49 protein-coding genes and 1 pseudogene (2 of these 50 only partly in view) are annotated in these 57,671 nt (G+C 64.1%); 38 read left to right on the forward strand and 12 right to left on the reverse strand.

Going from position 1 to position 57,671, the window contains the following annotated elements:
• The 12 genes from EV641_RS12795 to EV641_RS12845 form a co-directional block, all read left to right on the forward strand.
• Window positions 1–1,466, forward strand: partial view of an FAD-dependent oxidoreductase gene (locus EV641_RS12795; RefSeq protein ID WP_132472094.1) — the 3' portion only. It extends 169 nt beyond the left edge of the window; the window shows 1,466 of its 1,635 coding nt (coding positions 170–1,635); its start codon lies off the left edge, out of view; its stop codon occupies window positions 1,464–1,466.
• Window positions 1,463–2,683 carry a CaiB/BaiF CoA-transferase family protein gene (locus EV641_RS12800; protein WP_132472095.1) on the forward strand — a complete coding sequence of 407 codons (1,221 nt, stop codon included), beginning with the start codon at window positions 1,463–1,465 and terminating at the stop codon, window positions 2,681–2,683. Before EV641_RS12795 ends, EV641_RS12800 begins: the two co-directional genes overlap by 4 nt.
• 58 nt (window positions 2,684–2,741) lie before the next feature.
• Entirely contained in the window at window positions 2,742–3,818 is a 1,077-nt protein-coding gene (locus EV641_RS12805) for a CaiB/BaiF CoA-transferase family protein (protein WP_132472096.1), read from the forward strand.
• A gap of 95 nt (window positions 3,819–3,913) precedes the next feature.
• Window positions 3,914–4,480 carry a MaoC family dehydratase N-terminal domain-containing protein gene (locus EV641_RS12810; protein ID WP_158289164.1) on the forward strand — a complete coding sequence of 189 codons (567 nt, stop codon included), beginning with the start codon at window positions 3,914–3,916 and terminating at the stop codon, window positions 4,478–4,480.
• Window positions 4,477–4,905 carry a MaoC/PaaZ C-terminal domain-containing protein gene (locus EV641_RS12815; protein ID WP_132472098.1) on the forward strand — a complete coding sequence of 143 codons (429 nt, stop codon included), beginning with the start codon at window positions 4,477–4,479 and terminating at the stop codon, window positions 4,903–4,905. The genes EV641_RS12810 and EV641_RS12815 overlap by 4 nt, the downstream gene beginning before the upstream one ends.
• Complete coding sequence (locus EV641_RS12820) at window positions 4,902–5,372, forward strand: OB-fold domain-containing protein (RefSeq protein ID WP_132472099.1); 471 nt, start codon at window positions 4,902–4,904, stop codon at window positions 5,370–5,372. The genes EV641_RS12815 and EV641_RS12820 overlap by 4 nt, the downstream gene beginning before the upstream one ends.
• Window positions 5,365–6,546 carry a lipid-transfer protein gene (locus EV641_RS12825; RefSeq protein WP_132472100.1) on the forward strand — a complete coding sequence of 394 codons (1,182 nt, stop codon included), beginning with the start codon at window positions 5,365–5,367 and terminating at the stop codon, window positions 6,544–6,546. The genes EV641_RS12820 and EV641_RS12825 overlap by 8 nt, the downstream gene beginning before the upstream one ends.
• A gap of 34 nt (window positions 6,547–6,580) precedes the next feature.
• The gene (locus EV641_RS12830; protein ID WP_132472101.1) at window positions 6,581–8,248 is read left to right on the forward strand and encodes a bifunctional 3-(3-hydroxy-phenyl)propionate/3-hydroxycinnamic acid hydroxylase; all 1,668 of its coding nucleotides are present in this window, start codon (window positions 6,581–6,583) and stop codon (window positions 8,246–8,248) included.
• A gap of 258 nt (window positions 8,249–8,506) precedes the next feature.
• Window positions 8,507–9,208 carry a GntR family transcriptional regulator gene (locus EV641_RS12835; RefSeq protein ID WP_132472102.1) on the forward strand — a complete coding sequence of 234 codons (702 nt, stop codon included), beginning with the start codon at window positions 8,507–8,509 and terminating at the stop codon, window positions 9,206–9,208.
• A gap of 159 nt (window positions 9,209–9,367) precedes the next feature.
• A complete protein-coding gene (locus tag EV641_RS30135; protein WP_277874493.1) occupies window positions 9,368–9,490 on the forward strand; it encodes a hypothetical protein in 123 nt (40 codons plus the stop codon).
• Window positions 9,487–11,424, forward strand: coding sequence for an NAD(P)/FAD-dependent oxidoreductase (locus EV641_RS12840; RefSeq protein WP_132472103.1), 1,938 nt, complete (start codon window positions 9,487–9,489; stop codon window positions 11,422–11,424). Before EV641_RS30135 ends, EV641_RS12840 begins: the two co-directional genes overlap by 4 nt.
• Window positions 11,421–12,389 carry an alpha/beta hydrolase gene (locus tag EV641_RS12845; RefSeq protein ID WP_132472104.1) on the forward strand — a complete coding sequence of 323 codons (969 nt, stop codon included), beginning with the start codon at window positions 11,421–11,423 and terminating at the stop codon, window positions 12,387–12,389. The genes EV641_RS12840 and EV641_RS12845 overlap by 4 nt, the downstream gene beginning before the upstream one ends.
• Window positions 12,390–12,737: 348 nt before the next feature.
• On the opposite strand, the gene EV641_RS12850 is transcribed toward EV641_RS12845, so the two are convergent.
• The 3 genes from EV641_RS12850 to EV641_RS12860 form a co-directional block, all read right to left on the reverse strand.
• Entirely contained in the window at window positions 12,738–14,417 is a 1,680-nt protein-coding gene (locus EV641_RS12850; RefSeq protein ID WP_132472105.1) for an FAD-dependent oxidoreductase, read from the reverse strand.
• 453 nt (window positions 14,418–14,870) lie between these two features.
• Window positions 14,871–15,674, reverse strand: a complete 804-nt coding sequence (locus tag EV641_RS12855; RefSeq protein ID WP_132472106.1) for an MBL fold metallo-hydrolase — start codon at window positions 15,672–15,674, stop codon at window positions 14,871–14,873.
• A complete protein-coding gene (locus EV641_RS12860; protein ID WP_132472107.1) occupies window positions 15,667–16,518 on the reverse strand; it encodes a hypothetical protein in 852 nt (283 codons plus the stop codon). The genes EV641_RS12855 and EV641_RS12860 overlap by 8 nt, the downstream gene beginning before the upstream one ends.
• A 175-nt stretch (window positions 16,519–16,693) precedes the next feature.
• Here EV641_RS12860 and EV641_RS12865 point away from each other — a divergent pair, with 175 nt between their 5' ends.
• Window positions 16,694–17,707 (forward strand): DUF2889 domain-containing protein, encoded by a 1,014-nt coding sequence (locus EV641_RS12865; protein WP_241997164.1) that lies wholly within the window; start codon window positions 16,694–16,696, stop codon window positions 17,705–17,707.
• 24 nt (window positions 17,708–17,731) lie between these two features.
• Here the strand turns inward: EV641_RS12865 and EV641_RS12870 are convergent, their stop codons facing one another.
• Window positions 17,732–17,923, reverse strand: a complete 192-nt coding sequence (locus tag EV641_RS12870; RefSeq protein ID WP_132472109.1) for a ferredoxin — start codon at window positions 17,921–17,923, stop codon at window positions 17,732–17,734.
• A gap of 54 nt (window positions 17,924–17,977) precedes the next feature.
• Window positions 17,978–18,697, reverse strand: a complete 720-nt coding sequence (locus EV641_RS12875; RefSeq protein ID WP_241997166.1) for a tyrosine-protein phosphatase — start codon at window positions 18,695–18,697, stop codon at window positions 17,978–17,980.
• Between the two features lie 357 nt (window positions 18,698–19,054).
• Between EV641_RS12875 and EV641_RS12880 the strand changes: the two genes are divergently transcribed.
• From EV641_RS12880 to EV641_RS12905, 6 genes are all read left to right on the forward strand, one after another.
• Window positions 19,055–19,918 (forward strand): enoyl-CoA hydratase-related protein, encoded by an 864-nt coding sequence (locus EV641_RS12880; protein ID WP_132472110.1) that lies wholly within the window; start codon window positions 19,055–19,057, stop codon window positions 19,916–19,918.
• Window positions 19,915–22,212 (forward strand): CoA transferase, encoded by a 2,298-nt coding sequence (locus EV641_RS12885; protein WP_132472111.1) that lies wholly within the window; start codon window positions 19,915–19,917, stop codon window positions 22,210–22,212. The genes EV641_RS12880 and EV641_RS12885 overlap by 4 nt, the downstream gene beginning before the upstream one ends.
• On the forward strand, window positions 22,196–23,350 hold the full coding sequence (locus tag EV641_RS12890) for a CaiB/BaiF CoA-transferase family protein (RefSeq protein ID WP_277874494.1): 1,155 nt from the start codon (window positions 22,196–22,198) through the stop codon (window positions 23,348–23,350). The genes EV641_RS12885 and EV641_RS12890 overlap by 17 nt, the downstream gene beginning before the upstream one ends.
• The gene (locus EV641_RS12895) at window positions 23,347–24,879 is read left to right on the forward strand and encodes an ABC transporter substrate-binding protein (RefSeq protein ID WP_132472112.1); all 1,533 of its coding nucleotides are present in this window, start codon (window positions 23,347–23,349) and stop codon (window positions 24,877–24,879) included. The genes EV641_RS12890 and EV641_RS12895 overlap by 4 nt, the downstream gene beginning before the upstream one ends.
• Window positions 24,880–25,143: 264 nt before the next feature.
• Window positions 25,144–26,577: an aldehyde dehydrogenase gene (locus EV641_RS12900; RefSeq protein WP_132472113.1), complete on the forward strand. Its 1,434-nt coding sequence runs from the start codon at window positions 25,144–25,146 to the stop codon at window positions 26,575–26,577.
• 71 nt (window positions 26,578–26,648) lie between these two features.
• Window positions 26,649–27,782: an NDMA-dependent alcohol dehydrogenase gene (locus EV641_RS12905; protein ID WP_132472114.1), complete on the forward strand. Its 1,134-nt coding sequence runs from the start codon at window positions 26,649–26,651 to the stop codon at window positions 27,780–27,782.
• A gap of 88 nt (window positions 27,783–27,870) precedes the next feature.
• On the opposite strand, the gene EV641_RS12910 is transcribed toward EV641_RS12905, so the two are convergent.
• The 7 genes from EV641_RS12910 to EV641_RS12940 all read right to left on the reverse strand — a co-directional run bounded on the left by EV641_RS12910 (window position 27,871) and on the right by EV641_RS12940 (window position 35,439).
• Window positions 27,871–29,430, reverse strand: a complete 1,560-nt coding sequence (locus EV641_RS12910; protein ID WP_241997168.1) for a class I adenylate-forming enzyme family protein — start codon at window positions 29,428–29,430, stop codon at window positions 27,871–27,873.
• Window positions 29,427–30,578 carry an acetyl-CoA acetyltransferase gene (locus EV641_RS12915; protein ID WP_132472115.1) on the reverse strand — a complete coding sequence of 384 codons (1,152 nt, stop codon included), beginning with the start codon at window positions 30,576–30,578 and terminating at the stop codon, window positions 29,427–29,429. Before EV641_RS12915 ends, EV641_RS12910 begins: the two co-directional genes overlap by 4 nt.
• Entirely contained in the window at window positions 30,575–31,600 is a 1,026-nt protein-coding gene (locus EV641_RS12920) for an acyl-CoA dehydrogenase family protein (RefSeq protein ID WP_132472116.1), read from the reverse strand. The genes EV641_RS12915 and EV641_RS12920 overlap by 4 nt, the downstream gene beginning before the upstream one ends.
• 16 nt (window positions 31,601–31,616) lie before the next feature.
• On the reverse strand, window positions 31,617–32,789 hold the full coding sequence (locus tag EV641_RS12925; RefSeq protein WP_132472117.1) for an acyl-CoA dehydrogenase family protein: 1,173 nt from the start codon (window positions 32,787–32,789) through the stop codon (window positions 31,617–31,619).
• A 79-nt stretch (window positions 32,790–32,868) separates the two neighbouring features.
• The gene (locus EV641_RS12930; protein WP_132472118.1) at window positions 32,869–33,645 is read right to left on the reverse strand and encodes an aldolase/citrate lyase family protein; all 777 of its coding nucleotides are present in this window, start codon (window positions 33,643–33,645) and stop codon (window positions 32,869–32,871) included.
• Window positions 33,642–34,490, reverse strand: a complete 849-nt coding sequence (gene hpaH, locus EV641_RS12935; protein WP_132472119.1) for a 2-oxo-hept-4-ene-1,7-dioate hydratase — start codon at window positions 34,488–34,490, stop codon at window positions 33,642–33,644. Before hpaH ends, EV641_RS12930 begins: the two co-directional genes overlap by 4 nt.
• Window positions 34,491–34,536: 46 nt before the next feature.
• Complete coding sequence (locus EV641_RS12940) at window positions 34,537–35,439, reverse strand: alpha/beta hydrolase (RefSeq protein WP_199233233.1); 903 nt, start codon at window positions 35,437–35,439, stop codon at window positions 34,537–34,539.
• Between the two features lie 281 nt (window positions 35,440–35,720).
• Here EV641_RS12940 and EV641_RS12945 point away from each other — a divergent pair, with 281 nt between their 5' ends.
• The 19 genes and pseudogenes from EV641_RS12945 to EV641_RS13030 form a co-directional block, all read left to right on the forward strand.
• Window positions 35,721–36,038, forward strand: coding sequence for a hypothetical protein (locus EV641_RS12945; RefSeq protein WP_199233234.1), 318 nt, complete (start codon window positions 35,721–35,723; stop codon window positions 36,036–36,038).
• Complete coding sequence (locus EV641_RS12950) at window positions 36,035–37,189, forward strand: thiolase family protein (RefSeq protein ID WP_132472120.1); 1,155 nt, start codon at window positions 36,035–36,037, stop codon at window positions 37,187–37,189. Before EV641_RS12945 ends, EV641_RS12950 begins: the two co-directional genes overlap by 4 nt.
• Entirely contained in the window at window positions 37,186–37,647 is a 462-nt protein-coding gene (locus tag EV641_RS12955; RefSeq protein WP_132472121.1) for an OB-fold domain-containing protein, read from the forward strand. The genes EV641_RS12950 and EV641_RS12955 overlap by 4 nt, the downstream gene beginning before the upstream one ends.
• Entirely contained in the window at window positions 37,644–38,936 is a 1,293-nt protein-coding gene (locus EV641_RS12960) for a Rieske 2Fe-2S domain-containing protein (protein WP_132472122.1), read from the forward strand. Before EV641_RS12955 ends, EV641_RS12960 begins: the two co-directional genes overlap by 4 nt.
• 4 nt (window positions 38,937–38,940) lie before the next feature.
• Window positions 38,941–39,468: an aromatic-ring-hydroxylating dioxygenase subunit beta gene (locus EV641_RS12965; RefSeq protein ID WP_132472123.1), complete on the forward strand. Its 528-nt coding sequence runs from the start codon at window positions 38,941–38,943 to the stop codon at window positions 39,466–39,468.
• Window positions 39,469–39,556: 88 nt separating this feature from the next.
• Window positions 39,557–41,104, forward strand: coding sequence for an AMP-binding protein (locus EV641_RS12970; protein WP_132472124.1), 1,548 nt, complete (start codon window positions 39,557–39,559; stop codon window positions 41,102–41,104).
• Window positions 41,101–42,621, forward strand: a pseudogene (locus tag EV641_RS29765) (AMP-binding protein); the annotation flags it as partial. The gene EV641_RS12970 and the pseudogene EV641_RS29765, both read left to right, overlap by 4 nt.
• 108 nt (window positions 42,622–42,729) lie before the next feature.
• Window positions 42,730–43,506 (forward strand): enoyl-CoA hydratase/isomerase family protein, encoded by a 777-nt coding sequence (locus EV641_RS29770; protein ID WP_241997174.1) that lies wholly within the window; start codon window positions 42,730–42,732, stop codon window positions 43,504–43,506.
• Window positions 43,507–43,541: 35 nt separating this feature from the next.
• On the forward strand, window positions 43,542–45,035 hold the full coding sequence (locus EV641_RS12980) for an aldehyde dehydrogenase (RefSeq protein WP_132472126.1): 1,494 nt from the start codon (window positions 43,542–43,544) through the stop codon (window positions 45,033–45,035).
• A 29-nt stretch (window positions 45,036–45,064) separates the two neighbouring features.
• Window positions 45,065–46,270, forward strand: coding sequence for a thiolase family protein (locus EV641_RS12985; protein ID WP_132472127.1), 1,206 nt, complete (start codon window positions 45,065–45,067; stop codon window positions 46,268–46,270).
• A gap of 118 nt (window positions 46,271–46,388) precedes the next feature.
• The gene (locus EV641_RS12990) at window positions 46,389–47,309 is read left to right on the forward strand and encodes an alpha/beta hydrolase (RefSeq protein ID WP_132472128.1); all 921 of its coding nucleotides are present in this window, start codon (window positions 46,389–46,391) and stop codon (window positions 47,307–47,309) included.
• Window positions 47,310–47,313: 4 nt separating this feature from the next.
• Window positions 47,314–49,260, forward strand: coding sequence for a 2-oxoacid:acceptor oxidoreductase subunit alpha (locus EV641_RS12995; RefSeq protein ID WP_132472129.1), 1,947 nt, complete (start codon window positions 47,314–47,316; stop codon window positions 49,258–49,260).
• Between the two features lie 26 nt (window positions 49,261–49,286).
• Window positions 49,287–50,375: a 2-oxoacid:ferredoxin oxidoreductase subunit beta gene (locus EV641_RS13000; RefSeq protein ID WP_132472130.1), complete on the forward strand. Its 1,089-nt coding sequence runs from the start codon at window positions 49,287–49,289 to the stop codon at window positions 50,373–50,375.
• Between the two features lie 78 nt (window positions 50,376–50,453).
• A complete protein-coding gene (locus tag EV641_RS13005; protein ID WP_132472131.1) occupies window positions 50,454–51,038 on the forward strand; it encodes a flavin reductase family protein in 585 nt (194 codons plus the stop codon).
• Window positions 51,039–51,108: 70 nt separating this feature from the next.
• Window positions 51,109–52,224, forward strand: a complete 1,116-nt coding sequence (locus tag EV641_RS13010; RefSeq protein WP_132472186.1) for an acyl-CoA dehydrogenase family protein — start codon at window positions 51,109–51,111, stop codon at window positions 52,222–52,224.
• A gap of 16 nt (window positions 52,225–52,240) precedes the next feature.
• Window positions 52,241–53,158: an LLM class F420-dependent oxidoreductase gene (locus EV641_RS13015; protein WP_132472132.1), complete on the forward strand. Its 918-nt coding sequence runs from the start codon at window positions 52,241–52,243 to the stop codon at window positions 53,156–53,158.
• 18 nt (window positions 53,159–53,176) lie between these two features.
• Window positions 53,177–54,361 (forward strand): acyl-CoA dehydrogenase family protein, encoded by a 1,185-nt coding sequence (locus EV641_RS13020; protein ID WP_132472133.1) that lies wholly within the window; start codon window positions 53,177–53,179, stop codon window positions 54,359–54,361.
• Window positions 54,362–54,407: 46 nt separating this feature from the next.
• Window positions 54,408–55,487, forward strand: coding sequence for an acyl-CoA dehydrogenase family protein (locus tag EV641_RS13025; protein WP_132472134.1), 1,080 nt, complete (start codon window positions 54,408–54,410; stop codon window positions 55,485–55,487).
• Window positions 55,484–57,671 carry the 5' portion of a CoA transferase gene (locus EV641_RS13030; RefSeq protein WP_158289165.1) on the forward strand. It continues 233 nt past the right edge of the window, so the window shows 2,188 of its 2,421 coding nt (coding positions 1–2,188); it begins with the start codon at window positions 55,484–55,486; the stop codon falls past the right edge of the window. Before EV641_RS13025 ends, EV641_RS13030 begins: the two co-directional genes overlap by 4 nt.

Raw genomic sequence — 57,671 nt, forward strand, 5'->3', positions numbered from 1 at the left:
CGATCTGGATCCCCGCCAACGACGGGATGACAGAAGGTGGGATCGACGACGACATCGAGAGCGCACGTACGTATCTCACCGAGACGGTCGGCGGCGGAGAGGTCGTCGATGCGTTTCTCGACCACGCGAACGACATGCTGTCGTTCCTGCGTGAACGGACCTCACTCGAACTGGTGGCTTCCCTCGGGTATCCCGACTACAAACTGGGCCTCGCGGGATCGCGCTACGGTCGCGCGATGCAGCCGACCACGTACGATTCTCGTCAGCTCGGTGAGTGGAAGGATATTCTCCGCCGCGACGAGAACCTGCTCCAGTACTCGATGATCGAGTTCAAACAGTGGGGTTCGTGGGCGAACTTCCCCTGGGACGAACTGCGAGAGCGCACAGCGAAGGGCATCGTGGCGCGCGGTGCGGCACTGGTGGGCCCGATTTTCCAGGCGTGCCTGGAAGCCGGTGTCGACTTCGCAGTGAATGCCCCGGCACAGGAATTGGTCGACGAGGGCGGCTCTGTCCGCGGAGTGTCGGTCGACAGCCGGCAGATCGCCGCGACCGGCGGTGTAGTGCTCGCCTGTGGTGGCTTCGAGTGGAATCCCGAGATGATGGAAGAGCATCTGCCGATGCCGATTCCGATCCGCTGCAGCCCGCCCCACAACACGGGTGACGGACACCGCATGGCCGAGCGCATCGACGTTCGTCTCGACCACATGGACGAGGCGTGGTGGGCGCCCATGGTGTCGGTGCCGGGGCAGGAGGTCGATGGGCAGCGGGTGGGCCGACACATCCGCTCCGAGCGGCAGTCTCCCGGCGTCATCATCGTGGACAGCACAGGCGAGCGCATCGTGAACGAGGCACAGGACTACAACAGCCTGATTCGATCCGCGCTGGAAGCTTCACGCAGTAAGGGCATTCCGCTGCGTATGTTCGTCGTCTTCGATCATCGCTTCCTTGAGCGGTACGGCTTCCTCACGTATGCCGCGGGCGACGAACTCCCCGGATGGATCACTACCGGTGCGAGCCTCACGGAGGTCGCCGAGTCGCTCGGACTCGAGGCGCAGGCGCTCACCGCCACCGTCGAGCGTTTCAACAAGTTCGCCGAGGCAGGAGTGGACGAGGACTTCCATCGCGGCGACAGTCCTTACGATCAGTACAGCGGAGATGCCACCAACCCCTACCCGAACTCGAACCTCGCGCCCGTGGAGATCGGACCGTTCTACGGCATGGAGTTCTTGCCGGGCGCGTTCGGCACCGCGGGTGGTGTTGCGACCGATGCCCGCGGACGTGCGTTACGCACCGACGGTTCCGTCGTGCCGGGCCTGTTCGCAGTGGGCAATGTGTCTGCCCATCCACTCTCTACGGGCTACCCCGGTGCAGGCTCGACGCTCGGACCCGCCATGACTCTCGGATATGTGGCCGGCACCGAACTTGCGGACACTCGCACGGCTGCGGAAGTTGGAGGAACGCAATGATCGATATCGGAAACGCGTTGGCAGGTCGCACGGTTGTCGAGATCTGCAATTACGTCAGCGGTCCGATGGTCGGCCGGAACCTGGCGGCGCTGGGCGCCAACGTCCTGAAAATCGAGAGGCCCGGCACCGGCGATGACGGACGCCACTCGTACCCTGCGTTCGACGGGGACGGCTTGTTCTTCACGGAAACCGCATACGGCAAGAAGTCCGTAGTCCTGGATCTGAAATCCGAGGCCGGACTGGCAACGGCCGTGGACATGATCGACAAAGCGGACATCCTGATCGAGAACATGCGCCCGTCCGTCATGTCGCGTATCGGTCTCGACCCCGCGATGCTCGTCTCACGTAATCCGAAGCTCGTCGTGGGCTCGGTGAATGCCTTCGGCACCACCGGTCCGCGCGCCGACGACCCGGCCTACGATCCGGTCATCCAGGCGGCGACCGGCATCATGTACACCACCGGCTTCAAGGGCGATCCGCCCAAGCGGATCGGAGCGTCGATCGTCGACAAGACCGCAGCCCTGTGGGGGACGATCGAGGTTCTAGCGGCTGTCCTCGAGGTCGACCGCACGGGCGAGGGCGGCCACTTCTCGGTGTCGCTGCTGTCGTCTGCAGTTCATCTCATGGGCGCGGACGTCCTGCGCTTCCTGGCGACCGGGGAGGACAGTGCCCCCTCGCAGCCGCGTGCCGGCGGCGCCGGCGCCTCGCACGGGGCCTACCGGACGGCCGACCACCGGTGGATTCAGGTGGCGATCGGAAACGATCGGATGTTCGAGAGGTTGTGCCAGGCCGCGGGCCGTCCCGAGATCCTCGAAGACCCCCGCTTCGCGACACACCTGCTTCGAGGGGAAAATCGTTACGACGAGCAGGAAGTCATGGAGCGGGTCTTCGCCGAACGGGACAGCGCCGAGTGGGTGAAGATTCTGCACGAGGTCCGGATCCCGTATGCCCTCGTCAACCGGATCCCCGAGTTCATCGCCGACAACGAGTTGTCCGCACCGTTCATGGGTGTCGCGACACGCACGGACGGAACCGAGATACCTTTGGTCCGAGGGCCTTTGGATCCGGAGTCGGCAACCGGTGAAAGCCGTCGTGTGCCTCGCCTGGGTGAGGACACCGTATCGGTGCTCCGATCGCATCTGAACCTGTCGGACGATGCCATTCGGGATCTCGCAACACGCGGAGCATTCGGGGCCGATCCCGCACTCGTTCTGTGACCCGCGCACGCCCCATCGCCGATGGGAACCACGAAATCGAAGAACAGGAGACGCGAACATGACGGGACCACTCGCAGGGCTGCGTGTCCTCGAAATGGCAGGGATGGGCCCGGGCCCCTTCGCTGCGATGCTTCTGGCCGATATGGGTGCCGACGTCGTCCGTATCGACCGCGCGGACCGCCAAGCGCGGGTCGGGCCCACCGGCCGGGGACGTAGCCGAATCGCTGTCGACCTGAAACAGCCGTCGGGGGTGGAACGGGTCCTGCAGCTGGTGACGGGCGCCGACGTGCTGATCGAGGGGTACAGGCCGGGCACGATGGAACGACTCGGCCTGGGACCGGACGAATGCCTGCGTCGCAACGAGAAGCTGATCTACGCGCGAATGACCGGATGGGGCCAGTCGGGGCCCCTCGCGCAGTCGGCCGGGCACGACATCAACTACATCTCGATCGCCGGCGCGCTCGGTGCGATCGGTCGGAGCGATGAACCCCCGACGGTGCCGCTGAACCTGGTGGGCGACTACGGCGGGGGATCGATGTATCTGCTGTACGGCATCATGTGTGCCGTGTTCGAGCGTTCCCACTCGGGCAAGGGCCAGGTTGTCGACGCCACGATGGTCGACGGCGCAGCCAATCTGATGACGACCTTCCACTGGAACCGTTCGGTCGGGCAGCACTCCGATCGCCGAGGCACGAACCGGCTGGACTCGGGCGCCTTCTTCTACGACGTCTACGAAACGGCCGATGGCGGTTTCATGGCGGTTGGATGTATCGAGCCGCAGTTCTACCGGGCATTTCGGGAGGTGCTAGGGCTTGACGGTCCGGAATGGGACAACGCTCAGGCGGACGTCGAGTCGTGGCCCCAGCGCAAGAAGGACATCGCGGCGCTCTTCCGGACCCGGACTCGGGAGCACTGGTGCGCAGCGTTCGACGGTGTCGACGCGTGCGTCACGCCGGTGTTGTCGCTGGACGAGGTTGCCGGGCACGAACACAACCGTCAACGAGAGCTCATCCAGGAGTTCGCGGGCGGTCGCGTACCGGGCGTCGCCCCGAGGCTGTCGCGCACTCCCGGTGCGATCGCGGACCGAGAACCAGGTGAGCTCGATGACGTGCTCGCACGCTGGGGAACTACCTGAACGAGTTGTGCTCGAACGAATAACGAGTCATCCCAACCGGAATGTGGTTGATCGTTGCGTGCAGCGCTGTGCCGACCGGCCACAAGGAGGATGTTGTGGAACTGAAAGAGAAATACGCAGGGCTGGCAGACCAGCTGGCTCCGTACATCGGTGAGTACGCCCCCCGCGTGTGGTCGGCGTATCCGCTCGAGACAACCGCGATCCAGCAGTTCTGCGGGATGGTGGAGGATGCCAATCCCGTCTACTGGCAGCCCGAGGTGGCGAAGACGTCCCGCTTCGGTCGCGTCATTGCGCCGCCGCAGGGTCTGATGGCGTTCAATATCGATGCGTGGTGGCTGCCGGAGTATCTTCGCGGCCAAGTGGAGCAAGCTAGAAGGTCGACGCCCGAAGGAAAGATCCGCGAGATCCTTGCGAGTTACGGGTTCACCACGGTGACAGTGGTGGAACGTGAGGAGGAGTACCTCGAGCCGTTCGGACCAGAGGACGGACACATTGGCAGGGATCGCCGTGTGACGGCGGTCAGCCCAGTCAAGCAGACGAAGGTCGGACCCGGTGTGTTCATGACCTACGAAATCGAATACCACACGCAGCACAACGAGCGTCTTGTCGCGATCGCGCGGAACGTCACGCTGCTGTACGACGGAACGGGAGCGAAGCCATGACAGCCCGACCGCGCATTCCCTGGGACGAGGTCGTCGTGGGGAACAAGCTCGAGCCCTTCACCTTTGATGTCACCTACTCGACACTTGCGAAGGACGTCGTCGGGACACGGGATCTGTATCGGATCCACCATGATCCGCCGTTCGCACAGGAGAACGGCGCACCGAACATCTTCCTGAACACCATGTGGTACCAGGGGTTGATCGGCAGGATCGTCACCGAATGGGGTGGGTACGAGTCGTTCCTGCAAAAGATGAGCATCAAGATCAACTCGCATGGCTGTCCCGGCGACACCCTCACGGTGGGTGCCACGGTCGTCGGTCGCGAACAAGTCGAGGACCGACTGCTCGTCGCCCTCGATCTGACCATCGACAACGGTCGTCGCGCCGACGCCGTCGTCAGTTCCGTGAAGGTGGAGCTGGTATGAGTACGCAAGCGGAAAAGCAGGACGCGACACCGGTATCGCAGCGGAAGCGCTCGTGGCCGGCGATCAGCGAAGACACCGAATACTTCTGGAACGGTGTACGCGACGGCGAACTACGTGTCCAGCAATGTTCGGATTGCTCCGCGCTGAGTCATCCTCCCAAGCCGATCTGCTCGGTGTGCGGGTCGTTCGAACTCGGACACCTCGTCGCCTCGGGAGCGGGCACGGTCTATTCACATGTCACGTTCCACAAGCCACTGTCACCGGGATTCGACGAGCCCTACAACGTGTCGGTGATCGAACTGGTCGAAGGGGTGCGCCTCGTGTCGCAGGTCGTCGGAGTGCAACCGAGCGACGTCTCGATCGGAATGCCGGTCGAAGTCGAGTTCACCGAGGTCGAACCCGGCCTCGTACTGCCCCTGTTCCACCCGGTTGCCGAGACCGGCGGAAAGGACGTTTCCCATGGATAGCCAGTGGAGCAACAAGACCGCGATCGTCGGCATCGGGCAGACCGAATTCTCCAAGAAATCCGGTCGCAGCGAGCTGAAACTGGCTGTGGAAGCGGTCAAATCCGCGATCGACGATGCCGGACTCCGCCCTGAAGACATCGACGGCCTGGCGACCATCTCGATGGACACCAGCGCAGAAACCGATATCGCCCGGGCCCTCGGCATGGGTGACGTGACGTACTTCTCCCGCGTGCACTTCGGTGGCGGCGCCGCCTGCGGTGTCGTACTGCAGGCCGTGCTGGCGGTTGCGACCGGCGCCGCCCGCAACGTCGTCGTCTACCGGGCGTTCAACGAGCGGTCGGGCAAGCGATTCGGCACGGCCAATCGGGGCCAGCCTGTAGGCGCCGGCTCCGAGCAGGTCTCTGCAGGCTGGACGAATCCCTTCGGCTTGTTGACACCTGCGAGCAAGGTCGCGATGTTCGCCCAGCGCTACATGCACACCTTCGGTGCGACCAGTGAGGATTTCGGCCGCATCAGTGTGGTGGACCGCAAACATGCTGCCACGAATCCCAATGCGTGGTTCTACGAGCAGCCGATCACCCTCGAACAACATCAGCAGTCGCCGTGGATCGTCGAACCGCTGCACCTGCTCGACTGCTGCCAGGAAAGTGACGGCGGTGTCGCGCTGGTCGTGACGAGCAGTGAGCGCGCTGCGGATCTTGCTCAGCGCCCGGTGTCGATTGCCTCCGCCGCACAGGGCATCGCCGACGACCAGCATTCGATGACGAGTTACTACCGACCCGACAGCGACTTCGTGGGTCTTCCCGAGATGTCTCTCGTCGCTCGGCAACTGTACAAAACCAGTGGATTGACACCGGACGACATCGGTGGTGCGATCATCTACGACCACTTCACACCCCTGGTGTTGCCACAGCTCGAGGCTTTCGGATTCTGCCCGGTGGGCGAAGCCAAGGATTTTATCCGGGACGGAAATCTGGAGCTCGATGGCAGGCTGCCGCTCAATACACACGGTGGCCAGCTGGGTGAGGCGTATATCCATGGCATGAACGGAATTCTCGAAGGGGTACGACAGTTACGGGATCAATCCTGCAACCCCATCGACGGTGTTGATCACATGCTCGTCACCGCCGGGACGAGTGTCCCGACGAGTGGGTTACTGCTGTCGCGTAGCTGACGGCCCGGAGTTTCACACTAACCAGGAGGCGAAATTGGAATCCCTCGACCGGGACGTAGCGATCATCGGTGCCGGGCCGGCAGGCGTGACACTGGCAAATCTGCTGGCGCAGCATGGAGTATCGACGACACTGATAGATCGCGAAGCGGAGATTCTCGAAGAGCCCCGCGCGGTCGGGATCGACGACGAGGCCTTGCGCACACTGCAGGGTTTCGGTATGGCGGAGGAGGTGCTGGCGAACGCGGTGCGTAATGCGCCGATCCGCTACTACGATTCGCGCAAGCGAATTCTCGCTCACGTGGCGCCGAGTGGTCGACCCTACGGGTGGCCGCGCCGTAATCTGTTCTTCCAGCCGAATCTCGAAGCGGTGCTGAGGAAGAGCTTGGGGCGTTTCGGCACTGTGGAGCTGCGCACTGCGTGTGAGGCCGTCGGACTGACGCAGGACGCGGAAAGAGTGACCGTCACGACCCGCCAGGATGGTGAAACGATCACCATCCGGGCCCGCTACGTGATCGGTGCGGACGGTGGACGCAGCTTCGTTCGAGATGCCGTGAATATCGAACTCGAGGGCGATACGGCGCCGATGAAGTGGCTCGTCGTCGATGTGAAGGACGACACGTGGGATGCGCCGTACTCGGCGGTGTACACGTCACCTCAACGGCCATCGATGACCATTCCTCTCCCATTCGGATACCGTCGCTTCGAGTTCAAGGTGCTCGACGGTGAGGATCCGGATCGGATGGCCGAACCCGAGATGGTCGCCACCCTCATGAAGCAGTTCTATCCTAATGGGGATGTGCCGCAGGCAGTTCGCCGACGGATCTACTGGCACCATTCGCGCACCGCTGCCAGGTTCCAGGAAGGCCGTGTGTTCCTGGTCGGCGACGCGGCACACCTGCAGCCGCCGTTCTTCGGACAAGGCATGAACTCGGGAATGCGGGATGTCACGAATCTCGCGTGGAAGCTCGGAATGGTTCTGTCCGGATCCGCGTCGCCGAAGCTGCTCGAAACATACGACGCGGAACGGCGGGAGACTGCACGCGAGATGGTGAAGTTCGCGACCGGCGTGGGACGTCTCTACCACCCCGCGAACCGGGCCACGGAGTGGTTCCGCAATCTGTTCTTCCGCGGAGTTCAGCGGGTACCCGGTGGACGTGACTACATCCTCCAGATGAAGTACAAGCCGGTCCCGCGTTACGAGGACGGCTTCGTTCTCCGCGACGGGGCCGGCCGGTCCTCCTTGGTCGGCCGGGCGTTTCCCCAGCCGATGGTGGAGCAGCTGGACGGCACCCGGCTGCGCTTGGACGATGTGCTCGGTGCCCGGATCGCTCTCGTGGGAGTGGTCGACGGTGTAGTCGAGGGCTTGTCGCCGCAGGTCGCTGCTCGTCTTACTGCGCACAACGGTATCGTCGTGCAGTCGCACGTGCCTTCGGCGTATCGCAGGAAGGGTCAGTTCGACCCTTCGTCACGGGTCGCGTCTTCCGAGGTGCCGGTAGTGGACGTCTACGACCTCGAAGGTGGCCTGCGGGATCTTTACCTCGAACATCCTGGCGCGGAGGTTTACATCGTCCGACCGGATCGGTACGTCGCCGCAGTCAGCTCGATTGCGGACTTGGATTCGACGGTCGAGTCCTTGCTGGGGTTGCTCGATGGTTCCGGCAATGCAGCGGACGAGCGGGCGCGCGATGTCCGGTCGCGTTGAGTGTAGTGGGTGAGACGGGGAAGCGGGCGCGGACGGATCAGGGATGTCCGCCCCGGCGCCGTCGATTGATCCGGGCGCACTCGAAACCTGATGGGGCCGAGTGTCGGCAGCTCACCTTGTATGCACTGATACTGCTGCTTACAGCGTGAAGGTCTCGGACCGCGGTATTCGACCTTCAGACCAATCGGGGTCGCTCGAGTGTACTTCCGTGCCCGGCTCGAGCGGCCGTGGACAGGGACGACGAGGAGTGCGTACGACATGACTATCGGCACCCCCCGTGTCCGCCAGCAGCTCGGCGAGGAAGCCGCTGTGTATGTGCGGGAACAGATAATCTCAGGTGCCTTCGCGCCCGGCACACGGGTGCGTCCCGAAGCGATCGCCGGTGAACTCGGGATCTCGCCTACCCCGGCGCGTGAGGCGCTCAAGGCGTTGGAGGTCGAAGGTTTTCTCGATCTCGAACCTCGCCGAGGATTTACGGTGTCCAAGGTGACCGGAGACGATATCCGGGACATCTTCCTGGTTCAGTCCACTGTGGCCGGAGAACTGGCGTCGAGGGCGACTGAACGAGTGACCGCGGCGCAATGCGCACGTCTCGACGAAATCCACGCTTCGCTCGTGTCCGCCGCCGAACGGCACGACCTCACCTCCTTGGAGGAGCTGAATCATCGGTTCCATCGTGAGATCAACCTCGCTGCAGGAGCGCCGAAACTGGGCTGGGTGATTCAGATCCTGTCCCGTTACACGCCGCAGCGCTTCTATACGACCAAAGGCTGCACATGTTCGGAAGACTGGCCTGCAACTACGGTAAACGACCACACGGAGATTCTTGCGGCTATACGGTCACGCGATTCCGAGCGCGCCAGGACCACGACGCTCGAGCATGTCCAAGGCGCAGGTGAACAGCTTGCACGACATATCGATGCGAGGCTGAAAGGAGTGGACTGCAGTGTGGCGAGGTAACGGAGACGCATGTTGTTCACAGCGGTTGAACTAAAGTGACATTATTGCCAGAATTGAACGACAATGCTGTACTGCGCTTTGCGCAAGAGCGATCCGCTTCCCTCGCGTTCGCGGTTGCCTCAGGTGGCGTGTCACGAGCTACGTATTCGAATCACAGGCATGGAGGAGAGCTTGATGGGCGAGTTGTTCGAGGAGAATACAGAGAAGCCTGATTCGGTGTTCGGCACCGATCTGTTCGGTATGCGGGCTGCCGGTTCGAGTTCGGGTGGCGGATCGGCATGACCGGCGGCGAATCCACAACCGATGATTACCCGGATTTCGAAGAGCAGCTTCGCAGCGCTGTGCAGGTTGCGGAGTTGCCGTCCCTGTTGCCCGCTGTGGCGCACCTGACCGGAGACCACACGATCCTTCGAGACGAGCTGCGGCCGGGAGTGCACCCGACGCCGCTCGGACTCGAACCTCAGGGTGGCTTGTCGAACGAAAACCAGGAATTGGGGCGTACTCTCGCGTTCCGAGCGTTGCGTGACTGGCACCGAGCCGGTCGCCCTGCTGCGCCCGACTACCGGCCGGAGGACATGCAGGCTCTGATGGAGTTCGTCACCGGTCCCGTCGACGCCGACTACCTGTCGTTGTTCTTGGGCCAGCTCGGTGTCGACGCGAAGGGTCCGGGCTGGACGCTCGAGGATGTGCGTCCCGATCGTGAGTTCCGTGTAGTCGTGATAGGCGCCGGCATGTCGGGTTTGGTCGCGGCTCACCGATTGGACGAAGCAGGGGTGCCGTTCACGGTGCTCGAACGAAACGCTGACGTTGGCGGTGTCTGGCTCGAAAACGACTACCCTGGTTGTCAACTCGACACCAGCAACTTCTGCTACAGCTACTCGTTCGCGCAGCATGCAGGATGGCGATACCAGTACTCGCGACGTGATTCCATCCTCGAGTACTTCCGAGATTTCGCCGACACACAATCACTTAGGCGACACATTCGATTCCGATCCGAAGTCTCAGCGGCGACGTTCGACGAAGAAGAAGGAATCTGGCGGCTCACCGTTCGTGACACCGCTGACGGAAGCGTGAACACGATTGAAGCGCACGCCGTGATCAGTGCGGTCGGCCAGTTGAACCGTCCCGCCTTCCCGACCACACCGGGACGCGAATCGTTCGCAGGTGACTCGTGGCATACCGCTCGGTGGAACCACGATGTCGATCTGAGTGGAAAGCGGGTCGCCGTCGTCGGTACCGGCGCAAGTGCTTTTCAGGTAGTGCCCGAAATCGCGGAAAAGGCAGAGAAGGTCGTGCTTTTTCAGCGTACTCCGCCTTGGATCATGCCGACTCCGAGCTATCACGCCGAACTTGCGCCGGGACTGCGGTGGCTGCTCCGGGAAGTCCCCGGATACCACCGTTGGTTCAGATTCCTGCAGTTCTGGGTGGGTGTCGAAGGACGCCGCAGGTATGCCCTCGTCCACCCGGCGTGGGACAAGCCGGGATCGGTGTCCGAGGACAACTATTCACTGCGATGCGCGCTGGAGGCATATCTGGAGCGTGAATTCGACGACCGCCCGGACCTTCTCGCACACGTCGTCCCCGACTACCCGCCGTACGCGAAGCGGATGTTGCGCGACGACGGCAGGTGGGCATCCACACTCAAACGCGACGACGTCGAGCTGGTGACGGAGCCGATCACGGAGATCACGCCGCAGGGTCTCGTGACCGCGGACGGAAGTAGCCACGAGGTTGATGTGATCATCTACGGAACCGGGTTCCGCGCATCCGAGTTCCTCGTGCCGATGGAAGTGGCCGGTCACGGCGGGGCGAGGTTGCACGACGTCTGGGGTGGCGAGCCGCGCGCGAACATGGGTATCACCGTCCCCGGATTCCCGAATTTCTTCCTGCTCTACGGTCCCAACACGAATCTGGTGGTCAACGGCAGCATCGTGTTGTTCTCCGAGGCCGAGGTCGATTATGTGATGGCCTGCCTGCGAAGGCTGTTCGAAGCCGATGCACGTACGATCGAATGCCGTCCTGAAGCGCTCGAGAGCTTCTACGAACGAGTCGATGCAGCGAGTGCGGCAATGGCATTCGGTGTGGAGGGTGTGCACAGCTGGTACAAGAGCTCGTCCGGCCGGGTATCGCAGAACTGGCCGTTGAGCACCCTCGAGTTCTGGCAGCGCACCCGTGGGCCGGACCCGTCCGAATACGTCCTCGACCGAGCCGAATGACAGGCTATCGATTCGATCCCGAACTCGTCGATGCCACCGAACGGATTCCGGCCCCGGACCTGACCGACCTCGCGTCGGCAAGGTCTGTCGGTGCGCAACGCGCAGTGTCCGTTGAATCGCATCCGTCTGTGCGCGACGAGGAGTTCGGGATCGACCGCGGAGCGGGGTGCCCGGTTCTGGTCGTGCGGGTATACCGCCCGCGGGACGCCGATGGACTGTTGCCGGCGCTACTGCACCTGCATTCGGGCGGTTACGTCATGGGATCGATCGACGCCGCCCACGCGCGGAACCAGCGACTGTCGTGTGAGCTGGGCGCCGTGGTCGTTGCAGTCGATTACCGGCTCGCCCCGGAGCATCCGTACCCGGCCGCGCTCGACGACGCCGTCGCCGCGTACACATGGCTGGCGGACCAGTCGGAGTCCTTGCGGGTCGATCCGAGCCGGATTGCCCTGCACGGTCGCAGTGCAGGTGGGGGACTCGCCGCGGCGCTCGCACTGAAACTTCGCGACATGCGGCGGGGACGCAACGCACCGGGGCCGAGGCTCCCCGAACCGTGCTTCCAGTACCTCGCCGCACCTCAGCTCGACGATCGGACGTCCACGCCCAGCATGCGCCGGTTCGTCGACACTCCGATGTGGTCACGCCGTGCGGCAGAAACGAGTTGGGCGTACTACCTCGGGGCCGGCGTGCCCGGGACGGTCCATGTATCTGCCTACGCGGCTCCGGCGCGTGCAACGGACCTGTCGGGGCTCCCCCCGGCCTACATCGCGGCAATGGAGTTCGATCCGATGCGGGACGAAGCGCTGAATTACTCGCGTGCACTTGCGGAGGCCGGAATTCCGGTGGAAGCCCATCTTTTTCCCGGCACGTTCCACTGTTCCGCGGTGCTTGTGAATGCAGCCGTATCGCGCCGGGAACTCGACGAGGAATGTGCAGTGCTGCGCGCAGCACTGCACGTCGTCTGAGCAAATTGTCATACGCGGCCGTCGGTTCCCACTCCTCCCACGTCCGCAGGAACGGTCCCGCTTCGATGCCGTCCCGCAGCGAGCCGACTGTGCCTACAGCTCTCGGCGATTCCTGCTCTGAGAAGGTCGATCAACGCATAGCTCGCCAGTGAAGAGCCACGCGGTACCGAGATGTGCCGTAGCCACCAGATACGACCCACTCGCCGTCCGTGATGCTGCCACCGTCCGGATCGCTGCGGTCACATAGTGGCTCTGGCAGCCAATTCTTGAAACACGCTCTGGTAATTGCGACGTCCGTCGACGAAGCTCGAGACTTCGTCGACGGACGCGAACACTCAGCCACGCAGATCAGGTCGTGCGGACCACATTCAGCATCGAGGCAGTGTCCACGAATTTGACGCGTGGCCGTTTGCGTGCCCTACCCGCGGCCTTTTCCGCCTTGTCTATGGCGGTCCAACCCTTGAAATTCACGATGTCGGGTTGGCGCTCGGCGACCAGCGCGGTCAGGGACTCTGCGTCGTGGCCAGGCACCGGCAAGCTTCCTGCAAGATAGTCTTGCAGTAACAGATCGACGGTATCGATGGCGCACTTCTTGTTGGTGCCGATGACACCCGAAGGGCCGCGCTTTATCCAGCCCGTGACGTACACACCCGGGAGGGGCTCACGGCTAGCTGGGTCGACGACACGTCCCCCGACGTTCGGTATGACACCGCGTGCGTTGTCGAACGGTAGGTCCGGCATGGCGACGCCGTGGTAGCCGACTGCTCGCAGCACCAGTCCGGCCTCGAGTGTCTCGGTCTGATCGGTAGCGACCGCCATGACTGCGCCGTCGCTCTCCTGCTCGAGGCGATTGCGAGTCACGCGTACCGACTCGACGCGGTCGGTGCCGACGATCTCGGTGGGGGACACAAGGTAGCGCAGTACCAGGCGCTTCTTGTTCCCTGTTGGGTTCCCGGCCGCCACTTCTTGGGCGAACATCACTTTCGAGCGGACGGACGGCTCGGTGTCGTCGGCGTCGAGAATTGCCTGCGTCAACTCATCGGTAGCAACTTCGTCGCTGTCGATGATCAGGTCGACGTCCGGCAGGTCGCGCAGCGCGAGCATTTCCGGATTGGTGTATCCCGCTTGGGCGACGCCTCGACGGCCGAGTACGACGACCTCGCGCACGTTGCTGGTGCGCAGCGCGTCCAATGCATGATCCGCGATGTCGGTGTGATCCAAATCTTCCGGATCCGTCAACAGAATTCGCGCGACGTCGAGGGCGACGTTGCCGTTGCCGATGACGACGACATGATCACTGGACAGATCGAATGTTCGATCGGCATAGTCGGGGTGTCCGTTGTACCAGGCGACGAACTCGGTTGCCGTGTGGCTGCCGGCCAAATCTTCGCCGGGAATGCCGAGACGGCGGTCCGAGGAGGCACCGACGGCGTAAATGACTGCGTGGTGACGCTCGACCAACTCTTCGTGGGTGATGTGGGTGCCGATCTCCACGCCGAGGTTGAGGTTGAACGAGCTCTTTTTGGCGAGTGATTCGAAGACGACGGTGACTGCTTTGGTACCCGGGTGGTCGGGAGCTACACCGAATCTGACAAGGCCGTAAGGAGTCAGTAACCGGTCGAACATCTCGACTCGCGCGCCTCTCATCGAGACGATCTCGAGGGCTGCATAAAAAGCTGCAGGTCCAGAGCCGACTATCGCTACCCGCATGCCGGAGTAATCGGCCTTGCGCCACGGAGGCGTGACCGGGGCGAGTGTGCCGCTGCTCATCGGGCGGAGATCGAAGTATTCGGAATTGAGTGAGCGGTAAGGCTCGTCCCGCTCATCGAGTTCGTCATCCGGGCGGATTGCGTCGACCGGACACTCCTCGGCGCATGCCCCGCAGTCGATGCAGGCCTGAGGGTCGATGTGCAACATCTCCGTCCGCATGAACGGCGCTTCCTCCGGGGTGGGATGAATGCAATCGACCGGACAGACAGCGACGCACGACGCATCGTTGCAGCAGGCTTGCAGGATCACAAAGGCCATGAAATTTCCCACCTATTCGTGCATATCTGACGCTAATGTCTATCTTAAATCAACGGGCACGTACCCATTGATCCGCCTTCTTACTCGAACCCATCACGTCCGGCGAACCCTGCACGGTTACCAGCGGTCCCGCGTGACTTCGGCCGTGAACGTCAGCGGGAGGGCTCGAGATGGAAGGTCTCCGCCGACTATGGGATGCGAGCAGTGGCTCCTTCGGCATGTTGTATGTGGGAGCCGTGCATGAACTCGTCCAGTGTCATGCGGAGCTCGTTCCGTGCGAGATGCGAGCAGAGGCAGCGATGGAGGACCACCGGACGTGAGATGAGCTGGCAGGGCGCGGTCGAGTCGATCTTGTTGGGGCCACCGCCTGCGTCGGTTTCCTGACTGCACCATTTCAGTCGTACTGTCTCGGAGCCGGCGTGCCAAGCGAGGTGCATGGCCGGAGTGCGCTGCCTACCGGGTGCCGTCGGTCGGTGCCCACTGTGCCGCAACGAGCCGGTTCTGCTTGCGGCTCTCGGCCATTCCTGTCTTCAGCAGTTCCACCATCTCGTCGAGACGGTCGATGACGCTGCCGTGGGCAGGTGCTACGAGCGTGGGACGGTACCGTTCGAACAGGGCCTCGAGGTCCGGTTCGCTGTGCCCGGAATCGACGTGCCGGGTCCAGAACAGTGCCCGCTCGTTGAGGAACACCGTTTGCTCGAGGTCCGGGGCCTGCGGCAACTCCGAAGAGTACAACCGACATTCACCGTTGAAATGATGGTGCGAATACGAGAACCCGTCCGCTACGAACATGACACCGCTACCGGTATCGAAGGCCCATACGGTATTCGGCAGGTCGCGCCAGATTGCGGGCAACACATGGATCTCGCGTCCACCGAGATCGATGCGCTCGCCGACCGGGGTGGGCGCAAGCCGCTCGGCCAGCTGTGGGTAGTACAGGTGGTAGTCGCGGGTGTCACCGACCACCGTGAGCCCGGGATACTTGCGTGCCAGATGGGGGAGATTGCCGGCATGGGGCATCTCGGGATGCGTGGGCAGAACGAAGTCGAGAGGCCGATCACCGAGCAGCTCGTCGAGTGCGGACTCGACGACGCCCCAGTGGGCGGGGTGACCTGTGTCGAGCAGCAACGTCCGTTCGTCGCCGACCACCAGGTACGTGGAGACGTGACCGTGCCAGATCTCGTCTCCGTATTCGAACTTGAGGCAGTCCCCCAGCCAGAACAAGCCCGGGGCGATCTCGCGAAACGGCTCAGCCATGAACGGGAACCTCTCCTGTGGAGTGAGCTCGACCGCAGGTCAGCAGAAGCTCGCGGGTCAGCTCGTAGTAGGAACGGACGGTCTCACGTCCGACGATGATCCGGCCGTGACCGGGCGCTATCGCACTGATGTCGTAGGTGTCGAAGAGCCGGTCCAGTTCTTCGACGAACGGTGCCGGATCGGCGAGTAGCAACCAGTCGATCTTCGTGAACAGTCGGCGTGCCGCGGCGCTGCGGTCGAACGTGTCCGGAGTCGTGTGACGAACCAGATCGGATCGATCCGCATGCTCGAGTGCCTCATATGCGAAGAAATCCGAGGTGAACAGTGTGCCCGTGCGCTCGTCGTACAGCCAGAACGTGGTCAGGACGCGGAGTGAGGTCGAGAGCAGGTCGACGCTACGCCCCGGGCCGACCTCGATGGTGTCTCCGGCCTTCTTGCGAAGGATCTCGATGTGGTGGTCGGTGCGGATCTGTTCCTGCGGGCTGACGTCCTCGAAGAAATCGAACGGGTTGCTCACACCGCCGCCGAAAATGCTCACGACGTTGAAATCGCGAATGACCGGACCCAATGCGGTCACACAGTCACCTTCGAACCGTGTGCAGAACACCGACAATTTCGTTTCGGGCCCGATGATCTCGCCCAGTTGGGCGAGCAGTGTGCTTTCATGCGCCGCGACACCGGGATCGATGAGGAGGGCGTGGCCGTCTTCGACGAGGAGAAAGGAGTTGACGGGTTCGAACGCCGACGTGCCGGGAGAGGCCCAGGACAGGCGCCCGTCGTTCGGTGCCGTGTCGCCGACTGCGTACAGCGCATCGGGCACGAGCTCTACAGGCTGGGAAGTCATAGACAACTCCTGATCCGTTCGGGCGATTGCCGGCATAGCCGATTTGTGCCTCAGATGGTCGAGATCCGTTGCTGTGCAAGTCTCTTTATCGAAAGTGTGTACTTCTGACCATGATATCGCGGATCTGACGACAGTGTACATTATCGGAGAAGGTAGAGCGATGCGGAGGAAAGCTGTGGGCGAGAATTCGTGGGTACTGCGGAGAGGGGTGCACAATCCGACCGATTCCACTCCGGCGCGATTGCCGTATTCCGTGCGGCGCACGACCGCGGTCGGCATCCTCCGCCCCGACGGTCACGAGGGCCCGTTGCTGTTGCACGGCAGCGGAAGGGATCTCGGCACTCATGGTGACGGATCGCCGGTGCAGTTCGGCAACGTGCACAGCGCTGTGGAGATCGACTTCGTTGGTGGTCGGACTGTGGTGTCCGCGGATGCGGGGCAGGCGGGTCCGGATCTGACCGCATTGGTGGGCGCTCGTGCCGGGTCGGGGTTTCGGTCCGCACTCGCGGCAGCGCTCCCGGACGGCGCTCGGGAGCACTCGCTGCTCCACCGCGTACTCGACGACGTACCCGTTGCGACGGTGATATCCGGTTACGCGCTCACTCGTGAGGACCCCGCCGTCGCCGCTGTACCGGTCCCACGGACGAGTGCCCTTCCCCGCGCGGATTATTGTGCGGGATTCGCCACCGGTGGAGTGTTCATCGGCGGAATCGAAAGCAACGGCACGGCGCCCGTGGTGATCGGCCCGTCCGCGCCGGACTTCGTTCACGGGCCCGACCCGCTCGCGTGGCATCACATGGACGCCTTGCCTGCGAAAGGTATGCGCCGGTTGCGGCGGATCGATGTCCGCGGGGAAGGCGACCTCGTCGTCGACGCGATGTTCCGCGACAGCTACGTGGACGAGCACTGTATCGAGACGGTGGTGCACGAGTACCACCTGGACCTCACTGCCCGCGCGGACACGCTCGAGATCATCCGCGCGGTGGCGACCCCGCGTGTGCTGCCCTGGCCGGAATGCTCGGGCGCTGTGGCGGCAGTGGATCGGCTGATCGGCAAGACCGTGCTCAATGTTGCACCTCTTGTGGGGGCCGAGTTCAGGGGTGTCGGGTCGTGTACGCATCTCAACGACCTGCTGCGGTCCGTGGTAGACGTCGCGGAGTTGTCGACGAAGCTGGCGGCGCTGCACTGACCCGTTGGAAGACGGCGCGGCCGGTCAGTACAGAACTTTGATCGCTCCCATCGGGCAGGCTGTCGCGCCGGCTTCGGCCGGACTCTCGGATCCCGATGGAACCTCGAAGTCCGTCGGGGTCGCGTAGCCGTCATCGTTCAGGTCGAAGAGATCCGGCGCTGTTGCCGCGCACATGCCGTGTCCTTCGCACTGGAGAGCATCGATGTGAATTCGCATGGGGTACTCCGTTTCGGTGTTCGCTGATTCCAATTGGTTCTGGGAAATGATGTGCTATAAGCGAATTCGCCTGTGCCATCTGCGTAGATCCGCATCGTCGGCGCCGTGGTTCCGGAGCCACCCTTTCGGTCCGCCCGGTGCGGTGGTGATCCGTTCGACGACCGCGGTAATCGCCGGTTCCGGCGTCTCGAGCCAATGGTCGTCGAGGAGTGGCCGGGCCGGCTGCGCTGTCCGGATGGAAGCCCACCGTTGTCGTAACGCGGGCATGTTCGAGGCGGTGGCGAGGTAGTCCGCGATCACTGCTTCGGGACGAACGTCGGCGGCGAGCAGTAGTGCGGCGATTGCTACGCCGGTGCGATCTTTTCCTACGGCGCAGTGGACGAGTACGGGCCCGTCCGCCTGCGCGACCAGTGAGACGAGCGCGGCGATGCGCGTGGCCCCGGAGTCGAGGATGAGATCGTAGAGCGCGGGTAGGTTTCCCGGCGGGGTAACCCCTGGCGCGGCGGCGTCGTGTAACGGATGGTGATGCACCGTGGTCCTGTCCGGCCAGTCACATCGGGACCGCTGCACCTCACGGTTCGAGCGTAGGTCGATGACGACACTCGGCGGCCAGGATGAAACGTGTTCCGGTACGGGGTCGTCCGTTCGGGGAGCGTCGCTTCGGTACAGCACTCCGGGACGAGTTGCGCCGCCGTCCTGCATTGGTAGCCCGGCTACGTCGCGCAGATTGGCGAGGCCGGGGATGGTGTGTGCGGCGGTCCCGGATTCGATCACATCGGCTTCCTTCTGTGGGTCTCGGTGGGCCCGGACGCCCACAGTCGGTGGTCGCTAGGCTCGGCGCCCAGTCTAAGTGACGCAAACGTCAGAACCAAGGATTCGGCGGTGCCTGATGAGAGTCGGGCATCGAGTGGTCCTCCACTGCCGGACGTCGGGTGGATCAGTAACCCAGTTGACCCCAATGAGTAATCGCATTACCGTCTCGGTCGGTGGTGATCTGATTCACAGTTGGCTTCCGTCGGTGGCGCCGCGGCGCTCGAACCCGCATCCCGTCGATCCGTAGGCCGTGCACCGGCCGATGACGAAACTGCACTTCCTCGAAGAGAAGTGTCTTTCTACGAAAGGTGTCCCATCATGGCAAGCCGGCACGGATTCGTGGACGCGGGCACCGGTGAGCGACAGTCGCCGTCTCGGTCCGACGGGGATGTTCCGACGCTCGACGTGCAGGTGGTGGGCTCGGTGGCGACGGTGACGTTCGACCGCCCCGCGGCGCGCAACGGGGTGACACCCAGCATGGTCAACGAGATGTACGAGGTTCTCGGGGCCTTGAGCGTCGACGCCACGATCTCGGTGGTGGTCCTGACCGGTGCAGGTGCAACATTCTGCCCCGGCGCCGACCTCAACCGCGGTCCCACTAAAGAACCGGAGTCCCTACCGGACATCACCGCCTACCAATCGTCGACGTTGCTGCACGAGATGCCCCAGGTGACGGTGGCCGCGATCAACGGGGCGTGCGCGGGTGCAGGTCTCGCCTGGGCCGCGGCATGCGACCTGCGCGTCGCGGCCTCGGATGCGCGTTTCTCGACAGCCTTCCTGAACGTGGGACTGCCGGGCGAACTCGGTGCGCCGTGGACCCTCTCCCGGGCACTCGGCAGCGCCCGCGCAAGAGATCTGTGCTTCCTTCCCGCCAAGTTCGATGCCACCGAAGCCCTGCGCACGGGATTCGTCTCGCGCGTCTTTCCCAGCGCGACCTTCCGCGAGGAGGCGGCCGCGATGACGGCCGAATTGGGAGCACACGATGTTGGTGTGCTCCGGACGATGAAGCAGAACTTCCTCGACACCGAGCGGCTCCCGCTCGACGAGTACATCGACCTCGAAGCGCGACGGCAGCTCGAGTCGTTCACCGGAGATGCGCGGATCGCGACCTTGCAACGCTTCGCGCAGCAGCGAAATCGTTTGATCAGAAACAACTCCGAAGCGAAGCGAGGCGAGGAATGACCAGCACTGCCGAATCGCACGGGAACGACGACGAGTGTCCGTTGAACGGGATCCGCGTCCTGGAGGTGTCGACGACGCAGGCCGCACGCATTGCCGGACAGCTCCTCGCCGACCTCGGGGCCGATGTCGTGCGCGCAGTGGATGCCCCGCCGGACCAGGCCTTCCCGTCGGAGCCCGCTGAAGTGTGGTGGGACCGAGGAAAACGACTCGTGACCTGGGGGTCCGACGAGATCCGGAATGCGATCCGGGAAGCCGACGTTCTGTTCGTCGACCACACGCCGGCCGGACTCGCGGCAGCACAACTGCGCGCGGACGATGTCCAGGCTCGGAGTCCCGGACTGACGCACGTGTGGATGCCTCCGTATGCGGCGTCGGGCAGGTGGGCGGAACTCGACGAGGACCCCTTGCTGCTGGATGCCGTCGGCGGTGTCGCAGGCCGGTATCCCTGTGTCGAGGATCGGCCGGTGGCGCCTGTCGTCGCAACCACCACGCTCCTTCACGGTGCGCTCGGGGCTGGGTCCGCTGTAGCCGGATTGGTAGGCCGCAACGGAACCGGAGCGGGGTACACCGCAGTCGTCAGTGGTGTGCACGCAGCGGCAACACAGATGGCGACGATGATGATCGAGGGAGTCGACGAGCCTGTTTTCAGCCCGGGCCGCTCTGTGCGATCGCTGCCTTTCTGGCGCATGTACCAGGCATCGGACGGGCAATGGTTCTTCCTTGCCACGCTGACCCCGGATCTGTTCTTCCGGGCTCTCGACGCGCTCGATCGGATGGACATCCTGGTGCTTCCGGAGGTGGGCGGAGAGTTCACGAACCTGATGGTCGTCGGCAGTCCCGGAGTGCGAGCGGTCGAACACGAACTCGAGTCGCTGTTCGCGACGGAGCCCTGCAGTCACTGGATCGGTATCTTCGCCGCAGCAGACGTGCCGTGCGCACCGGTGCGCACGAGGGCCGAGTGGGCGGTCGGTGACATCGTTGCTGCCAACCACGGCATGACCACGATCGAACACGACGTGCTGGGCGAAGTGAACATGCCCGACGTGCCGATCGCATTCTCCCGCAGCCGGGTGCGGGCTCCGCGCGCCGCGGTGGTGGAGAAGACGCGGGCACCGGAGGTGTGGCCGCGTCGGAACAGGACCACGGACGCGGTCGCTCCGTCGGTGCGGCGCCCCCTCGCCGGTATCCGGGTGATCGACGCCGCTACGTTCCTCGCGGCTCCACTGGTCGCATCGCTGCTCGCGGATCACGGCGCGGAGGTGATCAAGGTCGAACCGCGGAACGGAGATCCCTACCGGGCCTTCACTCTGTCGTTCATCGCTGCGAATCAACGCAAACGTGGCGTGGCGCTGGATCTGGGTACCGAGCCGGGACGCGGCGCGCTGCTGGATCTCGTTCGCAGAGCGGATGTCCTGGTCGAGAATCTGCGCCCGGGCCGTCTGCACAAGCTCGGTGTCGGCCCGGAGGTTCTGCGGTGTGAGCGCCCCGAGTTGGTGCAGTGCACGGTGTCCGCCTACGGTCGCGCCGGCGATTACGCGACAGCGCCGGGATTCGACCCGGTGTTCCAGTCGCTGAGCGGCATGGCGGCCGCGCAAGGCGGTGACGCCCAACCTCTCGCGGCCCCGATGCCCGCGCACGACACCTGCACGGGCGCCCTCGGGGCCCTCGGTGTACTTGCGGCCCTGTACCAGCGTGGCACTACCGGCGTCGGACAACAGGTGTGGGCGTCGCTCGCGAGCACGTCGATATTTCTCCAAGGCAGCGAACTGACGGCGTATGCGGGCCGCCCCGAACCGCAGCGCGGTGGTGTGGACTATCCGGGTCCCGCGGAGGGCCACCGGTTCTACGCCTGCGCCGACGGATGGATTGCCGTTGCTGCTGTCGGTGCCGCTCGGACGACCGCTCTTCTCCGGGCATTCGGGATCGGTGACCTCACCGAAGTCGAATCGACGCTTGCGACGCGCACGGTCGACGACGCGCTCGGCCTCCTGGCGGGCCACGGCGTCCCGGCGTGTCGTGCCGTCGAGCAGCAGGGTGCGCTCGAGGACCCGTTCCTCCGGGAGAATCGGTTCTCGCACGTCGTCACCGATCCGCAATTCGGAAGGTTGCGCATGGTCCGCGCTTTCGTGGAGTGGGCAGAGGGTGACGACGACATTCCGGGACGGTCTTTCACGGTCGGTGAGGACACCCGGGAGGTGCTCGACGAACTGGGATACCCGGACGATCGGATCGACGAGGTTTCGGGAGGCCGTCGAACGGTGCAGGAACAGGAGAGTCGTGGTCGTACCTCCTGAGGTGACCGAAAGCGGGCCGCTGGCGGGTGTTCGTGTCGTCGAGCTGGCAGGAATCGGGCCGGGGCCGCACGCAGCGATGATGCTGGCGGATCTCGGTGCCGAGGTCGCGTGTGTTCGGCGCCCCGACTACAACTTCGGCCCTGTCGGTCCCCGGAATGCGCAGTTCCGCGGCAGAATTCTGGTTCAGGCCGATCTCAAGGACCCCGACGGCAAGCAATCGATTCTCGCGCTGATCGACCGTGCCGACATCCTGATCGAGGGGTTTCGGCCCGGTGTGGCCGAACGGCTCGGAGTCGGCCCCGACGATGTCCTGTCACGCAACCCGGGGATGATCTACGGCCGGATGACCGGATGGGGACAAGACGGCCCGATGAGCCGCCGAGCGGGACATGACATCAACTACATCGCGCTCACCGGACTCCTCCACGCTGTCGGACGTGCCGGCGAACGTCCTCTGCCGCCGCTCAACCTGCTGGGCGATTTCGGTGGCGGATCCATGTTTCTGATCGTGGGTATCCTTGCAGCACTACATGAACGGGCCACGTCCGGTCTGGGTCAGGTGATCGACGCGGCAATGGTCGACGGCGCTCCGATGCTGGGCCATCTGCTGTGGGCGTTACATTCGGCGGGGCAGTGGTCCCACGAACGCGGTACGAATCTGCTCGACGGTGGTGCGCCGTTCTACGACACGTACGAGTGTGCCGACGGGAAGTACGTTGCCGTCGGTGCGCTCGAAGCGGAGTTCTACCACCAGATGGTCACGGGCCTCGGGTTGCCGGCGGAGTCGCTCCCGCAACAGCACGACAGGTCGCGGTGGGCAGAGCTGCGCACTGTGTTCGAGGAGAGGTTCGCGACGAAGACACGCGACGAATGGACCGCCGTTTTCGACGGAACCGACGCATGCGTTACTCCGGTCCTCGACTTCGCCGAGGCACCCGAACATCCACATATGTTGAGTCGCAGAGTGTTCCATGAACTCGACGGTCTCGTTCAGCCGGCACCGGCGCCGCGGTTCTCCCGCACGCCGGCGGAGCTCCCGGCTCCGCCTCCGACGCAGGCGACCACCGCATCCGAACTATGGACGAACCGATCGTCGGTGACGGCGAGCCCCGGACGTGATCAGAGGAGTGTCGAATGAGGCGAACAGCCCGACTGGGTGTGGCGATATCGGTAGCGGCCCTGGTGCTTGCGGGGTGTGGGGGTAGCGATGGAGATTCCGATGCGGCAGAACGCCTGCGCATCGCCTCGATTCTCGCGCCGACCACGTTCGATCCGCATCTCGCGCGTAGTCCGCTCGCGATGGAGCCGTATATCTTCCCGATCTACGACCAGTTGATTCGGGTGGACAAGACGGATGGCGCGACGACGTTGCAGCCGATGGTCGCCGAGAGCTGGTCGTACAGCCCGGACATGCGGTCCATCACGTTCGATCTTCGCGACGACGTGACGTTCCACGACGGTACTCCGGTGACCTCCGCGGCGGTCAAAGCGAGCATCGAACGCGCGAGGAGGATTCCTGGATCGACCGTGACGGAGTACTTCTCCTTTGTTGACGGTATCGAGACGCCGGACGATCGGACTGTCGTTGTCGCATTGAACGCGCCGCGTGCCGACGCGATCTTCGCATTCGCGACCACACCGGCGAGCATCATCAACCCGGCGTTGATGAACCAGGACTTGAGTCAGCTCGATGCCGGGTCGGGGCCGTACCGGCTCGTATCGGTCCGGCCGAACGATCGTGCAGAGTACGAGAAGAACGCCGAGTACTGGGACACGGAGCTGTCGGCGTTCGACACGCTCGAGATTCTCGGTATCCCGGATGACAACGCCCGCTTCAACGCGCAGCGCAGCGGTCAGGTCGAGGCGTCCATGGTCCGGCTGCCACAGCTTCGCGATGCTCGGGCCCTCGTCGATTCCGGGGGGTACGAGCTCACCGAGATCGATCGTGCGACGTGGTGGGCCATGTATCTGAACAGTACCCGCGGGCCGTTGGACAACCCCGATGTCCGTCGGGCGATGAACTACGCGATCGACCGGGACGCGATCAACGTGGGCTTGCTCGACAGCCGTTGCGCGCCGACCGGGCAGCCGCTCCAGGCAGGTATCGCCGGGCACGTGGACGATCCTTCTGTGGAGTACACGTACGACCCCGCGAAAGCACGGCAACTCCTGGAGGCCGCGGGATACGCCGACGGATTCCGGCTGAAGGTCGTGACGGGGGGCAGCCTCGTACCTGTGACGGCTGCGATGCAGGATCAGCTCGCTCAGGTCGGTATCGAACTCGACGTTCAGGCCGCAGATCTGAACGACGCCCTGGCGCAGTGGCAAGGGGGGACCGCAGATGCGTTCTCCTATTCGCGAGGTGCCTCGTCCGATCCCGTCGTCACCTTGCGGGACAATTTCCTGACGTCACGATTCCAGGGGGAGCTACCCGATGGAGTGCGGGAAATCCTCGACCGGCTGGTGACGGAGCAGCACTCAGACGAGGAGCGCGTTGCGTTGCTGGAGGACGTCTCGCGCATGGTCTCGAGCGAGGCACTGGAGTTGTTCATCTGTGCCCCGCCGACTACGTATGTGCATACCGACTCGGTTGGTGGTTTCGACACGATGGGCGTCGTTACCCACGGCGGCCCTTTCAATGTGCGCGATCTGTATCCGCGTCCGTGAGCGATGCCGGGGATCTGCGGGCGCCGGGGCGGGGCCGAGCTCCAGCGTGGCCCTGTTCATGACGCCAGCGTCAGAGAAGATATGCTTCGACATTCGGGATCAACTGCGAACAGGGGGTGGAAGGCTCACGGGGTGGAAAGATTCGGTATCGACCTCTTGCCGAAAAGTGACATGACTGCCAGAATAAATACTGACCATGGCAGGCGGTACAGCCGCACCACGTGGCTGCGGAGCGGATCCACGCTTCCGGTCGAGAGGAGTCCGATGCGGACGTTCGATGGAATCTACGTAGCCGGTGCGTGGCATCCTGGCCGGGGCGAACGTATCGAGGTGACCTCACCCGCGACAGGAGAGGTACTGGGATACGTCACCGAAGCCACCCCGGAGGAGGTGGGGCAGGCGGTCGACGCTGCCAGGGCAGCGCTGCACGGTGACTGGGGGTCGTACAGCCCTGCGGACCGGGCCGCCGCACTCGGCCGGCTCGCAGACGCTCTCGAGGCCCGCAAAAACGAGTTCGCTGAACTTTTCTCGGCCGAGGTCGGAACACCCCGCCGCACGTCGTCGTTCGTCCATGTCCTGAGCACACTCGGCGCACTCCGAGCCTACGAGAAGATCGGCGCCGACTACCCGTTCGACGAGGTACGCCCGTCGATGGTGGGCGGCGAAGTCCGCGTGCGTGGGTTGCCGGTCGGGGTGGTCGGGGCAATCCTGCCTTGGAACGCCCCGGTGTTCACTGCGTGCCTCAAGCTTGCTCCTGCGCTTGCCGCCGGGTGCACGATGGTGCTCAAGCCCTCCCCTGATGCACCGTTGGCAGTTTCGCTCTTCGCCGAGGTCATCGAGCAGGCAGGGTTTCCGCCGGGCGTCGTCAACATCGTGTCGGGCCACGCTGCGACCGGTGAAGCGCTGGTGACTCATCCCGGAGTGGACAAGATCAGCTTTACCGGTTCGACCGCGGTCGGTGCCCGTATCGGGGCGTTGTGCGCAGCCGACATCCGACGGTGCAGTCTCGAGCTCGGTGGCAAATCGGCAGCGATTCTCCTCGACGATGTCGTACTCGACGACAAGACGATCGGCGGTCTTGTCGGTGGCGTGATGGGCAACAACGGACAGGTTTGTGTGTCCCGCAGCCGGATCCTGGCGCCCCGGTCCCGCTATGACGAAGTCGTGGCGGCAGTCGGCGACGCCGTCGGCGCCCTGGTGGTGGGAGACCCGTCGGACCGAACCACGGACGTGGGGCCGGTCATCAATGCCGCCGCCCGCGATCGCGTGGAACGCTATGTCGCGCAGGCGGTGGACGACGGGGCGCGTGTCATCGTCGGCGGTGCACGGCCTGAGGGCTTCAACACGGGATGGTACGTCGCCCCGACAGTTCTCGCGAACGTCGAGAACAGCATGCCCGTCGCCCGCGACGAGCTTTTCGGCCCTGTCGTCGTGATCATTCCCTACGAGGATGACGACGACGCGGTCGCTCTGGCCAACGACTCGGAATACGGGCTGGCAGGTGGCGTCTGGTCGCCCGACACGGAACGTGCGAATCGCATCGCGGCGCAACTTCGTGTCGGCGCGGTATCGATCAACTCGGCCCCGGCCCTGGACTCCGGCGCACCATTCGGAGGATTCAAGAAATCCGGCCTCGGTCGGGAAGGCGGGCCGGAAGGGCTGGCCGAGTATCTCGAGTTCCAGTCGATCATCAGCTGACCTCGATCAGCAGCTCAACGTGAACAAAAATCGACCGGTGCAGCGGCGCCGACATGCATGGAAGGATTCACATGGAGACTCAGGCTGCGATCCTCTGGGAGCGCAACGCGCCGTGGTCCGTGGAGACGGTAGAGCTCGACCCTCCGAAAACCGGGGAAGTGCTGGTCGAGCTGCACGCGTCGGGGATGTGCCATACGGAGGAGCACATCCTGGTGGGGGATATGCCCTTCCAGATCCCGTTCGTCGGTGGACACGAAGGCGCGGGTGTGGTGAAGGCGGTCGGCGAACACGTGTCCTGGCTGCAGCCCGGCGACCATGTCGTCTTCAGCTTCGTTCCTGCCTGCGGCCGCTGTCCGTCGTGTTCGACGGGGCACCAGAACCTGTGTGATCTCGGGGCGCTGATCGGTCGCGGCCGGCAGATCCTCGACGGCGGCAGCCGGCACCATGCGCGGGGACAGGACCTGTCGATCTCGTCCGCTCTCGGAACGTTTGCGCACCACACCGTGGTCAACGAGGCCAGCTGCGTCAAGATCGAACCCCACCATGCTCTCGACCGGGCCTGCCTTCTCGGATGCGGATTCGTGACGGGGTGGGGCGCGGCCGTCTACGCCGCAGAGGTCGAGCCGGGTCACAACGTGGTCGTTGCGGGCCTCGGAGGCATCGGTGCGGCAGCGCTGCAGGGAGCGAAACTGTCCGGTGCGCGAACCATCACGGTGATCGACCCGAGTGAGTTCAAGCGCGAGAAGGCGCTCGAGCTGGGCGCCACCCACGTCGCCGCCTCCTGGGAGGAGGCAGCGGAAGTCGTGAAGGAAGCCACCTGGAACCGGGGTGCCGACCGGTTCATCTGTGCCATGGGCGTCGGTGAGGGGAAACTCATCTCCCAGGCGCTGAGGATGGTTGCGAAGCGGGGCTGGCTCGTGGTGGCCAACATGCACCGTCTCGTCGAAAAAGAGGTGGCCATCAGCATGATGGATCTGGCTCTGATGGAGAAGCGAATCGTCGGAACCCTCTACGGGTCGGGCAACCCGCGTGCCGATATTCCGAAGATGCTGGAACTGTGGAGCTCGGGGTCGGTCGACCTCGATGCGATGGTGACGCGGACGTATCCTTTGGAAAAGATCAACGACGGATTCGAAGACATGCGCGCGGCACGAAACATCCGTGGAGTACTTCGATACCCCGCGGCCGAAGCGGCCGACGCCTGACCCGACCGAGTTCCCGAACGCAGCTGCCCCTGCCGGTCGACGACCGGCAGGGGCAGCGTGACGTAGAGGCCTTCGTGTCGAACTCCGGTCAGGTTCGGCGTTGTCGGACCACAGGGTTGCGAGAAAGGTGTTCCTGCGCAAGGGAGTGCAGTGCCGGACGATCGATCTTGGCCATGGCATTGAGCGGAATCGTATCGACGACGATCAGATGATCCGGTGCCTTGTAGTCGGCGAGCCGCGTACGTGACCACGTGCGCAGATCCTCGAGTGTGGGTGGGCGAGCATGGTTCTCGGGAACGACGAATGCTACGCCGATCTCGCCGATGACCGGAGTCGGATGACCGACCACGGCGGCATGCAGTACATCGGGGTGCTCGCCGATGGTGTGCTCCACTTCGACCGGATGCACGTTGAAACCACCCCGGATATACATGTCGCCGACACGTCCGGCCAGCACCAGGTTGCCCTCATCGGTGAAATAGCCGAGGTCGCCGCTGATGAAGAAGCCGTCCGGATCGAAGCTCTCGGCCGTGAGCGTCTCGTTGTTCCAATAGCCGCGGGTCACGCAGCCCCCGTGAACCCGGATCCGTCCGACCTCGCCGGCGGGTACGTCCCTGCCGTCGTCGTCGGTGATCCGGACTGTCATTCCGAACTGTGGCCGACCGACCGTGCGGAACTGGACATCCACCGCATCATCCGGTTCGGTTCCGCACACAGTGGGAGATTCGGTCATTGCGTACCGCACGACCAGTGGTACCCCGATCAGGTCGCGGACGCGCGAGACGAGTGCGGGCGATGCTGGTGCGCTGGCGACCACGCCGACGCGGAGATGTGCGAAAGCCGCGGGGTCGAGGTCCGGTAGTTCGAGCAGTTTCTCCCATTGGGTCGGAACTCCACCACCCACCGTGATGCGTTCGTCGCGGATCACCGCGTACATCCCCGCTGCGGACCACGGGGAGGGTGCCTCGATGAGAGCTGTGCCCCAGACCAATTGATCCCACAGCTTGGACATGTAGCCGGCGTGGGGAAACGGGGTGCCCGTCAGTCGGCGGTCGTATGGGGCGCTCATGATTCCCGATGCCGACGCAGACGCCGCGAGATTGTCGGCGTCGAACCATGCCCCTTTGGGCAGGCCCGTTGTGCCGCTGGTGAACACGATGGTAACCGGATCGGAGCGCGTAATCGCGATTGCGGGTGCCCTCCTGCTCGTCCCTATTGCAACGGTGACGTCCGCGCGGGACATCGTCGGATAGCCTTCGGGAGCTTCGGGCAGGTTCGTGTCCGGGTCGCGGATCACGAGAGTCGGCCGAGCCTGCGCGAAAATTGCTTCTGTCTCGCGCGGGCCCAACCTCGGGTTGACCCCCGTGGTGACCCCGCCGAGCATCGCCACCGCAGCGAGACACACCGCGTAGTCGATGCCCGACGGCAGGATGAGAGCGACTACGTCGCCCTTTCCGATTCCGCGATCGGACAGGTGAGCTGCGAGAGAATGGGCCCGGGAAGCCCATTCCGCGAATGAGATCCGACCCACTCCCGGCTCGACGTACGCATCGCAGTCGCCGTGGACGAGCGCGGCCGCGTCCAGGAGAGCAGCGGTGCTGCCGAACTCCTCTGCGCGGAGTGGGGGAGCAATACGTGCGGGGGTCACGGTTCTTCGGAGCCCAGGAGCACGGTGCCGCTGGAGCAGAACCAACCACCGGTGCCGCTCACACACGCGATCTTCGCGTCCGGCACTTGCCGCGGCCCGCTCTGTCCGCGCAACTGGCGGGCGGCCTCGACGATGAGGAACAGTCCGCGCTGGCCCGGGTGGCACGCGGACAATCCGCCGCCGTCGGTGTTGGTGGGCAGTGAGCCGCCCAGCCTCAGTGCTCCGGACTCGACGAACTTGCCGCCCTCGCCCTTCTCGCAGAAGCCGAGATCTTCCATGGTGAGCAGCAGCATGTAGGTGAAGGCGTCGTAGATTTCGGCGACGTCCACGTCGGACGGCTTCAACCCGGCCCGCGAGAACGCGAGCGGGCCGGTGACCGAAGCCGGGCCGACTGTGACGTCGTCCCACTGGCTGGTGAGCATGTGCGAGGTGGCCTCGCCCGTCCCCAGTACCCAGACCGGATCCGACTTCAGATCCTTCACCCGGTCCTCGGCCACGAGCACAGCAGCGGCGCCACCGTCCGACCGGATGCAGCAGTGCAGCTTCGTGAACGGATCGGCGATCATCGGCCCCGAAGCCACGTCCTCGATGGTGATCGGATCTCGGTAGTACGCTTCAGGGTTGTCCTTGGCGTTGAATCGCGCGGACACCGCGACCTCGGCAAGCTGCTCGATGGTCGTGCCGTACTGGTACATGTGGCGACGTGCAGCCATGGCGTACTTAGAGATGAGGGTGTGACCGTACGGGGCGTCCCACTGCAAGGGCCCACGCGAACCCCAGTTGATGTTCGCCGTGCGCAGACCTTTACGGAGGTCAGTGCGGGCGGTGGAGCCGTAGGTGAGCAGGACGACGTCGGCGTGGCCGGCCGCGATGGCGTCGGTGGCGTGCGCGAGCATGACTTCCCAGGATGCACCGCCCACCGAGGTCGAGTCGATCCAGCGCGGCTTCAGCCCCAGGTATTCACCGACATCGGTGGGTGGCAGCGTGCCCTGGCCCGTGGAAGCGAGACCGTCCACGTCGGACGGGGACAGTCCGGCCTCCGCGAGCGCGCGGCGGCTCGCCTGGGCCATCAATTCGTACGCGTTCTTGTCGTCGACCCGCCCGACATCGGATAGTGCAACTCCGGCGACGGCGACTTTGCGGTTCACTGTGGAGCTCCCTGTTCGAGAAGTTCGGCGAGGACATCGGTGGGTTCGTCGATAAGGTGGGAGAGCACGTGAGCGCGTTTGAGAAACAGATGCGCATTGTGCTCGTACGTGTACCCCATGCCGCCCTGGATCTGGATATTGGCGGCGCAGCTGTCGATTGCGGCGTGTGACGCGACAGCCTTCGCGGCGAGAACCTGGAATTCGGCGTCGGTGCGTCCGGCCTGGAGTGCCGCTGCGGCGAAGTAGACCTGAGAACGTGCGGCCTCGGCCCGGACAGCCATATCGGTGCACGCGTGCTTGACGGCCTGGTGCACACCGATCGGCCGTCCGAACTGCACTCGGGTCTTCGCGTGCTGGGTGGCCATGTCGGTGACGGCCTGCGTGATTCCGGCAAGTCCTGCCGCAGACAGCACCAGCGCCCGGGCCCGGATCGGATCTACGGTGGCGGGTACCCAGTGCAGGATGCTGCCCGCCGTGATGGTGGCGGTGGCCAACCGGGTTCCGGGGTCGATGGATACGAGGGTTTCGACGTCGGAGAACTCGGCAGCTTCGACCAGAGCGGCTCCGTCGTCGCCGATGAGCAACAGGTGGCCGACGCCCGCCGCGTCGATGAGATCGAACGTGCCCTTGAAACCGTCCGGCCCCACGGCGCCGTCACGCAGTTCGGCGAGTCCGACGAGTGCGCGGCCGTCCGCGATCTGCGCGACGAGTTCGGTGTCACCGCAACGCGCGGCGATCCGCGCCCCGAGGGTGGTGGCGAGGAACGGACCGGTGGCCAGGTGCTGTCCGAGTGTCGCGAACAGCAGTACCTCGTCGTCGAGACCGCGTCCGGAGCCGCCGTGTTCCTCGGGTAACCCGAGTGTGGTCAGGCCGAGTTCGGCGCCTTCGCGCCAGATGCCGACATCGACGGAGGTCGGTTCGTCGATGCGTCGCCGGATGTCCTCGATCGGCATCCGTGAAGAGATGAACTCTGAAGCAGCAGAGACAATGTCGAGTTGTTCGTCGGATGGTAGGAGATCCATGGTCAGTCGCTTTCTGTCACCGCGGAAGGCCGAGGACACGTTCCCCGATGATGTTCCGCTGAATTTCGGAGGTGCCGCCGCCGATGGACTGTGAGAAGGAGTGCAGGTAGGTCCCCGCCCAGCCGTCCTCGTCCCATCGTGAGTTTCCACGCAAGGCCTCCGATCCGAGGATGTCCATCGCCAGCGCGGAGACCTCCTTGGTGACATCGGAGTACAGCAACTTGAGCATCGAACCCTTCGGTCCGGGCGTGTCGGACTTCATGTTCTCGCCGATTCCGACGTAGGTCATGGCACGCAGGGATGCGACGGAGGCGCGGACCCGCGCCAGCCGGCGTGCAAGTTCGTCATCGGCGATAGCCGGGCGTCGGCGGTCGGGTCCGACGTGGTCGCGGGCGTAGTCGATGAGCTTCTCCACGATGCGGGCCAGACGGACCTGGTTGGCGGTGAACGCGGTGCCGCGTTCGAAGGACAGGGTCGACATGGCAACGCTCCAGCCGTTGCCGATTTCCCCGACGACGTTGCTGAGCGGGACTCGCACATCGTCGTAGAACACCTCGCAGAATTCGGCTCCACCCTCCATCGTTTCGATCGGGCGGGTGGTGATGCCGGGGGTCTTCATGTCGCAGATGACCCAGGTGATGCCCTTGTGCTTCGAGTCGCTGTTTTCGGTGCGAACGAGTAGTTCCTGGTAGTCGCCTATGTCGGCGTAGCTGGTCCAGATCTTCTGTCCGGATACGACCATGTGGTCGCCGTCCATGACCGCTTTGGTCTTGAGCGAAGCGAGATCCGAACCTGCATCCGGTTCGGAAAACCCTTGGCACCAAAGTGATTCGCCGCGAAGAATCCTCGGAAGATGAAACGACTTCTGTTCCTCCGATGCCCTGGTGATGAGGGTCGGCCCGGCGTGGTTGAGGCCCACGAAGTTGGCGTCGATGCCGGGGAAGCCCTGGGCGGCATACTCCTCGTACCAGATCAGTTGCTGGAGCAGTGTAAGGCCGCGGCCGCCGTACTCGGTCGGCCAGGCGATGCCCGCCCAGCCGCCCTCCCATTGGGCGTGTTGCCAGGCCAGATCGTAGTCGCGGATCTCAGCGTTGTTCCGGGGGCGCGGTTCGGTCGGTTTGTTCTCGACCAGCCACGTGCGTACTCGATCCCGGAACTCCACCTGTTCCCTCGTGAAGTCCAAATCCATGGGAGACCTTCCTCGTATCGGATCCGCGGATCCGTTATCTTCACCCGAGTATAAGTGACAATAACGTCAGATTGAAGTATTAACTCTGCTGTCTTCCGCAGATGTAGCGGGTGACGAGGGCTTCACTGCCGCGAGCCAGCAACGTCACGTCCGCGCCGACGAGGACGAAGTGCGCACCCGCGCCCACGTAGCGGCGTGCGAGCGATTCGTCGAATGCGTTGACGCCTGCGGTCTTGCCGCATGTAGTGATCGTATGCAGGGCTTTCTCGATGGTCTCGACGACTTCGGGCGCATCGGGACGGCCCAGATATCCCATCGATGCGGCAAGGTCGGCAGGTCCGATGAATACAGCGTCGACGCCGTCCGTGGAGGCGATGTCGGGAAGTGCCTCCAGTCCCTCGACGGACTCGACCTGTACCGTGACGGTCAAGCCCTCGTCTGCAGTGATGAGATAGTCAGAAATTCGGTTCCATCGGGAGGCGCGCGCGAGTGCACTGCCCACTCCGCGGATACCCTCGGGCGGATACCGGGTGGCCGCGATGACGGCCCGCGCAGCGTCGGCAGACTCGATCATCGGCACAATCAGGTTGGTCACGCCGATATCGAGCAATTGCTTGATCGCCACCGGATCTGCCGATGCGGGCCGCACCAGCACCTCGACGGGATACCCGGCCACTGCCTGCAGCTGTGCGAGCGTCGACCGGATGTCGTTGGGCACGTGCTCCTGGTCGAGCATCAGCCAATCCATCCCCGAGCCGGCGCAGATCTCGGCGCTGTAGGCATTGCCCGAGGCGATCCACATGCCGTACTGCGTGCGGTCGCCGCGCAGCAGCTCTGCCCACCGATTCTCGGTCATCGGCTCTGCTCCTCATTGCGCTCGAACGCGATCGACACCGTGCCCAGCGGGCCGTAATCGGCGACGAAGGAGTCGCCGGGTTCTGCGAAGATCGGTGTGGTGAAGGACCCGGCAAGGATCACTTCACCGGCGTCGAGACCCACGCCGTGCGGGGCGAGCCGGTTCGCGAGCCATGAGACACCATTGGCCGGATGGTTCAGAACTGCTGCAGCAACACCGGATTCCTCGATGACGCCGTTGCGGAGAAGTAGGGCTGATACCCATCGTAGGTCGATATCCAACGGCTTGACCACCCTCCCGCCGAGTACCAGCCCGGCGTCGGCGGCGTTGTCGGCGATGGTGTCGACGATCGTGCGCAGGTGTCCCGTGTCCGGATCGCTCATCTGCACCCGGGCGTCGAGGATCTCGAGCGCGGGTGTCACGTACTCGGCCGCGCGTAGCACGTCGAACAGTGTCACGCCGGGGCCTTTCAGTGGCTCACCGAGAACGAATGCGAGCTCGACCTCGATGCGCGGCCGGATGAACCGCCCCGCGGGCACCGAGCCGCCATCGTCGAAGAACATGTCGTCGAAGATCGCACCGTAGTCGGGCTCGGTGATCGACACTGCGCGCTGCATGACCCGGGACGTGAGCCCGATCTTGCGGCCACGTACCACCCGGCCGTCGGCGACTTCGAGTTCCACCAGGCGACGCTGGACGGCATATGCGTCCTCGATGGTCATCTCCGGGTATTGCAGCGACAACTGCCGGATCGGGACACGAGTCCTTTTGGCCTCGTAGAGGCGGCGTGCGGCGTCGTCGAGCGCGGCGTCATCGAGGGTTCCCTCGGCAGGTTGTCCACTCATCGGTTGTCCATTCATCGTCTCGTCTGTTCGTCCATCGCCCGTCGACTCATCTCGTGAGGAAGGCGACCGCCGCCGGGTTGAAGCTTTCGGGGTCCTCGAAGTGCGGCCAGTGGCGCACCTCTGCCATCTCGAACACCTCCGAGTTCGGGATGACCCGTGCGACGGTGCGTGCCGTCGACTGGTATTCGCCGTGATCCTTGCCCGAGGCGACGACCATGGTCGGGGCAGTGATGGTCGCCCATTTCTCCTCGGGAATGAGGTTGCGGTCGCGGGCCTCGGCATCCTGCAGGATCAGCAGGTGGTCGATGCTCTCGCGCGTGTCATCGCGCTGGTAGATGGCCTGGCGCAGCGCGACGAGGTCGGGCAGGCGATTGCTCTCGTCGGCGATGAGATGCTCGAAGACCTTGTGGATCGATTCCCAACTCGGGTTGTTGACGGCCTCGGTGCGCTCGGCGCGGATGCGGGCCATGTTCGACGCTGTGGCGATGAGGCCGGCGGGGGACATGAGGATCAGCTTGGTCACGCGGTCGGGGTGCTCGACCGCGGTGGCTGCCGATACCCAGGCGCCCAGCGACATGCCGATGAAGTGTGCCTTGTCCATGCCGAAGTGGTCCAGCACTGCGAGAACTTGTCGGACGTACACCGAAATCTCGTAGTCGTAGTCGGGCTTTTCCGAGAAGCCGTTGCCGACCATGTCGATCGCTACGCAGTGGAAGTGCTTGCTCAGTTCGGAGAGGTTGGGGGCGAAGGTCTCCCAGTGTCCGCCGGTGCCGTGCAGCAGGATCGCGTGCGGCTTGTCCGGCGAACCTGCTTCGGCGTATCGGGTGCGGACGCCGGCCACCTCGACGAAGCCCTGACGGAACTCGAGTTCCCGAAGATAGCCCCAGATGCTGCGGTAGTTCTCCGTGTCGATGGTGGGTGCGGACGTGGCGATCGTTGTCTCGGTCATGCGCGGACCTTTCAGGTGGCTACGGAGGTGGTGTCGGCGGAAACGATCGCCGACACCACCGAAGTGGTTATCTGGTCAGAGTGTGCATCTTTGATGTGCATGCACCAATGCGCTCTGATCTGCACTCTTAGTACGGGAACCAGTTGGGGTCATTCGATCCAGACCATTGTTTCTGACAGTTGCATACGATATGACTATGGGGGGTCTTCGCGAGATGAGCAAGCCCCCGCTGACGCGGCCACACGTGTCGGTGACGTCAACAGCTAAGGATGTCGAGCGCAATGTCTGCATCTGCCGGAACCGGACCTGCACAGAACGGTGCTCACCATGTGGTCAAACGTCGGTCGTTGGCGGAGCTGGTCAACGAGTTCGCTGCCGTCGGAGTCAGCCTCGATACCAGTGGCAACGGACCGAGACTGCTGGTTGAGGACTTGGAGTCGGGAGATCACATTTTCCTGACTCCGCTCGAGCTCGCGAGCCTGTGCCTTGCAACCGAGGAAGACCGTGAGGACTGGATCCGAGTCGGCAACTACCGCGAATCCCGAGACCCCTCCTTCGGGCGCGAGCGCGGGCCCGGCGGTAACGGAGTCCGGTCATGACTGCAGAGGTAGCACTGGTCGGACTGGGAATGACGCCCATGTCCTTGAAGGCGGGTGACACACCGCTGCAACTGGCCTGCGAGGCCACCCGATCGGCCCTGGCCGACGCCGGTCTGACCCACTCCGATGTGGACGGACTGCTCGTGGGTTCGAGCCAGGGTGTGCGCCCCGACCGCCTCGGTGTCGCATTCGCGACGCAGGGAGGTTTCTCCGATCTTCGACTGCTCGAGCACGTCGAGATCAAGGGCGCGACGACGATTGCGATGATCCAGCGTGCGCAGCTTGCGCTCGACACCGGTGCGGCCCGCACCGTCGTGTGCGTGTTTGCAGATGCGCCGCTGGTCGCTGGCAAGGGCGCAGGATCGACGTACGCGCACAGTGGAGGCCGGACCGGGTCCCGAGGACTGGAACGGGCATCGGGCCTGCTGGGTTCCGTCCCTACCTATGCACTTCTCGCCAACCGGTGGATGCACCTGCACGCCGGTACCCCGGACGACCTGTGCGCGGTCGCCACCGTCACCCGCGACTGGGCGCTGGGAAACCCGGATGCCGTGGTGCGCACCCCTCTCGATGCTGACGGGTATTTCGCAAGCCCGATGATCGCGGAACCGTTGCGACGACTCGACTGCGCGCGCCCAGTCAACGGAGCGGTCGCGGTCGTGGTCTCCAACGATCCCGCAGCGGGCGACAATGCCCGCCTCGTGGTGCGTGGCGTCGGACGTGATCATCCGGTGCGTCACCGGCGTGCCGGTCGTGAGTCGTGGTTCGGCGGCGGCCGACGCGCGGTCGACGATGCGCTGGCCACAGCGGGGATGACACGCGGCGACCTCGACGTCGCTCAGTTGTACGACCCGTTCTCCGTCGTGACTCTGCTGCTACTCGACGAGTACGACCTCACGAGGGGAGTGCCGGCAGGCGAATTCGTCCGGACAGGCGGCACGGCGAAGGGCGGCGCGTTGCCCACCAACACCGGAGGAGGCCAATTGTCCGGTTTCTATCTCCAAGGAATGACCCCGCTCGCCGAAGCGATGATCCAGCTACGCGATCAGGGCGGCGACCGGCAGGTGGCAGGCGCCACCACTGCACTGGTCGGCGGTATCGGCGGTCGCATCGACCACCATGCTGCGATGATCCTGGAGCGGACGGCATGACCGCCCCACAGAATGCACCCGACTGGCTGCTCCACGACGAGCTCTCACCCGACGTGGACAACGATCCGCTCGCCCCGATGTACGAGGGCAGTGCCCGCGGCGAACTGGTCCTGCCCTTCTGCACATCGTGCCTGCTTCCGCTGGACCTCGAACAGCCGGTCTGCGACGGATGCGGGTCGCTCGAATGCGTGTGGCGTGTAGTGGCACCGGTCGGGACAGTGCATTCGTCCACGGTCATGCACCGAGCCGAACCTGGATTGGTTCGCATCGACGATCCGTATCCGATCATCGATGTCGAGCTCGCCAGCGGACATCGTCTCATCATGACCACGCTCGAATCGACGCAGCTCCCGCTGCCCATCGACGCGCCGGTCCGCGTCGCATTCCGCAATCTCGGAAAGATCGCGGTCCCCGCAGCTCAACCCACAGCCCCAGCAGAGACGGAGGCCTCTTCATGACCACCATCGAATCGACGCCGACCCAGACGGACGATTTCGACGTCACCCGCATTGTGCAGGAAGATCGAGTGCACGGTTCGGTCTACACCTCTCCGGAGATCTTCCAGCGCGAGTTGGACACCATCTTCCGCACCGGATGGGTGTATGTCGCGCACGAGAGCGAAGTCAGCGAACTGGGTGACTACGTCACCCGCGTCATCGGCAAGGATCCGGTCGTGGTGTCGCGCGGAAAGGACGATGAGATCCGCGTTCTGCTCAACCGGTGCACGCACCGAGCCAACAAGCTGTGCAACGCGGAGAAGGGCAACGCCAACTCCTACCGGTGCCCCTACCATGGCTGGACCTTCAGCAACGACGGTTCCCTCTCCGCTGTTCCCATGCGGAACGGCTACGGGGAAGCCTTCCAGAAGGTCAAGTCCGAACTGGGTTTGGCGCAGGCGCCGCGTGTGGACAGCTACCGAGGGTTCATTTTTGCCTCGCTTGCCGCCGAGGGCGTCTCGTTGACCGAACATCTCGGGCGTTCGACGACGGCGATCGACCGGTTGCTGGCGCTGTCGCCGACCGGCACGATCGACCTGCGCGCCAACTGGATGAAGCACCACCACCGCGCCAACTGGAAGATGGTCGTCGAGAACAACGTCGACGGCTACCACGCACTGTTCACACACGCGTCGGTCTACGACGCAGTCCGGCCCGCAAAGGTCTCGCACGTTCCGTCCAAGGTCGACGTCGTCGTCCGCGATCTGGGCGACGGGCATTCCGAAATCGACTACTCTGCCGAATACCGCAAGCTCGACGACGAGTTCATCTGGTACGGACGTACTGAAAGGGAGAAGCTCCCAGAGTACGCCGAGGCGATGGAGGATGCATACCCCGCCGACGAATTGCATGACGCACTCGTCGTCGGTCCGCCACACACCCTCATCTGGCCCAACTTGTTCCTCGCTGAGATGAACATCATGTTCGTCGAGCCGATCGCGGTGAACGAGACCATCGCGTATACCACCGCTGCGTTGTTCCCCGGCCAGGACCGGATGAACCAGAAGATGCTTCGCCGCGCCGAAGGGGCCATGGGCCCGGCCGGCTTCCTGATCGCCGACGACGGTGAGATCGGGCTGCGAAACCAGGCCGGTCTCGCAGCCGAAAAACCCGAATGGCTCGTTCTCGCACGCGGCCTCGAAACCGATATCGAAGACGAGACCGGAATCGTCAACAGCGACAAGAGCGCAGAGACCCCGCAGCGCGGCTTCTATCGCCAGTGGGCCAAGGTCGTCGGACAGGAGAGCTGAACATATGACCACCATCGAAACCCCGCTCACGCCCGAAGCGTCGCGTAACGACGCACCCAAAGCACTTCCGGCTCCGGAAGCGGACATCGTTGCGTTCCTGAACCTCGAGTCCCGGCTCGCCGACGAGGCCCGGTACTCCGAGTGGGAACAGCTCTGGGACGACGATGCCCTGTACTGGTTGCCGATGCATCCGGACGACGACCCGACCACGAGCCTGTCGTACATCTACGACAACCGACGACGTATCAAGAGCCGTGTCGCACAGCTCAACACCGGCAACCGGCATTCGCAGACTCCGCCGTCTGTGATGCGCCGAATCCTCGGAAACCACGAGATTGTCGCATCCGACGCCGACACCGTCACCGTCGAGTCCAATTTCGCCCTGTTCGAATACCGTTACACGCAGCGGATCTGGGCAGGACGTGTCGTTCACAAGGTACGTCGCACCGGCGGGGGACTGCGCCTCGTGTCCAAGACCGTCCACCTGATCAGTGCAGGTGGAGCCGTGGAGACGCTGGCCTTCCTCATCTGACCACTATGCGCGGGATCGGGTCGGAAATCCGGATCCCCATCCCGATCCCGCGGGACCATTGTCTCTGAAACCTGATTGCGAGAAACCCGTGCTCGTTGGAGATATTCCACGCAACAACGCCCGCCGCTACCCGACGAAACCCGCAGTGATCGAGAGCGGACGGACTCATACCTGGTCCGAAGTGGATGAACGGGCAACTCGTCTGGCCAACCACTTTCTGGCCAGCGGCCTGATCAAGGGCGACCGGATCCTGGTTATCGCACGCAACTGCATCGAATGGCCCGAGATCACGTTCGCGTTCGCGAAAGCAGGCCTCGTCGCCGTTCCGGTCAACATTCGACTTGCACCGGACGAAATGGCCCATATCCGAGACGATTCCGGGGCACGCGCGGCTGTGGTCCATTCGGCCCAGGTCGAACGCTTCGGCCTCGAACTCAACGAGCTCGACGCTGTGGTCCAGATCGGTGGCGACGCGGTCGGCATCGAATACGAGGCTGCGCTGCGCGCCGCATCGCCCATCGATCCGGCCCCCGCGGACCTGACACCCGACGACATCCAATTCATTCTGTACACCAGCGGAACCACCGGCCGTGCAAAGGGCGTCGTGCATGCCCACCGCGGCATGCTCGCCCAGGCGGTCGACACCAACCTCGTTACAGAAGGAAACCGTTCCGACGTCTTCCTCGCCACCACACCGTTCTTCACGGCCGGCGGAATGGTCCGCACACTGGCGTGGACATACCTGGGCCAGACCATGGTGATCCACCAGCGCTTCGATCCGAAGGCTGTGATCGACGAGATCGAACGCAGCAGGATCACTTTCACCACCTTCATCCCGACGATGCTGCAGCGCACGCTGAAGATCCTCGAGGAAGGGCCGATACGAGACGTATCCAGCCTGCGGCGGATCAGCTACGGCTCCGCGCCAGTTCCGCCCAACCTGGCGAAGAAGGCCATGGACATGCTCGGATGCGATCTGCAACAGCGATACGGATTGACCGAATGCGGTGGCCAGGCCACCATTCTCACACCGCAGGACCACCGCGACATGGTGGCAGGGGAGGAGTCGATCCGCACTTCGTGTGGACAGGAGACACCGATGTGCTGGATTCGGATCGTCGACACGGATGGCAATGAACTGCCCACGGGCGAAATCGGCGAGATCGTCATCGTCAGCGATGCGAACGCAATCGGGTACTGGAACCGTCCACAGCAGACCGCCGAGACATTTCGTCCGACCGGTCTGTGGTCCGGCGACCTCGGATTCCTCGACAGCGAGCGATATCTGCACATCACCGGCCGCAAGACCGACATGATCATCTCGGGTGGTTTCAATGTGTATCCGGCCGAGATCGAACGAGTCATCGGGCATCACGAGAACGTCGAGCTGGTCGCAGTGGTGGGCGTGCCCGACCCCGAATGGGGCGAGACGCCGGTAGCCGTGATCGTACCGAGAAGCAGTGTCGACACCGAGGGTCTTGCTGCGGAACTCACCAGCTTGTGCCGCGCGGAACTGGCGGGATACAAGCAGCCGCGTCGTTTCGAATTCCGCAGCGAAATGCCACTGGGTCCGGCAGGCAAGATTCTCAAGAGAGTCGTCGCAGACGACCTGATCGCAGTGGGAGCGAAACATTGACGACCACCGCCGCCACAGCCACTCGTCTTTCCACCGCTAGTATCTGGGAGCTCGTCGATGCCCGGGCCCGAGTGACCCCTGATGCGCAGTTCGCGGTCAACGAGCACCGCAGATCGTTCACGTTCGCCGAGTTCCGTGATCTCGCCGAGGGGGTCGCCGCCGCCCTCTACGAGCGCGGTGTCCGCGCAGGCGATGTCGTGTCCTGGCAGTTGCCGACCACAGTCGAGTCCATGGCCCTTGCAGTAGCTCTGACCCGGCTCGGAGCAGTGCAGAATCCATTGGTGATGATGCTGCGGGACAAAGACGTCAAGTTCATCACCGATCAGCTCGAGACATCGCTGCTGATCGTCCGGTCGGAATTCCGCGGATTCGACCACGCGGGCATGGCCGCGCGGTTGGCCGCCGCGAGGCCGGGGATGGACGTCCTCGCGGTCGACGATTCGATGCCGGCGAGTGCGCCGGCGATCCTCCCGCCACGCGCGTTGATGTCCTCCGAGACACGATTCGGTCCGGAGATCTCGTGGATCCTCTATACCTCCGGTACGACGTCGGCACCGAAAGGCGTCAAGCACACCGATCGTACCCTGCTCGCCGCATCCGCAACGTTCACCGACAATCTGCAGACCACACCGCACGATCGGTGTGCGGCGCTCATCCCGATCGGGCACGTCGGCGGCCTCGGCCACCTGCTGCACGCGCTGGAAATGGGACACACCTTGTTGGTCGGCGCTACGTTCGTGCCGGAAGAGACCACAGACTTCCTCATCGAACAGGGCGTGACACTCGTCGGTTCCGGCCTCCCCTTCACCAACGAGTACCTGAGGATCTCCCACGAACGGGGCATCGCACCGTTGTTCCCGCAGGCACGTGCCGTGCTGATGGGCGGAGCCGGACGTCCGCGCACCCTTCATGAGGATGCCAAGAACCGACTCGGTGGTGTCGGGATCATCTCCGGCTACGGAATGACCGAATGTCCGTACGCGACGTGGGGCCGACCCGGCGACACCGACCTTCAGCACGCAGAATTCGAGGGTGTGCCGGGTAGGGGCGGCGAAATCCGTGTCGTCGATGCGGACGGCAGGCAGCTTCCGGTCGGTGAGGTCGGCGAGATCCGGTTGAACGTTCCACAGATGTTCAAGGGTTATGTCGACTCCTCCCTCGATGCCGACGCGTTCGACGCCGACGGGTTCTTCCGGACCGGCGACCTCGGCTTCCTCGACGCCGACGGCTGTGTCTCCGTCACCGGACGGATCAAGGACATCATCGTCCGCAAGATGGAGAACGTCTCGGCTCGCGAGGTCGAGGAAGTACTGGTCGGTGATCCGACCATCGCCGACGTCACGGTGATCGGACTTCCCGACCCGGTCACCGGTGAGCGTGTGTGCGCACTGGTCGTTCCGGTCGACCCCGACACACTTCCCACTCTCGAATCCGTCCGCGACTACCTGCGGACCACGGACCTGAATGTGCGGAAGTTTCCTGAACAGGTCGAGATCCTCGACGTGATTCCCCGCAACCCGCTGGGCAAGGTCGCCAAGAACGACCTGCGCAAGCAATTCATCGACCTCGACGGACAAGCGGTGCCAGACAACAGCGACACAACTGCAACGACCACCGCTACCGAAATCCTCGAGTTCGAGACGATCGAATTCGAGGTCGCCGACCACATCGCGACCATCACGCTCAACCGGCCGGACCGGCTCAACTGCTTCAACGAGACGATGGCCCAGGACATGGCCGCAGCGTGGGCGCGGGTCCGCGACGACGACGACATCCACGTCGCGATCCTGCGTGCCAACGGTGAGCGCGCGTTCTGTACGGGTGTGGACCTCAGCGAGGGAGCGTGGTGGGCGCACCTGAACAGATGGAATCAGGAGGACCCGGGTATCGACCTCGGTCCCAAGCAGCATCGGGTATGGAAGCCGGTCGTGTGCGCCGTGAACGGTATGGCAGCCGGTGGTGCGATGTATTTCATCAACGAGTCCGACATCGTGATCTGTTCGGAGGACGCCACGTTCTTCGACCCGCACGCCAACGGCGGAATCGTGTCGGCACTCGAACCGATCGGCATGCTCGCTCGTGGAATCCCCGTCGGCGAAGTGCTGAGGTGGGCCCTGCTGGGGAGTGACGAACGGATGACTGCGGACACGGCGTTGCGTGCGGGCATCGTCACCGAGATCACGCCCACCACGGAGTTGCGGGAGCGAGCGCATCAGCTGGCCACGGAGATTGCCGGCCGCCGGCCCGAGGCGATCCAGGGTACGGTCCGCGCAATTTGGGAGGCCCTCGAAATGAACCCGACCACTGCTCTTCGAAACGGGTTGTCGTACACGCAGATCGGAAACCAGGGCGACGGACGATCCGACTCTCGCAAGAACAAGCGCACCCCGCGCTTCCGCTGACCGCGCTCCCACGATGCGCTAGAACAGGAGTACACATGAGCAGCAGCGTCGAGACAGACCAGCTCCTCCGATTCGGGCAGCTGATCGGTGGTGTCGAGGTCCCGGCGGTTTCCGGAAAGACGTATCGAAGCCTCGATCCGTATACCGGCACGCCGTGGGCCGAAGTCCCGGACGGAAGCAAGGAGGACATCGACCGCGCCGTGGAGGCGGCACGCAACGCACTGAACGGCGAATGGGGCCGCCTCACTGCCACTGCGCGCGGCAAGCTGCTGCGGAAGGTCGGCGACATCATCGCTCGCGAGGCCGACAACCTCGCCGAACTCGAGGTGCGTGACGGCGGCAAGCTGATGCGCGAGATGTCGGGTCAGATGAAGGGCCTGCCCGAGTACTACTATTACTACGCGGGTTTGGCCGACAAGCTCGAGGGCAGCGTCGTTCCGACCGACAAGTCGAACTTCCTCGTGTACACCACGCACGAACCGGTGGGTGTCGTCGGTGCGATCACACCGTGGAACTCGCCGCTGCTGCTCCTCACCTGGAAGCTGGCCGCGGGCCTCGCTGCCGGGTGCACTTTCGTGATCAAGCCGAGCGACCACACCCCGGCATCGACGCTGGCCTTCGGACGGTTGTTCGACGAAGCGGGATTTCCGCCCGGTGTGGTCAACGTGATCACCGGCTGGGGTCCCGAGACCGGTGCCGCGCTCGCGTCGCACCCTGGTGTCGACAAGATCGCCTTCACCGGATCCACCGGGACCGGGATCAAGGTCGGGCAGGCCGCGATCGAGAACATGACCCGCTTCACCCTCGAGCTCGGCGGTAAGTCGGCGCAGGTCGTCTTCCCCGACGCGGACCTCGATGCCGCGGCCAATGGTGTGGTTGCGGGTATCTTCGCAGCGACCGGGCAGACATGCCTGGCCGGTTCGCGGCTTCTCGTGCACGAGTCCGTCGCCGACGAACTGGTCGCGAAGGTGGTCGACCGTGCGTCACGAATCGTGATCGGTGACCCCAAGGATCCGAAGACGGAGATGGGGCCCGTTTCCAACGAACCGCAGTTCCAGAAGGTTCTGTCGCATTTCGAATCCGCTCGCGAGCAGGGTGCCACGATCGCCTACGGCGCCGAGCCCGTCGAGGAGCTTGGCGGATTCTTCGTCAAGCCCACCGTTCTCACGAACGTCACACCCGACATGAGAGCGGTTGCCGAGGAGGTTTTCGGACCCGTGCTCGCGGTGTCGACCTTCACCGAGGAAGACGAGGCGGTCACAGCAGCCAACAGCACCGAGTTCGGGCTCGCGGGCTCCGTGTGGACCAAGGATGTCTACCGTGCGCACCGCGTGGCCGGGCAGCTGCGCGCCGGCACGGTGTGGGTCAACGCCTACCGCGCGGTGTCTCCACACGTCCCCTTCGGCGGTATGGGCGCGAGCGGCATCGGCCGCGAGAACGGCATCGACGCCATCAAGGACTTCACCGAGACCAAGGCCGTGTGGGTGGAGTTGAGCGGCCAGACGCGCGACCCCTTCACTCTCGGCTGACCGAATACTCCGGAATCGTAAGGAAAAGCATGACCGACAACGGAAAGATCGACGCCGTCATCGTGGCAGGGGCCCGTACCCCGATCGGGACTGCGTTCAAGGGCACCCTCAAAGACACCACCGCGATGGAACTCGCGCAGGTGGTGGTGAATGAGGTCCAGCGGCGCTCGGGTCTGGATACGTCGCAGATCGACGACATCATCCTCGCCGAGTCCAACTACGGTGGCGGTGACATCGCGCGGCACGCGGCCATCGTCGCCGGAATGCTGCAGGTACCAGGGCAATCCGTGAATCGTCACTGCGCGGGAAGCCTGACCGCCATCAGCAACGCTGCGGCGGCGATCATCGCGGGCGCCGAGAAAGCCATCATCGCCGGCGGTACCAACTCGTCGTCGACCGCGCCGTGGCAGAAGTTCCGCACCCCGGGCACGGTCGACGAATTCACCGAGAAGTGGATGCCGCCGACCCACCCGGACACCGCCGAAGCGCCGAACATGGACATGTCCATCACCGTCGGATGGAACACGGCCAAGGAAGTCGGCATCACCCGCGAAGAGATGGATGCGTGGGCCGTTCGCTCGCACCAGCGGGCGATCGCTGCGATCGAAGCGGGTGCCTTCAAGGATGAGATCGTCCCGGTGCAGGCATTGCAGGCGGACGGTAGCCGTGTGGAATTCACGACCGACGAACACCCGCGGCGGGACAGCACGCTCGAGAAGCTCGCGAGCCTGAAGTTGCTCCACCCCGAAATCGAGGGATTCTCCGTGACGGCGGGCAGTGCGAGCGGCATCAACGACGCGGCCGCCGCCGTGGCGATCGTCGGCAGCGAACTCGCCGCGGAACAGGGACTGATTCCCCTTGCGACGGTGCGGGCGTGGGCGGCGTCGGCGGTGGATCCGGCCAGGACAGGCCTGGCGGTACTCGATGTCATCCCCAAGGTGCTCGACCGCGCAGGCGTGGGAATCGACGACGTAGCGCTGTGGGAGATCAACGAAGCGTTCGCATCGGTGCCGATCGCGGCCTGCAAGAAGCTCGGCATCGACGAGAACATCGTCAATGTGCTGGGCAGCGGATGCAGCCTCGGGCATCCGGTAGCAGCGTCCGGCGCGCGCATGGTCATCTCTCTCGTCCACGAGCTGCGCCGTCGCGGGGGCGGCATCGGTGTCGCGGCGATGTGTGCGGGCGGGGGACAGGCCGGTGCGGTGGTGATCGAAGTTCCGACAGGTTCCCACTAGAAATGAACAGTACTGTCAGATAGACTGGGCTCAGGCGCCCCGGACGGGTGACGAGATCCTCGGCTGGGGCGCCTGACTACTTGGAGGGTCGAGCGTTTCGGCGAGGGAGGTGCAGCGAATGCAGGCGACACCGAGTCGTACAACGTTCCGCGGTGCGGGAGTCGACCTTGTCGGTGATCTATGGACCGCCGAGGTGCATGAGGCTCAGGTGCACGGTGTTGTGCTTTTCCTGCATGGCGTGGCGCAGACCAGGCATTCCTGGCGTCGCACGGCCGCGCGACTCGCGCCGGCCGGGTGGGTGGCCTATACGGTCGATTTGCGCGGCCATGGCGACAGTGAGTGGGCGGCCGACGGAAGTTACGGCGTCTCCGCGCACCTGGCAGATCTCCAGGAAATTGTTCGCACCGTCAGAAATTCCAATCCGGGACTTCCTGTTGCCATCGTCGGGGCCTCACTCGGAGGCAAGGTCGCGCTGATCGGTCTCGGGGAGGACCCTGATCTTGCCGACATCCTCGTCCTGGTCGACATCGCCGTCACGGTAGAGATGGGTGGCGGTCGCAGGGTGCGAGAGTTCATGAAAAGCGCACCGGTCGGATTCGCGTCCCTCGAAGAAGCCGCAGAGGCGGTCTCGGCCTACAAGCCAGGGACGCCGCGCGCGGGCAACGCGGACGGCCTCCGGAAGAATCTGCGCCTGCGTGACGGCCGCTGGTACTGGCACTGGGATCCGGCCATGCTCGCCCCGCAAGACTCGACGGATCCGGACGCGCCTGTCAGTGAGGAGATCCGGCAGCGGGCCTCGGAGGCTTCGCAGAGGATCACTCGCCCTGTGCTACTTGTTCGCGGGCAGGCGTCGGATGTGGTGTCCGCGGCCGGAGTAGACGAGATGCGCGGCCTGATTTCACATCTGGAGGTGATCGATGTGCGTGAAGCCGGGCACATGGTCACCGGAGACGACAACGACATGTTCACCGCCGGTCTCGGCGACTTCCTGACGCGAGCTGCGGCAGGACACAGTGTTTTTCCGAAGGGAACGGGATAAGACGATGAGTTCCGAGACAATAGCTCCGGATTCGGAGCAGCGGTCGTCCGGAGGGGCGACCAAGCTTGAGCAGGTGGTGATCCGCATTGCGGGTGACTCCGGCGACGGCATGCAGCTCGCCGGTGACCAATTCACAGCTGAGGCAGCCGCATTCGGTAATGACCTGGCAACTCAGCCGAATTTTCCTGCCGAGATCCGGGCACCCCAGGGGACTCTGCACGGTGTGTCGAGCTTCCAGATCCAGATCGCCGAATACGACATTCTTACCGCGGGCGATCGGCCGGATGTGCTGGTCGCGATGAATCCTGCTGCGTTGAAGGCGAACATCGCCGATCTTCCTCGCGGCGGAACGCTGATCGTCAACACCGACGATTTCACCAAACGCAACCTGGTGAAGGTGGGTTACGACAGTAATCCACTCGAATCCGAGGCTTTCGAGGAGTACCAGGTACATGCCATTCCGATGGCGACGCTGACGATCGGTGCGGTCGAATCCGTCGGTATCGGTAAGAAGGATGCCGAGCGGTCCAAGAACATGTTCGCCCTCGGCGTCCTGTCCTGGATGTACGGTCGTCCGTTGGCTGCGATCGAGGAGTTTCTCGAACAGAAGTTCGCGAAGAAGCCGGACATCGCGAAAGCGAACATGCTCGCGCTGAAAGCCGGGTGGAACTACGGCGAGACCACCGAGTCGTTCGCCACGACCTACGAGGTTGCCCCGGCGAAACTCCCCGCCGGGACCTACCGCCAGATCACCGGCAACACAGCCCTTGCCTACGGCCTGGTCGCGGCGGGGCAGTCGGCAGGTATGGATGTGTTCCTCGGGACCTATCCGATCACCCCGGCTTCGGACATCCTCCACGAGTTGAGCAAGCTGAAGCAGTTCGGTGTGGTGACATTCCAGGCGGAGGACGAGATCGCCGGCATAGGTGCGGCGATCGGCGCGTCCTACGGTGGCGCCCTGGGAGTGACCAGTACGTCCGGGCCAGGTGTCGCGCTCAAGTCCGAGGCGATCGGTCTCGCGGTGATGACCGAACTCCCACTCATCGTCGTCGATGTCCAGCGCGGCGGCCCGTCCACCGGTCTACCCACCAAGACGGAGCAGGCCGACCTGTTGCAGGCAATGTTCGGACGCAACGGAGAATCTCCGGTCGCGATCGTCGCGCCGCAGTCACCCGCCGATTGTTTCGACGCCGCGTTGGAAGCCGCCCGGATCGCCGTCACCTACCGCACACCGGTGATGTTGTTGTCCGATGGTGCGATCGCCAACGGTTCGGAACCGTGGTCCATCCCGGACGTCGGTTCACTGCCCGCCATCGAATCCGACCTCGCCACGGCGCCGCATGATGCGGATCAGGCCGACGCGTATCTGCCGTATGCTCGCGATCCCGAGACCCTTGCACGAGATTGGGCTGTACCCGGCACCGCGGGACTCGAACACCGCATCGGCGGACTCGAGAAGGCCAACGGTACCGGCGACATTTCCTACACCCACGACAACCACGAGCTGATGACTCGGGTGCGCCATGCACGGATTGCCCGCGTCGAGGTGCCGGATCTGGTCGTCGACGATCCGGATGGCGATGCCGACATCCTGGTACTGGGGTGGGGATCATCCTTCGGGCCGATCGGCGAAGCTGTGCGTCGGATGCGACACTCCGGGCACACGATCGCTCGTGCACACCTGCGGCACCTGAACCCGATGCCCGCCAACCTCGGTGAGGTCCTCGGACGATACCGGCGAGTGGTGGTGCCGGAGATGAACCTCGGCCAGTTGTCGATGCTGTTGAAGGCTCGCTTCGACGCCGACATCCAACCCGTGACCAAGGTGTCCGGAATGGCCTTTCTCGCGGATGAACTGCACGAGGCACTTCTCGGGGAGTTCGCCGGAACCCTTGCTGCCACCGAAGCCGCGAAGACACCCGCCGCCGTTGCCGCTGTTGTCACCCGATGACAGTGCGCACCGATTTGGAGAACACCATGACCAGTGTCATCTCGAACGGAATCGATTCGAGCGCCCGCGTCGGCATCGACCTGGGCCTCAGCGCCCTCGCCGACATACCGCGCACCGACGTACCGCAGAAGGCGAAGGACTTCATGTCCTCGCAGGAAGTGCGGTGGTGCCCCGGATGTGGCGACTACGTCATCCTTGCAACGGTCCGCAGTATGCTGCCGCAACTGGGGCTGAAGCGCGAGAATATCGTATTCGTGTCGGGTATCGGCTGCTCGTCGCGGTTCCCGTATTACCTCGAGACCTACGGGGTGCATTCGATCCATGGTCGTGCACCGACCATCGCGACCGGCCTGTCCGTCACCCGTCCGGACCTGTCGGTGTGGGTCGTCACCGGTGATGGCGACTCGCTGTCCATCGGCGGTAACCATCTCATCCATGCACTACGCCGCAACGTGAACATGCGAATCCTTATGTTCAACAATCGGATCTACGGACTGACAAAAGGGCAATATTCGCCGACTTCGGAGGTCGGCAAGATCACCAAGTCGACACCCATGGGTTCGATCGATGCGCCGTTCAACACGATGTCATTGGCGATCGGTGCGGAGGCGACCTTCGTGGGACGTGCGCTTGATTCCGATCGTGCCGGACTGACAGAGGTTCTGCTGGCAGCCGCCCAGCACCGGGGTTCGGCATTCGTCGAGATCCTGCAGGACTGCCCGATCTTCAACGACGGATCGTTCGACGTTCTCCGCAAGGAAGGTGCCGAGTCGCGACTGATCCATGTGCGGCACGGTGAGCCGATCGTGTTCGGTGCCGACGGCGAACTATGTCTGGTGCGCAAAGGTTTCGGATTGAGTGTCGCTCGTACGAGCGACGTCGATCCGGGCCACATCGTTGTCCACGATGCGCACACCGACGACCCCGAATACGCCTACGCACTGTCGCGGTTGTCGGACCAGGGCCTCAACTACACCGTGACCGGAATCGTGCGTCGGGTCGCGCGCCCCACCTACGACGATGGCGCCCGCGAGCAGGTCGTCCGCGCCAAGGAAACCACGCCGGCAGACCTGCAGCAGGTTCTCGACGGCAACAACACCTGGACCGTCCTCTAGACCAATTGCTTTCGAGATCCACTGCCGCCACCCGGCTGCAGCTCCAGGTCACATCCGATTCGACGAAATGAGAGATCCATGACCCTCGACACCGACGCCGCGAACCGCGCCCTCGCAGGCCTGCGCCCGTTCCCGGTTGCCATCACCACCATCAACGGTGGGTTCGCGAACGGTCTCATGTCGCTGTCCGCCGGATCGGCCAGCATCATCCCCGAGGCCCCGCGCGCCACCATCAGCCTCACCAAGTACAATAAGACCCACGACATGGTGCTCGAGTCCGGGATCTTCGTGATGCACATGCTCAGCTCCGAAGATGACCAGGTCGACAAGTCGCTCGAGATCCTCATGACGCTGGGTGGCAGCTCGGGCCGCGACGGCGAGAAGATCTCGAAACTGCGTACCAAGACAGGTGTCACCGGAGCGCCCATCCTTCTCGATGCCCACAGTTACGTCGAGGCGCGCGTCTCCGCGTCGCTCGACGTGCAGGAGAGCACGATCTTCGTGGGCGACGTGGTCGGCGCCGAGATCCTCAACGACGGTGGACGTCTGCGAATCGGCGACGCGTGGGGCAAGCTCCCGCAGGACTGGATCGAACAGTACGACGCGAACCACGTCCCTCAGCTCGAAAACGCACGCGCCCGCCGTTTCGGCACGACCGTCTAGAAGGAGTCTCGTGACCACCGTCGAAGACACTTCGATCACCGGCGCCTGGGAACTACCCGAGGAGTTCCGCATGCTGCGGGACACCGTGCGCCGGTTCATGGCGACCGAGGTTCACCCGCTCGAAGACACCCTTCCGCACGACGCCGCCGGTTTGCCGCGCGAACAGTTGCTGGTGCTTCAGGAGAAGGCACGCAAACTCGGCCTGTGGGCCATGCAAACCCCGGCCGAGTACGGCGGCGCAGGACTGAGCGTCCTCGGGCAGGTCGTTGTCGCTGAAGAAGCAGCCAAATGCCGTATGGGAGCATTCTTTCCGGCTCTCGGTGCTTTCGGTGGCAACCCACCCAACGTGATGTTCAAGGCGCCACCCGAACAGTTCGCGAAGTTTGCGCAGCCGATCATCGACGGCACGGCAACCAAGGCCTACACCTCGATCAGCGAGGCGTCCGGCGGCTCCGATCCCGCCCGCGCCATCCAGCTCAAGGCTGTCCGCGACGGCGACCACTACGTACTCAACGGAAGCAAGATGTGGACGAGTCACGCGGAGAATGCAGACTGGGGCGTGGTGTACGCACGCACCGGCGAAGGACGCGGCGGGATCTCGTGTTTCATCGTCGAAAAGGGCACACCCGGGGTCTCGTTCCATCGCATCAACGTCATGGCGTCCTTTGCTCCGTTCGAGGTGCACTTCGACAACGCGCGGATCCCTGTCGGCAATCTGATCGGCGAGGAAGGAAAGGGCTTCGCGCTCGCAAGTGATTTCCTCATCTACGGCCGGATCATGTACGCAGCCGGGCCGATCGGCATTGCGCAGGAAGCGCTCGACATGGCATGTCGGTGGGCGAAGGACCGCGACGTGTTCGGAGGCAAGCTGTCCGACAAGCAGGGCATCCAATGGATGCTCGTCGAGTGCGAGGTGGAACTGCGCGCGGCACGGCTGTTGATGTACCAGGCCGCGTGGAACGCCGACCTCGGCAAGGACGTCAAGGTCGATGCCTCGGTGTCGAAAATGTATGGCACCGAAGCGGCATTCAAGATCCTCGACCGGTGCATTCAGATCCACGGTGCACTCGGCTTGTCCGACGAGCTGCCGCTCGAGCGCTGGTACCGCGACCTACGCGTCAAGCGTCTTGGCGAAGGCGCCACAGAAGTACAGCGTGTCGTGATCGCCCGCGAGTTGCTGCGCTGACGGAGAGGGGCAAGCCATGCTGCTGAAGTTCAATCTGATGTTCCCGATGCGCGCGGTGAAGCGCTATCCGCAATGGATCGGAGACGGCAGTCTCGGAAAGGCGGCCAGGCTCATCGAGGATGCCGGCTTCGACGGGTTCTCGATGAGCGAGCATCCGTACCCGGACAAGGACTGGCTGGCAAACGGAGGGCATCACGCCTTCGATCCCTTCGTATCGCTGAGCATGGCCGCGGAGGCCACCAAGCGGATCCGTCTCATCACCTACGTCATGGTCGCCGGGTACCGCAGTCCGTACCTGGGCGCAAAATCGGCGTCGAGCCTCGACGTCCTGTCCGGTGGTCGCCTGACCCTCGGTATGGCCGCCGGATATCTGAAGTCGGAGTTCGACGCGCTCGGAGCGGACTTTTCGCGACGTGGCAAGCTGCTGGACGAGGCTATCGCCGCGATGCGGGCGACATGGGCGGGCCTCGATCACGAAGGTTCGGAATTCGTTGTGAAAAACCATGTTTCGCTTCCCTTGCCAACTCAGGAAGGCGGCCCACCCATCTGGATCGGGGGCAACAGCAAGGCGGCGCAGCGCCGGGCCGTTGAGTCCGGGGACGGATGGATGCCGATGGCGCAGAACGCGCGTACGGCCGAAATCACCCGCACGCCGGCTCTCGAGAGTATCGACACGCTCCATTCCCTGATCACCGAGCAGAACAAGCGCCGCGCCGAACTGGGCAAGTCGGACATCGACGTGAGCTTCGTGCCGTTCGAGAAGGATTTGCTGCGTACCGAAGGAACCTCGGCGTTCTGCGCCGCACTGGCACCGCGACTCGACGAGTACGCCGGCTCCGGCGTCACCTGGATCACGATCGAGCCGACCAGCCGCAGCTATGACGATTTCGTGCGCGATATCGAGTTGATGAGTGACACGCTGATCCGCCGCTAGTGAGGGAAATGAGGTCCGATGCACATCGCCTTTACCGACAGCATGCTCGCCCTCCGGGACGAACTTCGTGCCTATTTTGCGGGTCTGGTGACCGCAGAAGAACGCTCGAGCAAGGAAATATTCGGCCGAGATCGTCTGAAGGAAATCTCCGCAACACTCGGCCGTGACGGCTGGCTCGGGATCGGCTGGCCGGTCGAGTACGGCGGCCAAGGCCGTTCCGAACTCGAGCAGTTCGTGTTCTTCGACGAAGCCAAGCGCGCCGGCGTCCCAATTCCGATGCTTGCGCTGAACACCGTCGGCCCCACACTGATGACATACGGTACCGAGGAGCAGAAGCAACGCTACCTACCGTCGATACTCAGCGGTGAGATCGATTTCGCTGTCGGGTACACCGAACCCGGATCCGGCACGGACCTCGCGTCGCTGCAGACCCGGGCCGTGCGCGACGGCGACGACTATGTCATCGATGGCAACAAGATCTTCACGACCGGTGGCGCGGTATCCGACTACATCTGGCTTGCCGCACGCACCGACCCTGCCGCACCCAAACACAAGGGCCTGTCGATATTCATCGTGCCCACAGACAGCCCCGGGTTCGAGGTCACGCCGCTTCCGACCATCGCCGAGGACGGCGTACGCGCGACGACATCGACGTACTACTCGAACCTACGGGTACCGGTGGCCAACCGGGTCGGAGACGAGAACGACGGCTGGCGGCTCATCACGACGCAGCTCAACCACGAGCGCGTCGCACTGGCGGCGTCGCGCGGCTGGATCCTCGGCCTCGCCGAGGAAGGCCGGGAGTGGGCCGCCGCTGCCGAGACGAGCGATGGCGGTCGGTTGATCGACACGCCGTGGGTACGCCACACGCTCGCGCGGGTCGATGCGAGGCTCGAGGCGATGAAACTGTTCAACTGGCGCATGGTCGCTTTGGCCAACGGCGGCGGTGCGCTCACCGCACATGATGCAGCAGTGTCGAAGGTGTACGGCACCGAAATGCTCATCGAGGCCACGGCCGATCTGCTCGAGGTACTGGGCCACGCAGGATCCCTGCGGAACGGCTCTCCGGGCGCTGTGCTGCACGGGCGGGTCGAGACTGCGTATCGCGGCGCGGTCGTGGGCACCTTCGGTGGCGGTAACAACGACATGCTGCTGGAGATGATCGCGACATCGGCGCTGGGAATGGTGCGCGCGAAGCGGTGAGCGCTCGCCGCCGACGATCGATCACATCGGAAGACGAGGACTGAGCATGGATTTCGATCCCACCGAGGAACAGGTGGCGGTGCGGGAACTGACCGCCACAGTGGTTGCATCGCGAGATTCGACTGCCCCGAAATGGCCGGACACAGAGCTGTGGTCCGCGCTCGCCAGCGCGAGCTTGCTGGGTATCGCACTGCCCGAGGACGTGGGAGGTAGCGGTCTGGGTCTCGTCGAATTCGGATGCGTCCTCACCGAATGCGGTCGAGGACTCGCCCGGGTACCCGTGTTGTTCTCCACTGTCGCAGCGCTTGCGATCGACCGCTTCGGCTCCGAGGCGCAACGCCGCGCGTGGTTGCCCGGCGTGGTAGACGGCTCGCGGATACTGACCGTCGGGATCGACGCCGCGGAGCGCACTGCTCGCCCCGCCGCGAGCCGCGATGGCGAGGGCTGGACTCTCAACGGTGTGCTGTCGTCCGTCCCGTGGGCGGAGCAGGCCGACCGGATCCTCTTTGCTGCGGACACGGCAGACGGCCCGGTCCTGGTGCTTGTCGATCCGCGGGCCGACGGCGTAGAGACGACCGCGCAGGACACCACCAACGGAGAGCCCGCAGCCACGGTAACCCTCACCGGGGTCGCGGTGGCATCCGACGACGTTGTCGTCGACGCCGATCGGGACCATTTTGCGTTGCAGTGGGTGTGGCAACGTATTGTCGCGGGATCCTCGGCCATGTTGCTCGGTGTGTGTGAGGGCGCGCTTCATCTGACCGCGAACTACACGAACGAGCGCGAGCAGTTCGGGCGTGTGATCGCGACGTTCCAAGCGGTCAAGGTCCATGCGGGTGAGGCGTTCATCGACACGGAGGCGATCCGGGTGACGACGCTGCAAGCTCTGTGGCGACTCGACCGTGGATTGTCGGCCGAGCGAGAGATTTCCATCGCGAAGTTCTGGGCGTCGGAGGGCTCTGCCCGCGTCACCGGTACTGCGCAGCGACTGCACGGCGGAATCGGGGTTGCTCTGGACTACCCGGTCCACCGGTATCTGTTGTGGGCCAAGAACACCGAACTTCGACTCGGTTCTGCTCAATGGCATCTGGGCCGACTCGGCGAGTTGCTCGGTTCAGCGTCGTGAGCGTCGGAGCGCTCGATGGTCTGCGTGTCGTCGAACTTGCCACCGGCATTGCCGCGCCCTTCGCGGCGCGACTGCTCGCCGATCTGGGAGCCGATGTCGTCAAGGTCGAAGGCCCCGAGGGGGATCCCCTGCGGAGGGAGGGCCCCTTCGCTCCCACCGACCCGAAACACGTCGATGGCGGCCTGTTCGGATACGTCTCGGCGAACAAACGCGGGATCGTGGTCGACCCGTCCGAGACCGAGCGGATCGGGAACCTCGTCGCAGGCGCCGACATCCTGGTGGAGAACTTCGGACCGGGTGGACTCGAGGTCCGAGGACTAGCGCCGGAACTGCTGCGCAAGAACAATCCCGGTCTGGTGATTGCGCGTCTGTCGAACTTCGGCCAGGACGGTCCCGACGCGCACCTACCTGCAACAGACCTGACGCTGCAGGCTCGTGCGGGCTGGGTCGCCGCCCGCGGAGGGTACTCCTCGGCACCTACCAAAGTCGGTGGCGCCTACCTGGACTTCATTGCGGGCACCTATTTGGCAGTGGGGATCCTCACCGCGGTCGAGACTGCCCGGAGCACCGGCCGCGGAAGCGATGTGGACACCTCGCTGCTCGAATGTGCGCACTCGGCCACGTCGTTTCCGGTGCTCACCAACGGAGTTCTGGCGAGGATGGGCCGAGGCCCCAACAGTCCCGGCCATGTGCTCCTCGGGGTCAAACCGTGCGCCGACGGCTGGGTCGGCATCAACGTCCTCACCGGACAGCAGTGGCGCGACGTGTGCCTCCTCGTCGGCGCGGAGGAATACGCCGACAAGCAGGACGAACTGCGTACCGGTGGGCCGGACCGCGCGGACTTCGAAGCCCGTGTCGATGCCTGGCTTGCGGACCAGCGCGCCGAGGACGTCGTCGAACTGTGCCAGGCCTTGCGTATCCCGGCTGTCCCGGTGCACGACGGTGCATCCATCGTGCGAAGCGCGCAGTGGACCGAACGCGGGTTCTTCACCCGTGCCGCCTCCCGGAACGGGGAATTCCTTCACCCATCTTTTCCGTGGCGACTGTCCGGCAGCCCCGCACAGTGGCACCGGCCCGCGCCGCGACTGGGGGAGCACACCGACGAGGTGCTCGTGGCGCCCTGGCCACGTCGCCTGCCGCCCGCAGTCACACCGGGTGCCGATCCACAGCGCCCGCTGGCAGGACTGCGGGTCCTGGACCTGGGCACATTCTGGGCCGGCGGCGCGTGTGGCACGTACCTCGGTGCAATGGGCGCCGATGTCGTCAAGATCGAATCCCTGCAGCGGCCGGACGGTTTCCGATTCAACATGTCCGGGCCCGCGCTCGGCCCCCGATGGTACGAGTTCGGTCGCTTCCGAGCGGTCAACCTCAACAAACGGTCACTCACACTGGACCTCACCCGTGACGAGGGTCGGGAACTGCTCGAGCAACTCCTCGCCTCCGCGGACGTCCTCCTGGAGAACTATTCGGCGCGCGTGATCGAGACACTCGGCTTCGGCTGGGACCGCGTTCGCGACATCAACCCGAACATCGTCATGGTTCGCATGCCGGGGTACGGCCTCGAAGGACCCTGGCGCGACTACGTCGGCTGGGGCAACGCGTTCGAACAGGTATCCGGGCAGTCGTATGTCAGTGGTCCTCCTGACGGGAAACCGCAGACTCCCGGCGGTTATACGGACCCGCTCGTCGCGATGCACGGCGTGGTCGCGACGCTCGCCGCCCTGGAACATCGGCGTCGAGGTGGCGGTGGACAATTGGTCGAGGTATGCCAGATCGAGGTCGGAGCAACTGCGTGCCCGGAACCGGTCATTCACCATTCGATGACAGGGGAGATTCGGCATCGCGTCGGAAATCGGAGCGTCTCGGCTGCGCCGCAGGGCGTGTACCCCACAACCGACGGCTGGATCGCCCTATCGGTGCGCGACAACGCAGAGTGGAACGCACTGCTCGAGGCGCTCGGCCCGGACCGCTTCGGGGATCCGGACTTCGCCACACCGGAAGGCCGTCATGCAGCACATGATCGGCTCGACGCTCTGTTGGCCGACACCACATCGCTGCATGAAGTGGCCTACCTGACGAAACTTCTGTCGAACAACGGCGTTCCCGCAGCCAAGGTCGCCGGCAGCAGTGATTATCTGCAGGACCCCCAACTGTCGCATCGGAAGTACTACGAAACCTTCGACC

Source organism: Rhodococcus sp. SMB37, assembly GCF_004345605.1.
Taxonomy (GTDB): domain Bacteria; phylum Actinomycetota; class Actinomycetes; order Mycobacteriales; family Mycobacteriaceae; genus Rhodococcus.

Coding starts and splice junctions, on each gene's coding strand:
- EV641_RS12820 (WP_132472099.1), top strand. CDS start 4,902: ATGAGTACGCAAGCGGAAAAGCAGGACGCGACACCGGTATCGCAGCGG.
- EV641_RS12945 (WP_199233234.1), top strand. CDS start 35,721: ATGTCTGCATCTGCCGGAACCGGACCTGCACAGAACGGTGCTCACCAT.
- EV641_RS12965 (WP_132472123.1), top strand. CDS start 38,941: ATGACCACCATCGAAACCCCGCTCACGCCCGAAGCGTCGCGTAACGAC.
- EV641_RS12990 (WP_132472128.1), top strand. CDS start 46,389: ATGCAGGCGACACCGAGTCGTACAACGTTCCGCGGTGCGGGAGTCGAC.
- EV641_RS12880 (WP_132472110.1), top strand. CDS start 19,055: ATGGCAAGCCGGCACGGATTCGTGGACGCGGGCACCGGTGAGCGACAG.
- EV641_RS13025 (WP_132472134.1), top strand. CDS start 54,408: ATGGATTTCGATCCCACCGAGGAACAGGTGGCGGTGCGGGAACTGACC.
- EV641_RS12835 (WP_132472102.1), top strand. CDS start 8,507: ATGACTATCGGCACCCCCCGTGTCCGCCAGCAGCTCGGCGAGGAAGCC.
- EV641_RS12900 (WP_132472113.1), top strand. CDS start 25,144: ATGCGGACGTTCGATGGAATCTACGTAGCCGGTGCGTGGCATCCTGGC.
- EV641_RS12930 (WP_132472118.1), bottom strand. CDS start 33,645: ATGACCGAGAATCGGTGGGCAGAGCTGCTGCGCGGCGACCGCACGCAG.
- EV641_RS12805 (WP_132472096.1), top strand. CDS start 2,742: ATGACGGGACCACTCGCAGGGCTGCGTGTCCTCGAAATGGCAGGGATG.
- EV641_RS12825 (WP_132472100.1), top strand. CDS start 5,365: ATGGATAGCCAGTGGAGCAACAAGACCGCGATCGTCGGCATCGGGCAG.
- EV641_RS12895 (WP_132472112.1), top strand. CDS start 23,347: ATGAGGCGAACAGCCCGACTGGGTGTGGCGATATCGGTAGCGGCCCTG.
- EV641_RS12950 (WP_132472120.1), top strand. CDS start 36,035: ATGACTGCAGAGGTAGCACTGGTCGGACTGGGAATGACGCCCATGTCC.
- EV641_RS12920 (WP_132472116.1), bottom strand. CDS start 31,600: ATGGATCTCCTACCATCCGACGAACAACTCGACATTGTCTCTGCTGCT.
- EV641_RS12985 (WP_132472127.1), top strand. CDS start 45,065: ATGACCGACAACGGAAAGATCGACGCCGTCATCGTGGCAGGGGCCCGT.
- EV641_RS12845 (WP_132472104.1), top strand. CDS start 11,421: ATGACAGGCTATCGATTCGATCCCGAACTCGTCGATGCCACCGAACGG.
- EV641_RS12870 (WP_132472109.1), bottom strand. CDS start 17,923: ATGCGAATTCACATCGATGCTCTCCAGTGCGAAGGACACGGCATGTGC.
- EV641_RS13010 (WP_132472186.1), top strand. CDS start 51,109: ATGCTGCGGGACACCGTGCGCCGGTTCATGGCGACCGAGGTTCACCCG.
- EV641_RS12980 (WP_132472126.1), top strand. CDS start 43,542: ATGAGCAGCAGCGTCGAGACAGACCAGCTCCTCCGATTCGGGCAGCTG.
- EV641_RS13005 (WP_132472131.1), top strand. CDS start 50,454: ATGACCCTCGACACCGACGCCGCGAACCGCGCCCTCGCAGGCCTGCGC.
- EV641_RS12995 (WP_132472129.1), top strand. CDS start 47,314: ATGAGTTCCGAGACAATAGCTCCGGATTCGGAGCAGCGGTCGTCCGGA.
- EV641_RS12960 (WP_132472122.1), top strand. CDS start 37,644: ATGACCACCATCGAATCGACGCCGACCCAGACGGACGATTTCGACGTC.
- EV641_RS12885 (WP_132472111.1), top strand. CDS start 19,915: ATGACCAGCACTGCCGAATCGCACGGGAACGACGACGAGTGTCCGTTG.
- EV641_RS12925 (WP_132472117.1), bottom strand. CDS start 32,789: ATGGATTTGGACTTCACGAGGGAACAGGTGGAGTTCCGGGATCGAGTA.
- EV641_RS12850 (WP_132472105.1), bottom strand. CDS start 14,417: ATGGCCTTTGTGATCCTGCAAGCCTGCTGCAACGATGCGTCGTGCGTC.
- EV641_RS12840 (WP_132472103.1), top strand. CDS start 9,487: ATGACCGGCGGCGAATCCACAACCGATGATTACCCGGATTTCGAAGAG.
- EV641_RS12815 (WP_132472098.1), top strand. CDS start 4,477: ATGACAGCCCGACCGCGCATTCCCTGGGACGAGGTCGTCGTGGGGAAC.
- EV641_RS12860 (WP_132472107.1), bottom strand. CDS start 16,518: ATGACTTCCCAGCCTGTAGAGCTCGTGCCCGATGCGCTGTACGCAGTC.
- EV641_RS12855 (WP_132472106.1), bottom strand. CDS start 15,674: ATGGCTGAGCCGTTTCGCGAGATCGCCCCGGGCTTGTTCTGGCTGGGG.
- EV641_RS13015 (WP_132472132.1), top strand. CDS start 52,241: ATGCTGCTGAAGTTCAATCTGATGTTCCCGATGCGCGCGGTGAAGCGC.
- hpaH (WP_132472119.1), bottom strand. CDS start 34,490: ATGAGTGGACAACCTGCCGAGGGAACCCTCGATGACGCCGCGCTCGAC.
- EV641_RS12940 (WP_199233233.1), bottom strand. CDS start 35,439: ATGACCGAGACAACGATCGCCACGTCCGCACCCACCATCGACACGGAG.
- EV641_RS12905 (WP_132472114.1), top strand. CDS start 26,649: ATGGAGACTCAGGCTGCGATCCTCTGGGAGCGCAACGCGCCGTGGTCC.
- EV641_RS13020 (WP_132472133.1), top strand. CDS start 53,177: ATGCACATCGCCTTTACCGACAGCATGCTCGCCCTCCGGGACGAACTT.
- EV641_RS12800 (WP_132472095.1), top strand. CDS start 1,463: ATGATCGATATCGGAAACGCGTTGGCAGGTCGCACGGTTGTCGAGATC.
- EV641_RS13000 (WP_132472130.1), top strand. CDS start 49,287: ATGACCAGTGTCATCTCGAACGGAATCGATTCGAGCGCCCGCGTCGGC.
- EV641_RS12955 (WP_132472121.1), top strand. CDS start 37,186: ATGACCGCCCCACAGAATGCACCCGACTGGCTGCTCCACGACGAGCTC.
- EV641_RS30135 (WP_277874493.1), top strand. CDS start 9,368: ATGGAGGAGAGCTTGATGGGCGAGTTGTTCGAGGAGAATACAGAGAAG.